Here is a 57,671-nt window from a genome sequence, read left to right as displayed (position 1 = left end):
CCTATTGATTGTAAAAACAACGTTGTTCGCTTTCAATACTTTGTCGATTCCTGCGGCCAAATAAGCAGTTTTTTCTTCTAATCTTTTAAAAATTGCTCGATCAGCATCTAACGCTTGTAACATTGCCAGTCCCGCAGCCATTGCTAATGGATTTCCTGACAATGTTCCCGCTTGATAAACCGGTCCTAATGGAGCCAGATAATTCATAATTTCTGCGCGGGCAGCAAATGCTCCTACCGGCAATCCTCCTCCTATTACTTTCCCGAAGCACACCATATCGGCATTCACATTCAGCAATTCCTGAACTCCTCCTCTTGCGAGTCTGAATCCCGTCATTACTTCATCAAAAATTAATAGAATATCATTGTCTGTACACAATTGGCGTAAGCCTTCTAAAAAACCTCTATTAGGCGGAATACAACCCATATTCCCTGCAACAGGTTCAACGATAATCGCGGCAATCTCGTTTTTATTAGCTTCAATTAATGTGGCAACATTTTCTAAATCATTGTATTTTGCTAATAACGTATCCTTTGCGGTACCAGCAGTAACTCCAGGACTGTTTGGTGACCCGAAAGTAATTGCACCACTTCCCGCCTGAATCAGGAAAGAATCAGAATGGCCGTGATAGCAACCTGCAAATTTAATTATTTTATCTTTTTTGGTAAATCCGCGAGCCAGTCTTACGGCGCTCATACAAGCTTCAGTCCCAGAATTTACGAATCTTATCTTATCAATATTTGGAACCATAGAAACGGCTAAGGCTGCAATTTGCGTTTCTAATTCTGTAGGCATTCCAAAAGATGTTCCTAATTTTGCTTTTTCAATTACGGCTTGTACAACCGGTTCATAAGCATGGCCTAAAATCATTGGCCCCCATGAATTAATGTAATCAATTAAGCGATTTCCATCTTCATCATACAAATAAGCACCTTTGGCACTTTTGACAAAAATTGGGGTTCCACCCACTGCTTTAAAGGCTCTTACGGGCGAATTTACACCTCCAGGAATTACTTTTTCTGCTTCAGCAAAAAGCTGACTACTTCTTGTATATAACATTTTAAATTTTAAATTTATAATTTTAGATTTTCAGTTGTTGCCCGACTGAAACGGAATTGTCCCTAAGATTGTTTTTGTGTTTTAGTTCCTCAAGTACTAAGTTAAATTTTTTGGAAATAGAATAAAGCGTATCGCCTTTTTGAACCTGATATGAAGTTACTTCCCGACTTGTATTCTTTATCGCCTCCATAGGAATTTTGGCTGTTAATTGCTTTTCAATTGCTTTATATTCGATTCCTAACACTTCACTGTCATATTGTTGTAAATTGTAACGCTCGATATAGGAAATCAATTTATTAGGATATTTAGGATCTGTTGCATAGCCTGCTGTTCTTAATCCTCTTGCCCATCCTTTGTAATCTCCTTTTGACAAGGCAAACAAATTAGAATATCTCCCTCTACTGGTTAAAAACAAGGCGTGATCTTTGAAAGATTCCGATACATTATCATACTTTCTGAAGCATTCCTGATCTGAATCATCATCATGTCTTATGGTATCGCCTCTCCAATCTTCATGGCATTTTATTCCAAAATGATTATTAGCATTTACAGCCAAATCACCCCTTCCAGCTCCTGATTCCAAAATTCCCTGCGCCAAAACAATACTAGCCGGAATGCCATAAATTCTCATGTTATCCATCGCTACATTTTTGAATTGAGCGACATAATTAACTACCACATCACTACTAACTACCGTTTGCGAAGTTGAAACTATTACTTCCGTTATTTGATTAGGATATTCTTGTTCTGGCTGATTTTCTACAACAGGCTTTTTTAAAGCTGTCTTTGTAACTATTGCTTTTGCTGCTATTGTTTTTGTCGCAATAGGCGCTTTTGTTACTTTTGTTACTTTAGTAGTATGAACAATCACCTTCTTTTGATTCAAAGGCATTTTTTTAGTAGTGATAACAACTGGTTTAGCTGCGTTACAGCCTACTAAAGTTATTAGGATGAGAATGAGTATAATTTTTTTAAACATTGATGTCGATTGTTGGTAATTGTTTATTTCTTAGTTTCATATTCATCCCTTGAATTCCTTGAATTCCACCAGTATGAATGAGTAAAATTTTTGATTGAGTTGGAAAATAGTTCCGGTGTATTAAATCTATAACGCCAAAAACCATCTTTCCAGTATAAATAGGATCCAAAGGAATGTTATTTTCTTTGAAAAACTGGTTGATAAATGCGATTAACTCACTATTTACTTTCCCATAGCCTCCAAAATGATAATCCGTCAGCAATTCCCAATTATTATTTATTACAATATTACGAATTTCATCTGTTAAAAAATCCCCTTTTAATGCTGGAAATCCTAAAACTTTTTGGTGTGGCAAAACACTATTAATTATTCCCGATATAGTTCCACCTGTTCCAATTGAACAGCAGATATAATCAAATTCGGCATCTTTTTCATTTAATATTTCCTCACAGCCTTTGATGGCCAATGCATTGGTTCCTCCTTCTGGAATAAGGTAAAAATCACCAAATTTTTGTTTTAAATTTTCCAAAAATGGAATTTCGTTTTTTAACCGATAGGATTCTCTGCTAACAAATTCGAATTGCATTCCGCAGCTTTGAGCAAATGTCAAGGTTGGATTTTCCGAAATTTTGTCCTTCAGTTCATCCCCTCGAATAATACCAATAGTTTTGAATCCTTTTTCTTTCCCTGCAAAAGCTACTGCCGCAATATGATTGGAAAACGCACCTCCAAAAGTTAGCAAAATTTCCTGATGCTCCGCTTTTGCTTGAAGCAAATTATACTTTAGCTTTCTAAACTTATTTCCAGAAACGAAAGGATGAATCAAATCTTCCCTTTTGATATGCAGTGAAATAGAGTTTGGAAATTCTAATGCTATTTGTTGATTCAAACCAAGTATGTTTTCTGCAAAGATAAAATTTATATATAAAAAAAGTGCAATCTTAACATATTGCACTTCTATTTTTTTGCTCTTTCCTACAATTTTAATTTTTAATGATAATTTTTTTACCCACTTCTATTTTATCCTTTGTGGATAGTTTAACGATATAAATACCGTCACTTAGTCCTGATGTAGAAAATTTATAAGTGGAATTGACGCCCAAATCCTTCTTACTAAAAATTATTTTCCCAGCCACATCATACAAACTACACGCATCAAGATCCATCAATAACGCATTATTAATTGTTAAACTTTTAGTAGCATTGTTTTGGTACACGACAAAATTTTGAGTGGCTTCCGTATTAAGCCCTAAAGTAGTTTTAGTCTTAAAGGTAATTTCATATTGTTTATTATTGACTCCGGCAGGCAAGGTCATCTCGTGAAAACTATTTTTAATGTCATAATATAAATCAGCCGTTTTATCGTGTAAGTAAACATTATTCGCAGCATTAAAATTTAAAATCTCTTTGACAGTAATTTTGTAATTAGCTTCTTGGGCATTTTTAAAACCAATAGGAATGCTTTTATCAATATCAAATTTTAATGCATTAATGATATATTCTGAATCGTCCAAAACAAAATAGACATCGGCACTCGAATCATCACCCGAAGACAGTGCATCCATGGCATGATCCACCCCGTCTGTCGCTTCCGGAATAAAAGCCAACGCTAATTGACGCACTCCTTGATTATTTAATAAGGTATTAAACCTAATTTGCGGCGTTGGAGTTATTGTTACCGTACTATAATCAAAACCCGAAACAGACTGAACAGCAGCCAATTTTCCATTACTGTCATTAGTTTTAGTGCTATTTGCAATTTTTTCAAACTGCGAATAATTTGCAGCACCTTCTTTAACAAAAACTCTATAACTATTTTTCATATCAACTGTTCCATTAGCGGCGCCGTCTATCATAAAACCTTGACCGACAGGACAAAAGCGTCTTTCATAATTAGCCCCCATTCCAGTTGAAATTATTTCGTTCCCAGATCCATCGTAAGAGTAAAAAGTTGCCGCAACATAAATGCCGCTTCCTAATCTACTTACAGGTGAAAATGTTCCATAACCTCCTTTATAGTCTGCTATATAATGTGAATTTACTGTTTTATCCTGTTCCCAGAAATAAGCAATACCGGTACAATTCGTCGCATCGGTCAAAAATGCTGACAAGTCAATTGCTGATGGATATGGATTTCCAGTTAAAGTGAACTGTGCCGTTGCGACAGGAATAGAAATTGTACCGTCATTTGGCTTTCCTCTAAAATCATATCGTTGTTTGCTTCCTGGGTTATTTTGAACCCCATTTACTGTTATGGCATTAGTTCCTGATGTTCCCTTCATGGTAAAACCTTCGCCAGCATTCAAAGTAGCCGTTGAACCCACTTGAATCCAGTTATAATTCCCATTTAAAGGAGTGAGTTTATTTATCCAATAAGGAGCAATTGCCAAAGGACTTGCTGTGCCGTTATAATTGTTCGATGCCAAAATACTTGGGGCATTACTAGTCGTTAAATCAGCGACATCTTTTAATTGCGTTATACCAAAAGTAGCATTTCCCGCAGTAGCTATATTTCCTCCAACAGGAGAACACCAGTAATTATATTGAAAATTATTAGTTGATCCTTCTTGAAAAACGGATAAATTCCCTAAGCCTTTATTGGCTCCGGCAACTGTAGTTCCTTGAAGCAATTGCGCATCTTTTCTTAAGTAAAAATTACTACTTGCCGCATTTAATTCTAAGTCCTGCTTCACATACACCACTTCATTGTTAACAAAAACGTTAGTGTTTGGACTAACAAACATTTGTGCATTTGCAAAATTTTGAACTAGAAACCCGAAAATAAACAGGAATAATCGATTTAGTATTTTTGTGCTCATAAACAGGTGGATTTAATTAATTTAAAAATACTTTTATGCTCCACTGTAATTTTACCTGCGTAAAAAATGAATCTGAATTTTACAGAACACTTTGCTTTTTTTTGGATTCCAAGGTTGCAAATTATTATACATTTCAGATATCTGATTGTTAATTGATTAACAGAAGCTGAATTAATTAATCAGCAAATTCTTAGGAATAAAAAAAAATTTGGGTAAAATTTACAAATAGGCTCTTTTTTTTGATAAAGTTACAACAAAAGAAAGCTTGACAAGAGTACTAAATACGTTAAAAAGCTATAAAAATCGATGAAATACATGTTTATAACTAAATTACATGAATTTTCTTATATTTAAATTGAACTTAAAAAACCTTAAACCATAAGAGCTAAGGTTTTAGATTAATACTATAAAAACAGTGTAAAAGTAGGTCGGGAATAAAGATTAGAAATAGGTAAGAAAATTTAAACCGCGAATTCTCTAATTAAATTTTTTCTTTTTTAATTAGCGAACTCGCGGTCAATTTTTTGCTAAAAAAAACAATTTGTAAGTGCGATTATAACTACTTCTTTTTGACATTATATTTTAAAAATCGAAAGAAAGGGCGGTGTTTTAAATACTCTAAATTGAGTTCATTGGCATAGGCTTCCCGCTCAAAACTGATGTTCCGATAGGCTATTTCAGTGTTTTTATACTGAATCAATCTTACAAGATATTCGAGAAAATACCAAATAAAAAAAGGAAGTACCAGTAATTCCACTTGCTGGCGGAGGTGAATTTTTTCGTGATTTACAAAAACCTGATCTTCTTTGTCGACCCGATATTTCACAAAGACAAAGGGAAACGCAGTCAATCCACGATACCCTTTGGGAATTAAATATTTAGTGACAATTAGAAGCATCTATTGGGTAGGTTTTGTGTTAAAGATTATAGATTACAAAGTAATAAAAATAAAATGCTTAAAAACAATAATAATAACATAACGGTCAACACAATAAAAATAAATTTTAAATATCACACACTCCACTTAAGCTAAAATTAATAATCTAGTTCGTCATCATCTGTTTGGGGAAATTATTTCTATGAAACTAATTGATTTACTTTTTTTATGACTCAATGTGCGAAAAGTAATGGTTTGCGTTTCGCTCGTATTAAAATCACGTATTCCCTTACAGAAAAAAATATACTTATTTGATTTTTTGCCCAATTGACGCAAAAAAAATTTGAATTATTTGAGCTATTCGAAATGTTCACTTATATCAAATCTATTTCTTACAAAAAATCGCATTTTTTATAATAAAAAAAATTTTTTTTCAACATTTAGAGGCAAAAACAGATACAAATTAATTTATCTTTTTTAACTTATAATTGTCTTAAACTACACTGAATTTCATAAAAACCTCATAATCATCGATGAAAGTAACAAAATACCCGATAAACTACATCAAAAAATATAACATTTAATCGTTAAAATGTTGTTTTACAAAAATCAATAAGGTACTTTTGCGGCAAATAATACCACAAAATCCTATGATCGAAAATTACTATTACAAAAATAAAATATGTAAGTTTTTTATTACTAATTATAGTCAAATTTGTTCTAAGACTACTGCAAAAACAACCAAAAATAAAACCCAAACTATCATAGCCTTTTTAAGTTTGTTCTTTTTATTTTTCTTAGGAAATGAAATGAATGGGCAAACGACTCTGTATACCACTGGATTTGAAAGTGGACAGACGGGAGTAATAGGTACAGCTAACAATTCCGCTTCATTTGGCACAGTAAGCTCTGGTGGTAATATTGCTCCTTATTGCGGACAGATTACGGCTGAAGGCGCTCCTTCAAAAGCATATGATGGGTCTATAATTACTAACACTACACTTTCATTTATTACAGGTAAATATTATGTCGTAACCGTTTTTGCAAAAGTTGCTAGCGCGTCGGGGAAATTAAGAATTATGAAAAGTTTGACGGCCACAAATACGGCAATGAAAAATGCTACAGGATCGGATATTATTCTAAATGCATCTTCAGAAAATGTTACTTCATCTTCTTGGGTGAAGTATACTGCAGGTTTTACAGTTGCCGCAAATGAGACAAAGTATATAGGTTTCCAAATGTTTCAATCGGGTACTCCCGGAGCTCAAATGCTTTTAGACGACATTTCTATTGTTGAATACGACAGTGTTCAACCGGAAAGTTATTGCACTCCAGCAGGGAATTTAAATTGTACTTTAAACGATTTTATTAGCAATGTAACCTTCAACACACTCAACACCACTTCAACTTGCGGTGCTGGTGGCTATACTAACTATGCTGCGGCAGGAACACAAACTACTACCGTACTTAGAGGCTCAAGCTACAACTTTAATCTAAGTGTTGGAAACGGTTCAGGCACACATGGTGCTGGCGTCTGGATTGATTTTAATCAGAACGGAAGTTTTTCAGATTCCGGGGAATTTTTCCTTGTCAGTAATACCATTAATCCAAGCACAACAAAAACAATTTCTATTCCTATTCCTGCGGGTGCAACCACTGGAATAACTCGAATGCGCGTCCGTTATGCATATAATACAACCGTTGCTTCAGGTTCAGGAATGAGTTGTACTATGCCAGGAACATACGGAGAAACTGAGGACTACACTATAAGTATAGCAAACACAACATGCAGCGCCCCTGCCCAAGCAACCGTATTTGTATTAGGAACTAAAACTAGTACTTCACTACCCTTTACATTTACGGCATCGTCACCAGCTGCAAGCAGCTATTTGATAGTTCGTTCATTAACAAGTACCCCACCCTCCCAGCCGGTAAATGGAACTATTTACACAACTGCTAACGTTGCCTCTTTAGGTGCTGCCTTCAGTTTTGTTCAAAGTGCTGCTACTACATCCATACCCGAAACTGGTTTAAGTTCTGGCACAACCTACTATTATTTTATCTTTGCTTATAACGATACCAGTTGTGCCGGCGGACCTGTTTACAAAACGGGTGGAGCATTAACCGGAACCGGCACCACCTTGACTGGATATTGTATTCCTGCTCCAAGTTCAGTAGATGCATCAGGAATTACTAATGTATCTTTTAGCACCGTAAATAATACCACAGCTGCCGAAACTACTAATTATGGCGATTATACCGCTATGATAGGTACTGGGATTAAAGGAACATCTGTACCTATAAATATAACTACTTCAACACTATCCTATGCTTATCAATTGATAATTTGGGTAGACTGGAATGATGATTTAGATTTTAATGATACTGGTGAAAATGTGTATTCGGGCAGCGTTACATCCGCAACTTTAGCAGCTACAATTGCCATTCCGTCAGGAGCCACAATAGGGAATCACAGAATTAGGATTGGTGCGATAGATTTGGGAACACCAACCCCTTGTTACACGGGAACATATGGAACTTACGAAGATTACACTTTAAATGTTACTGCAGCAGTCGCATGTACATTGGCACCTACAGTTACCACACCACCAAATAAATCTATTGCTTCAGGTACTAGCACTACTTTTACATCCACAATAGCAAATAGTCCGGATAGCATTATTTGGGAAGTAAGTACTGATGGCGGCACAAACTATTCAATAATTACAAATGGAGGTGTTTATAGTGGAGCCACTACAGCTACCTTAACCATTTCTGCCGCTCCGTCAAGTATGACAGGTTTTAAATATAAAGTAAAAGCAACTAATGCTTGTGGCAATGCAACATCAACTCCTGGTAATTTAACTGTTACACAAACTTATTGTGCTCCCTCTTCTACAACTTCTACAACTTACATAGATGGCCTAGCAACCACAGGTACATTACAAGATTTAGTAAGTAGTTCATCGGCAGGGTATAATGCAAGTGGGTATGACGATAATTCTTCGATAATTTTAGGTCGGCAAATTCCCGGAGGTGCAATAAATTTAAATATTGATGTTACAGGTCCTCAAGTGTCATTCATTTCCGTTTTTATAGATTGGAATTCCGACGGTGATTTTCTAGATGCAGGAGAAAAAGTTTACACAACCGGAATTACTGCCACAAACGACACTTCTTTCGGATTTATTGTACCAACATCCCAAAGCCCGGGTAATTATAGAATGCGGGTCAGAACCAGAAGTTATGGCGATTCATCCACTATATTAGCTTGTGATACAGGTTATTCTACAGGTGAAGCTGAAGATTTCACCATAAGTATTGTTTCTGATTGTGCTTCAAAAATAAGTCTAGTAACCGGAGGGACAAATTGCGGCACTGGAACTGTCAATTTAGGAGCAGCTAGTGACGGTGGTGCTACAGAATTTAGATGGTATTCTGCTAAAACCGGAGGGTCTTTATTAGGTACTACTGCTACTGGATCTTGGACAACGCCATCAATTTCCGCAACCACAACTTACTATGTATCTTCTTATAATGGTAGTTGCGAATCATTAGTTAGGGTGGCCGTAAAAGCTATTATTTATCCCATTGCCAATATTGCTTTTTCTCCCGCTTTACCAACCATTTGCGGATCTGGTACAATATTGACTATTGGTGCAAGCGGCGATTCTGCAATTGAAGATCTATTTACTGAAAATTTTGAAGGAGGAACTTTGGGAAATTTCACCTTAAATACCATTAGTAATATTAATACTAAAGGCAATACCCCTTTAGCGGAAGTATGGAATGTAAAAACTAGTTCTTATTTGCCAATAAATACCAATGTTTTTAAGCCCGCAATTAATTCAGGGGGAGCAGGTACTAGCGAAAATAAATTTGCATTTACTACTTCAGATACTGCAGACGGAACAACAGTAAACACCGCCATACAATCTTTTGTCATTAACACCAATGGATTTACAAATCTTACTTTAACTTTTGATCATTATTACGCTGACTACGGAACTTCCGATAAAATTGATATTGAAGTTTCAACAGACGGCGGAACAACATGGTCTACCACACCAGTAATAACTTATACAGCCGATGATGGAAGTGCAGGGAATTTTGCAACCAAGACTGTAGATTTTACATCTTTTATCAATCAGGCTAATTTAAAATTCAGATTCAGATATTCTGCTGGCTGGGACGAAGGTTACGCATTAGATAATGTAAAATTATTTGGAACAAAACCTTTGACTTCAACCTTTGTTTGGGGCGGTACTAATGTAGCTGATTTATATTCTGATCTAAATGCAACTATTCCTTATGATGGAAAGACCCCTCTTGCTACGGTATATGCAAAACCAAATGTAACCACAGGAACCCAGTGGGATTTTACAGCACAAACAACTTTACCAAATGGTTGTGTAATAAACAAAACTATTACTGTTCCTAATAATACCAAAACATGGAATGGATCCGTTAATTCCAATTATAATCAACCTAATAACTGGTATCCGCCTGGTAAACCTACAGCCAGCAACTGCGTAGAAGTTTCTAACGTAACTCCAAATCCAATTACTTCCGATTTAGCTTATGCTTATAATCTGACATTAACAAATGCAGCTTCCGTTTTAAATATCACTTCCGGAAATACAATTATTGTTATTGATAAAGTTACAGTAACAGCAGGAGGAAGTTTTAATATAGCCAACAATGCGAGTCTAATTCAAACAAATAATGTCGCTAATACCGGAATCGCAAATATTCAAAGGATAACGCAACCAATGTCTAAACTCGATTACACTTATTGGAGTACGCCAGTAACATTAGCTTCTAATTTTACTTTAGGATTATTATCTCCTAATAGCCCTTTGATGTTTTCTTGGATACCAACAATTTCAAATGGGCCTGGCAACTGGCAAAGTGAAACTTCCATCACAAAAATGGATCCTCGCAAAGGATATATTGTACGAGCCCCCAACACTTTTAGCTCAACTATTAAGACATCTTACACCGCCACATTTGTTGGCACCCCTAACAATGGTGATATAACAACTCCAATACAAAAAGGAACTCTAAGCGGTACGATAGGCCTTAACGACGAGGATGACGAATGGAACCTCATAGGTAATCCCTATCCTTCCGCGATTAATGCAGCAGCATTCTTAAATCTTGCTTCTAATGTACCTGTCATTGATGGGACTTTATATCTTTGGACACACAATGCCCAACCTAGCACTGTCTATGCGGATCCTTTTTATGGCGATTATGTATTAAACTACACAGAAAATGATTATGCTGTCTTCAATACGACTGGGGGAACAGCAACAGCTGCCGCAAGTACAGGAGGCTCCGTGCCAAGCGGCTATATTGCCAGTGGTCAATCCTTCTTTGTAAAAGCGGCTAATAGCATGACAAATGGTACAACTCTAAATGCAACTTTCAATAATAGCATGCGTGTGGGTACAGAGGGGAAAAATGGAGATTTTTTTAAATTAACTAACAACCAAAAAAACGAAGCCATTCCAAAGAGTGTTCCCGAAATAGAGAGACACCGCATTTGGTTAAACTTGACCAATAACTCAGGAGCTTTTAGTCAAACATTGTTGGGTTATGTAGCGGGTGCAACACAAGGTTTGGACAGGAGTTTTGACGGAGAATCATTGGGAGGAAACGATGTTAGCTTCTACTCTATTATACCCGAAGCTCAACTAACCATTCAAGGTCGCGGATTACCATTTGATGAAAATGACCACATCCCATTAGGCTATAATTCTGAAATTTCTGGAGAACTGTCGATACGAATTGATCATATAGATGGTCTTTTTGACACCCAAAACATCTATTTAGAAGATAAAGTTCAAAATGTTATTCATGATTTAAAAGAAGCGCCTTATGTTTTTAAAACAGAAATTGGTGGTTTTGACGAACGTTTTGTTCTTCTTTTCACAAATAAAACTTTAGGAACGGATACATTTAATTTGGCCACAGCCAATGAAGTAAATGTAATAGTAAATCAAAACGTGACCGTTCAATCGTCAAACCAACTGATAAAAAATATCGTTGTCTATGATTTACTGGGCAGAAAAATTGACAGTTATAAAAAAGTAAGCGCTTTAAAATATACGTTGAATCATTTAACCAAAATGACCGCAGGCTTAATTGTGAAAATCACTTTGGAAGATGACACCGTTCTCTCCAAAAAAATAATATATTAATCAAAAAGCATCACTGTAAAAGCCACTCCTAACCGAGTGGTTTTTTTTATAATAAGTTAAACCATTCCTCCTATTTTTTTTCATCATGCGTACTTAAAGTTCAATGTATTTTAATCAATAATTAATCATGATTTTCGAACCTGCATTATATTGTTCGCAATCCAATGAAACCTTCTTCAAAAAATGAAATTATATGGCAAAATAGGTTATTTCCTAGAAACTAATCTCACCAATAAATGTGTCAAAAAATCCAATTATTTTTATAAATAAAATTAGTCTCGAAAAATATTAATTTTTCTAATTTATTGAATGTAAATACCTAAGTACTACCAAGGATACCTATTTTTTAAATTTAATGAAGTGATGTAACGGTCGAATTTTCAACTACTGCTAGTTACTTTCGTACCAAATTGCCACAGGTTCAAAACTGATATTTCTATACGTCTGTTTGCAGGTTTTATATTAAAGTAAAACAAGTAAATAGTCAATAAGAAATTAAAAAGGGCAATGATAAAAATTCGAGTTACTTCTATCTGTCAATTTTTTCATGATTAATCATAAGTGGATTATTTTTATCTGCAGCGTATCACAAAAAAAAGGAAACGTGGTATGGCCATAAAAACCTTATGAAAACAGATATTTTCTAACTGTTGAACGCATTTTCATGTGGTTTGCAATAAAAGAAAGTTCTTGGCAAGGTAAAGTTTCCTATTTGTAAAATTGTTACAAAAATTTATGCAAATAACTTCGATTTGAGTCTTATGAAGCCCTGCCACAAGTTGCCTGTTTAAACTAATAATCAATTGTAAATCCAATTCGCTAAACATCTTACAGCCAGCTTTGTAAGAAGGAAAAAATTCGACAAAAAGCATTTAAAATCCGATGAAATCCAGTGTTACAAATCCAACAAAATAAACATTTTACTAACAAATTTAGCTCTGTTTAACGATTTTGTCGATTAACAGCCACAAAAACCCGTTCAACTACATAAAATTTTAGCTTTAATAACAGTACTTTTCTGATGTAATACGTTATTTTTGGATACCAAATCTTAGTTAAATTATTATGAAACAAATATACTTATTGTCAAATACTGTTTTGCCCAAACAGTACTTGCAAAGTGATACTAAAACTTCAAAATACAACAATTCATTGAATACCAAAATTTTATACAATTTGTGCCGCAGTATTTTAGCGCTGTTTCTTTTCCTTTCAGCCAACTATTCACAAGCGCAAACCAAGATAATTTATAAATATACTGGCACTTCTGGCTCATGGACCTGTCCGGTAGGTGTAACCTCAATTACCGTAGAGGCATGGGGTGCAGGTGCGGGTGGATCTCTAGGAGGAGCTACAAAAGGTTTAACAGGTGGTGGTGGTGGTGGTGGTGCTTATGCTCGATTAAGCACAGTAACCGTTGTCCCAGGCACTCCTTATAATTTTACCGTAGGTGGAGCATCTACAACATTCTACGCTACAGCAGGGACTTCAACATCAGGGAATTTTGGAGGCAGGGATATTTTAGCAGTTGGCGGAAATGTAGGTGAGGGTGGTAAAACGGTATCTACTGGTGGTAAAGGTGGACTAGCTTCTGCATGTTTTGGGGATATAAAATTTTCTGGTGGTGATGGCGGAACAAGTAAAGGAGATTCTAATTCTAGTGGAAGTGGCGCCGGTGGTGGTGGTGGTGGTGGAGCAGGTTCATTAGGAAATGGAGCTACGGGTGGCTCGCCTTCTGGTACAACCTTCGGTGGTGCTGGAGGAGTAGCAACAAGCGTTAATGGTGGTGCAGGTGGTAATGGCGGAAATGACAGGGGTGCCGGACAAAGGGCTTCAACTTCTGGATACGGTGGAGGCGGAGGTGGTAGTGGTGACAATAATGGACAAGGTTGGCAGACTACTGCTGGATTAGGTCAAGATGGCGCCCTAATTATCACCTTAAATTTGCCGTATGGCCCTGGAGGAGTTACTAAAAATTTACAGCTTTGGCTGCGGTCTGATTTATTAGACGGAACAACTTCTGTTGCTGATAATACAGCCGTTTCAACATGGAAGACGCAAGCATTGGGTGACGACGCGATAAAACCTACAGGTGTGGGCTCTCCAGTTTACCGTAACAATTTGACTTCTAATCTTAATTTTAATTCAGTTGTCGATTTTACTAATGCCTACAATTCCCCATCACAAACTTTTTTAGACACCGATAATACAAGGCAGTATCTAAAAGCCGCAACAGGTTTTTATAGCCAAGATATATTTGTGGTAACAATTCCAGATGTAACAGTAACAACTACGACCAGAAGAATGGATCTGTTTTGTGGCTCAAATTCAACAACTAATGATTATGATGACACGGGAATCGGTTTTGGAGATTACACTACCCGATTCAACAATGAAGCTTTAACTTATGCTGTGGGTGTCTCGCCAGATTACGGAATAGCAACAGCCACTTATGGTAATGCTGCCGCTATAATCAATACACGAAACAATGATGCTATTGCACCAACAGCGCAGGAACTTTTTTACAATGGAAATAATACAAACCCTACATCCTACCCGGCAGCTTTCTCTAATGTTACTAATAGCCAATATTGGATTGGCCGTAGCAAGGCATACACTGGAAATTTAGATGCGAGAGTTGCTGAAGTAATTACCTATGATACTAGAGCCACCGATGCGGAACGAAGTAACATACGTAGCTATTTAGCAATTAAATACGGGATAACGTTAGGGACCAATGGTACTTCCATGAACTACACTAACTCTGCGGGAAGCACGATTTGGAATGTAAACACGGGAGTTCCAGCCAATGATATTTTCAACTATGACATCGCTGGTATAGGACGAGACGATATCACCAAGTTAACGCAGAAACAATCGAGAAGCATTAACAATGTGAATGGAATCACCATTGGATTAGGAGATATTGCCGCTACAAATACCGCTAACACTAATGTATTTGATACCGATAAAAAATTCTTGGTTTGGGGTAATAATGGTGGCGCACTGACAGCACAAGCAGTAACGTTTAATTTAAGTTCAGGAATTTCGCCAACATTAAGTACTGATGTTAGTTACCAGCGAATCGCTAAAATTTGGAAAGTGGTTGAAACTGGCGGCGACGTATCTACTTGTAAAGTAGCGATTCCTACTACTCAAATTGCTGCGGCTTACACCGCTGCTGCGACTGCAACTGGGGATTATGTAATGCTTATTTCAAGCACTCCGACATTTGACGCCACCTCCGAAGCGAGAATTATGACTGTCAACGGAACCAATCTGGAAACTACTTATAACTTTGATGGAACTAAGTATATCACTTTTGGATACGCACCTGAAACACCTTATGTTCGTTGCATCAAATTCGATGGGATCAATGATTACCTAGATGCAGGGAATGTATTAAATTTAAACTCATCATTTACAGTTTCGGCTTGGGTAAAATCTACGAAAACAAACATGACAATCTTATCAAAGAGAAACAGTGCTTTCACGCAAGGATATGATTTGAAAATTAATACTAACGGCAAGGCGGAGATGAGCTGGAATGGTAACACTATAACTTCTTATTCTGCTATAAATACAGGAAAATGGCATCATATTGGGGTGGTATATGATGGAACAAACGCTAAAATTTACATTGATGGAGTAAATAAAAACAGTGTAGCTGCAAGTGCACCAACAAGTAGTAATAACTCGTTCTTAATTGCTGCTGCCAATGGAATTGCACCCACAGCATTTTTTGAGGGGTCTATTGATGAAGTTCGAATTTGGAATGTAGCGTTAACTGCAATGCAACTGAAGTATGTGATGAATCAAGAAATCATAAATAATGCAGGAATCACAAATGGTGTCATTATTCCCAATACAATTACACTTAACGAAATAAAGGCAATTCCTTGGTCTAATCTTACTGCCTATTATCCAATGTCTACTTTTTCTATTAACAACGTAAAAGACAAATCTGGATACGGATTAACTGCTGCCTTAAAAAACATTAATACAGTTGATCTTCAAACAGCGCCACTACCCTACGAAACGTCTACTACTGGGGAATGGTCGTCGTCAACCACTTGGGTAAATGGCGACGTTCAAGATATTCCAAATAGTGCATCAGTAGAAAATCCAAGCGGTACTGGTCCTCCTCCACCTAATGGATTAAGTGACGGTACAGTTGAATCTAATTCAGTTGACGGAACTATTATCCGAGTAAAGAGTGGCCATACCTTAACTTCATTGGGCAATAAAAAGGCTCTTGCATTATTACTTGAAACAGGCAGCAGTCTGTTAGCAACTGCAACTACAGCCACGCAAGCTACGGGATCAAAAATTGAAGTTTCCCATTACTTGAAATTAGATGGAAAAATCGATTTGGTTGGCCGTTCGCAATTAGTACAAACGGAAGGCAGCGACCTGGATGCAACAAGTGCAGGATCAATAGAACGAGACCAGCAAGGACAATCTAATAAATACAATTACAATTATTGGAGTTCCCCTGTAGGTACAATTAACAACACCACTAATAACAATCCATTTACAGTTGGAGGTGTTTTACAAGATGGTACAAATCCCGCTGTACCTATTGCTATAAATTGGGTTAATGGATACAATGGATCACCTGGAAATCCCATCAGTTTAGCCCGTTATTGGATTTACAAATTTGACAATGCCAGTAATAATTATGCCAATTGGATACAAATTCTGGAAACTGGTTCATTAACAGCGGGCAAAGGTTTTACCCTAAAAGGAAGTGGTGCGGCAACTGCTACTCAAAATTTGACCTTTGTGGGAAAACCCAATAATGGTACAATAACGAACACTGTTACTGCAAATCAATTGTTGCTTGTTGGAAACCCATATCCATCTGCCTTAGATGCAGACAAATTTATAAACGATAATATATTACGCATTGACGTTACAACAACTATCCCAGCTACTGATGGAGCACTCTATTTTTGGGAACATTACGCCTCAAATACCACGCACAATCTCTCAGGTTATCAAGGAGGGTATGGCATCTATAATATTTCAGGAGGTGTTGCCCCAAGTTCAACTGGTGTTGATTTTATTAGTGGAGCAGGTTCAACAAGCAAAGCTATACCACCCCAACCTTACATCCCTGTTGGACAAGGATTCTTCGTCTTTGGAAATGCCAGCGGAGGAAATGTTGTTTTTAAAAATAGTCAAAGAGCTTTTGTTAAAGAAGATAATGCTTTCTCCCAAACAACATACAGGATACCAGTAGATCCAAAAATTGCTGGACACTGGACTTTTACCGGTGATGACCCAGTTGCTAAAAAAACTCATAAGAAGATTCGTTTAGGTTTCAATTCTTATAATGAAGAGTTTCATAGACAAGTGCTACTCGCTTTTATGGAAGATAAAGCGGATAGCGATATGAATGATGGTTATGATGCCGTGAACATAGATGATGCGCCAAGTGATATGTACTTAATAAATGGTGAAAATGAATTAGCAATAGAAGGAGAAGGGTATTTTGATGCAGCTGCCTCCTACCCTATTGGTGTGCGAACTGAAAGTGCAGGAAAAGTATCTTTTGGCATAGATGCTTTAGAAAACTTTGATGAAAGTCAGCCCATTTTTATTCACGACGCAGAAACAGATACGTACCACACCATAAACAAAGATCCGTATGAAGTCACTTTGGCAGCAGGAACTTTCAACGATCGTTTCACTCTTCGTTTCACAGATAAAACATTAGGAACGGATACATTCAATTTAGCTAAAGCTGATGAAGTAAATGTAATTGGAAATCAAAACGTGACCGTTCAGTCTTCAAACCAACTGATAAAAAATATAGTGGTCTATGATTTACTGGGCAGAAAAATTGACAGTTATAAAAAAGTAAACGCTTTAAAATATTCCTTGAGTCATTTAAATAAAACCACCGCAGGTTTAATCGTCAAAATCACTTTAGAAGACGACACAGTTGTTTCAAAAAAAATAATATACTAATTAAAAAGTATAACTGTTGTAGAAGCCACTCCTAACCGAGTGGCTTTTTTAATATCTAATAACCAACAGCAATCAAACCAATTTAATTTGGTAAAAAAACGATCCTAACCTTCTTCGAATTAAATATTCAGTAACAATAAGCATCATTCATTATAAAATTTATAAATTTGTACCACTAAAATAATTCAATTTTAAGGAAAACTCAATCGTTTGAGTAGAACGTTTAAAATGGATTATGTTCAAAAAAATTTCAATAGAATACCCAACACATGATTGAATCGAATAATGAAAATAAATTAATTGAAGGCGAAGATTTTTATTACACGCCAGAAGGTTATAAATGCTTTACCGAAAAACACCACTTAAAAAGAGGGTATTGTTGTAAAAGCGGTTGCCGTCATTGTCCGTATGGAGGCCCGCTAACCCCCAAAGGAGCCAAGAGGAAAAACTATGAATGATAAATAGTGTTTTACGCTAAAGGGTAAGAATAACAGTTTAAGTTTTTAAATCCAAAAAAACAAAATGGATATTCGTTTTCAGAAATACAGAGTTAAAATTCATAAATCCTACCACACCGGTCGGATATTCGTTATCCATAGTATTTTAGTTACTGCACATAATCCAAGAAATAGAGTTGGTACCCAAATTTTTTTCTAAATGATAGACGAATTACATTTACACCATTATAGATATGAATACCAAAACTAATATAACATCCGATACAACCCCCCAGTTAAAGGCAACGGAGCTCTTCCAAGAACAAATCAAACAAGGAATTCCAACTGTATTGCCTCAGCCTAAACCATATGAGTCAGACATTAATCATGCTCCAAAGCGTAAAGAAATCCTTTCGGCCGAAGAGAAAAAATTAGCGCTTCGCAATGCTTTACGTTATTTTCCATCCGAACATCATGGGGAACTAATACAAGAATTTCGACAAGAATTAGAAACATACGGCCGCATTTATATGTATCGCTTTCGCCCGGATTACGAAATGCGCTCACGACCCATAAATGAATATCCAGGAAAATGCGAACAGGCAAAAGCGATCATGCTGATGATTCAAAATAATTTGGATTATGCCGTAGCGCAACATCCCCATGAATTGATTACTTATGGCGGCAATGGTGCTGTTTTCCAAAACTGGGCACAGTATCTATTGACAATGCAATACTTATCGGAAATGACCGATGAGCAAACATTAACAATGTATTCCGGTCACCCAATGGGATTGTTTCCTTCGCATAAAGAAGCTCCACGCGTTGTCGTTACAAACGGAATGGTAATCCCTAATTATTCTAAACCGGACGATTGGGAAAAAATGAATGCACTGGGCGTCTCGCAATACGGGCAAATGACTGCGGGAAGTTACATGTACATAGGTCCGCAAGGAATCGTTCACGGAACTACAATAACTGTTCTGAATGGTTTCCGTAAAATAAAGCGCAGTCCTTCAGGTGGTTTATTCGTAACTTCAGGATTAGGCGGCATGAGTGGCGCACAACCGAAAGCGGGTAATATCGCAGGCTGTATCACCGTTTGTGCCGAAGTAAACGCAAAAATCACACATATTCGTCATAATCAAGGATGGATCAATGAAGTGATCGAAAATATTGAGGAATTGGTAAAAAGAGTCGCTTTAGCGAAAGCCAATAATGAAATTGTTTCTATCGCCTATCTCGGAAACGTGGTGGATGTTTGGGAAAAATTTGACCAAGAAAATATCCATATCGACTTGGGCTCAGATCAAACTTCCTTACACAATCCTTGGGCTGGAGGATATTATCCCGCTGATATTTCTTTTGAAGAAGCCAATGAAATGATGGCTAATAATCCCGATTTATTCAAAGAAAAAGTACAGGAAACATTGCGCCGTCATACCACGGCAATCAACAAACATACTGCTAAAGGAACCTATTTTTTTGATTACGGAAATGCTTTCCTACTGGAAGCTTCCCGCGCCGGTGCAGATGTCATGGCTGAAAATCATATTGATTTCAGATATCCAAGCTATGTTCAGGACATTATGGGGCCCATGTGTTTTGATTATGGTTTTGGTCCATTCCGTTGGGTTTGTGCTTCTGGGAAACCGGAAGATTTGGCAAAAACCGATGCCATCGCGTGCCAGGTTTTGGAAGAAATGGCTAAAACTGCTCCAGTAGAAATCCAACAACAAATGCAGGATAATATTCATTGGATTAAAGGCGCACAGGAAAATAAATTGGTCGTTGGTTCTCAAGCCAGAATTCTATATGCTGATGCCGAAGGGCGCGTGAAAATTGCGGAAGCTTTTAATCAGGCAATTGCCAAAGGAGAAATTGGAACCATAGTTTTAGGTCGGGATCACCACGATGTTTCCGGTACGGATTCGCCTTACAGAGAAACTTCAAATATTTATGATGGCTCCCGTTTTACCGCCGACATGGCGATACAAAACGTCATTGGAGACAGCTTTCGTGGTGCCACTTGGGTCTCTATCCACAATGGCGGTGGCGTTGGCTGGGGCGAGGTAATTAATGGAGGATTTGGAATGGTTCTTGATGGTACAAAAGAAGCGTCAAAACGCTTACAATCAATGCTTTTTTGGGATGTCAACAATGGAATTTCAAGAAGAAGTTGGGCCCGTAACGACGGAGCCATTTTTGCCATAAAAAGAGCCATGGAAGCACAGCCATTATTAAAGGTAACTCTTCCTAATTTAGTTGCCGACAATTTGTTGGATTTTTAAAAATTTGGACGTATCTTTAGTAAAGAATTAATAATCAAATATTTATAACATGAAAGCAATTAAATTTATTCCGATATTTTTCCTTTTTATATTGGGTTCCTGCAGCTCGGTAAGAGTAAATTCTGATTATGACAAAAATGTAGATTTCAGCCAATACAAAACCTTTGCTTTCCATAAAAAAGGCATTGACAAAGTTGAAATCTCAGAATTTGATAAGAAAAGAATTCTTAACGCCATTGATTCCGAACTTAGTAAAAAAGGAATGACCAAAAGTGAAAATCCTGATTTGCTTGTTAATATATTAACCAAAGAAAGAGAACGCATCGACGTGGATCAATACAATGCCGGATGGGGTTATGGATGGGGCTACGGATGGAATCCTTATTTATGGGGCGGACGAACCTACATTTCGTCAACAACAGAAGGAACGCTTTACATTGATTTAATTGATGCCAAGAAAAAAGAACTCGTATGGGAAGGCGAAGGCGTAGGATACTTGACCGAAGATCGTTCTAAAAAAGAAAGTCGGATAAACGAATTTGTCGCTAAAATTTTAGCCCAATTTCCTCCCAAATCTAAATAACTGAAAATTCATTTTACTATATAAATGGCCTACCTTTGCGTAGGCTTTTTTTATACCAAATTATGACAATCCATACAGACATTACAACCCTACAAGACATCAAATTACTTGTTGACACTTTCTATTCGAAAGTTCAAAAAGACCAATTTATCGGACCTATATTCAACGAAAAAATAGGCAATCGCTGGCCCGAACATTTAGAAAAGATGTACCGCTTTTGGCAAACTATTTTACTCGAAGTACACACCTATTCCGGAAGCCCTTTTCCTCCACACAAACAATTACCGGTGGCTAAAGAACATTTTGAGCGCTGGATGGAAATTTTCACAGAAACCACCGATAGTTTATTTACAGGCCCATTGGCCGAAGAAGCTAAACTACGTGCTAAAAATATGGCGGAAATGTTCAACTATAAAATTGAGTATTTCAGGAATGCTGAAAAAAACTAAAATTAGTATTCAACAATTTCACAATTAGATGCAAACTCATATTCATACCAAATCATCAAAATAGAACTATGCGTAAAATACTTTTCCTTGTCATTATACAAACCATTTTTCTTTCTTGTTCCAATTTAAAACCGACTACTGGAAATACCGTAACTCCTAAATTAAAACTAGTCAGCACTATTGAAATTCCTTTTGATAAAACTTTTCAAGACACTAAGGTGGGCGGCCTATCAGGAATAGATTATGATAAAAAAAAGGATCTTTACTATCTCATGAGTGACGACAGATCCGTATTTAATGACTCCAGGTTTTATACCGTAAAAATTCGTCTAGTCGAAAATAAATTGGAAACCGTAGATTTTACAAATGTCATTACTTTAAAAGATGTAGCGGGAAAAAAGTATGATAATTGGAATACAAGCCCAACAACCTCTGCCGATCCAGAAGACATCCGATTTAATCCTAAAACAAATTCCTTGGTTTGGAGTAGCGAAGGAGCCCGCGTACTAACAATTGACAAAAATGTTCTGCAAAATCCGTGGATTAATTTTATTGATTTAAAAGGAAATTTTCAAGGCGAAGTTAAATTGCCTGCGAATTTAGAAATGCAGAAAGAAAACAAAGGACCTAGAAATAATGGAACATTAGAAGGGATAAGTTTTGATAAAAATTACAAAAACATTTATACCAATATTGAAGAGCCGCTTTTTGAAGATGGCAACCAAGCCAACACCAGCAAAGGAGGCTTGATCAGATTGTATAAATTTGATGCCAAAACAAAAGAGAACACTGCCCAATACGGGTACCAACTAGAACCAATTGCATTTGAGCCCAATCCTAAAGAGGCTTTTGCCGTAAATGGGGTTTCGGCAATTCAGTATTATGCAAAAAATCAATTGCTTGTGGTGGAACGCTCCTACTCTACCGGTACACAAGCCTGCACGGTAAAAGTGTTTTTGTGTGATTTGAAAAAAGCGACTAGTGTTAAAAATTACAACTCCTTACAAAACCAGAAATTGGAATTAGCTTCTAAAAAATTAATTCTAAACATGGATGATTTGGGAATTTTTATCGATAATATCGAAGGCCTTACTTTTGGACCAAAATTGTCCAACGGACATCGTTCGCTAGTATTTATTTCGGATAATAATTTCTCTGAGAAGCAAAAAACTCAAGTATTAGTTTTTGAATTGCAGGAATAGTAACGTCATTGTACTTTTGAAAACACAGTCTTATTTTTTGATTTACATCAAAAATACTATCGGCTAATTGTCATTCCGACAAAGGAGGAATCTCACAGTATTGAGGAATAGTTTTCATAATATACCTCCTTCTTAGGAAAGACAAACTGAGTACTGGAATTAGCAATTAAGTCCACTAAACTTCCGACAACCACATCTCCCGTAGCCCAGATTATAATGAAAAGCTTTTTGCGAAAGCCGTTTTGGTTTTTCTTGTTGTTGCAGAGCGACCAAAGGAAGCTCCTGCGGGAACATTAGAAAAACAAACGGGTTCGCAAAAACTTGCAATGAAAAGCTGGATATAGCTCCTGAAATTCGTACTTTTGCAGTTGAACTACAACGTTTTCGATATGAATACTACTATAGAAAGCAATCCGCTACTAGACCGATTGCCAAAACATTTAAAGCAATTTATTAAACCTCAAGATTATAGCGATTACACGCCTATAAATCAAGCGGTTTGGCGTTATGTGATGCGCAAAAATGTGGATTATCTTTCGAATGTGGCGCATAGTTCTTACCTAGAAGGATTGAAGAAAACGGGAATCGAAATTGATAACATCCCCAGTATGTACGGTATGAACCGCATTTTGACCGAAATAGGTTGGGCAGCAGTTGCTGTTGACGGATTTATTCCGCCAAATGCTTTTATGGAATTTCAGGCGTATAATGTACTTGTCATAGCTTCAGATATTCGTCAGCTTGAACATATTGAATACACACCCGCACCGGATATTATTCACGAAGGCGCTGGTCATGCGCCCATTATTGCGAACCCGGAATACGCGGAATACTTGCGCCGTTTTGGAGAAATAGGCTGTAAAGCAATCTCGTCTCATAAGGATTACGAAATGTATGAAGCCATCAGACTGCTTTCAATCTTGAAAGAAGCCGAAGATACGCCACAAGCGGATATCGATGCTGCCGAAAAAGCAGTGGAAGATTTGCAGAACAACATGGGGGAATTATCGGAAATGGCTCAAATTAGAAACCTGCACTGGTGGACTGTAGAATATGGTTTGATTGGTACCATTGAAAACCCTAAAATTTATGGCGCCGGCTTGCTTTCATCAATTGGCGAAAGCGCCTGGTGTATGACGGACAACGTGAAGAAAATTCCTTACGATATATCGGCAGCGAATCAGAGTTTTGATATCACGAAGCTACAGCCTCAACTTTATGTCACTCCAGATTTTGCTTATTTAAGTTTAGTCTTGGAAGAATTTGCCAATAAAATGGCGTTGCGAACAGGCGGATTGTCTGGAATTAACAAATTAATCCACTCGAACGCTTTGGGAACAATTGAATTGAGTACGGGTATTCAAATATCAGGCGTTTTCACCAATGTTATTGAAGCCGAAGGAAAACCAGTATATATCCAAACAACAGGTAAAACGGCTTTATCTTACCGAGAAAAAGAACTAGTAGGTCATGGAACCATCAAACATCCGGAAGGTTTTGGAAGTCCTATTGGGAAACTGAAAGGCATCAATCTTGCGATTGAAGATATGAGTCCAAGAGATTTAAACGCCTATTCTATCACAGAAAACAAAACCGTTACCCTAGAATTTGAAGGAGATATTACCGTAAAAGGGGAAATTATTACTGGCTCTAGAAACCTCCATGGCGAAATTATTTTAATCAGTTTAAAAAATTGTACAGTCACTCATGGAGAGACAATTTTGTTTCAACCAGAATGGGGAAACTACGATATGGCGATAGGTAAAAAAGTGGTTTCGGCATTTTCAGGACCTGCTGATGTGAAAAGTTTTGATTTAATTACGCATATGCCTTCCAGCAAAACGATTAAAGCAAAGCATACTGCAGAACGCGATGATTTAGAATTATTATATCATACTGTTAGAAGAATTAGAGAAACAAAAGACACAACAGCATCTTTGGATCCTATTTTTCAAAAGCTTAAAACAGATCATCCAAATGACTGGTTATTGGCTATTGAAATCACAGAATTTCTAAAAAATAGAAATGAACCTCAACTGCTGGAAGAAGTTTTAAATTATCTTGAAAGTTTAAAACACCAAAGACCCGAAGTAGCGCATTTGATTGCCGGCGGTTTGGATTTGATTTTTGATAAAGAAAAAGCGTAGTTCATTACAGAAATACTTATATAAAAAAACGTATCTGATCAGATACGTTTTTTTATACACTACAATTTTATTTTCTGTCCAAAGTCTTTCTCGCTTTGAATAACTGTTCCTTCATATTGCAATTTCCATCCCATCGTATTAGTGAGTATCAATATTTTGGATAATTCACTAATCAATCGATTCTGAGCATTTGTTTTCAAGCTTGATTTTTCAATTTTCTTAGCCAAATTCGCTTTTACTGATTTGTTTATTTTATTGTAATCATCCCCCGTAAAAGGATTCAATTTACTTTGTTCCACATTATAAAATTGAATATCTGGGCTAATTTTTATCTCTTCTTTTGGAATACTAATAATTGTGATGGTTTTGTTTTTTTCATCTATATCGTATTTCATTTTGTGCAAATCATAGGCAACTGTCACATCAGCATTTACAATAACTAATGCTTTTTTCTCAAAAGACAGCATGTCCAATAAATATTTTTGCTGATTTTTATAGGTAATGACTTCTGAAAAATGTCCTTCAGTAACCACTAGTTTACCCACGTTTAGAATTTGTTGCTGAATGAGATTTGTGTTATAGGTGATATCTTCGTCATCATTTTTTTTAAAATCACAAAATTTGAATAATAAAAATATTCCGAAAATCACTCCTATTCCGATAAGTATTCTTTTAAGCATAATTAAAATTTCATGAATGAATATTGAGATTCCAATTTAGTGATTTTTTCTCTGACTTTGGCCTCAAACTTTGAATGACTTTCAGAATCTGGGTTAAAAGGTTTGTGTGCAAGACTTTTTTGAAGACTTTCCACTTCATCGATTGTTGAGAAAGCAGTTTCCGAAATCGTCGTTTCCTTAAAACGTTTCCAAATATAGTCTATTGCCACTTGGCTAGGATGCAACATATCTTCGGCATAAAATCGATAATCGCGTAGTTCATCCATCATGATCTCGTAGCTGGGAAAGTAAGCCCCCTCCGCCCCCGAAGGGGGAACTTGCAAAGCACTGAACAAAGCCGAAATTAAATTTGCTTTGCTTACTTGATTTTCGACAAAACCATCCTTGATGTGTCTTACTGGCGAAACCGTGAAAATAATGTTGCAATTAGGATTTACAGCATAAATTAATTTTACTGCATTTTTAATACTTTTTTTTATTTCTTCAACAGAAAGCAATTCTTTATTGAACAACTTTTGTGGCACTTTATGGCAATTGGCTACAATAGAATTGCTTTCTATACTTTTATACACCCAAGAAGTTCCGTAAGTGACAATGATGTGTGAAGCTTGTTCTAATTGCTGTTTTGTTGATTCGATTATTGTGTTTAATGATTTTAATAATTCATCCTTATTTGAATTACTTAAATCTGAATGCGCATCAAAACAATGCCAACGTTCATTGTAAAAAAAAACATCGTTATCTGTGAATTGCTTTCCAGAAACTGCAAAATCAATTAGCTTTTCAATCGCTAACGGATGGAATAAAATTCCAAATGGATTACAACTATTTTGAAATTTAAAATAGTCTAATTTCTCGGACATATTTACCGCAAAGCAAGAACCCAAAGACACAATTTTTGAATTGTAATCAATGGGATAATTACTTTTAGAAATGGGAATTGGAGTTCTGAATTGCATTGCTATTTTATTTACTACAAATTTGAATAATTTTAGCGAATTAAAAGGGATTTAATTCTTTTTTCATTGGTATTAAAAAACCCTTTCATCGTCTTATACGCTGAAAGGGTTGTTGCAAAAACAGCTATTTTATTAGTAAAAATATTCCGATTTTAAGTAACCCGAATTACCATTAGCATTTTCAGTGATTTGCTCCGTAGGATAACCGTCTGAATCATATTTGAAACTACATTTATAAAAAGTAGCCGAAGAAATGATCTGGTCGCCGTTAGTAACACGCGTCATCTCTGTAATTATTAGACTATTATTTGATGAGATTGATTGATTTTGATCTAATAGTTTTTTGTATCCCGTTATACTATACAGCGGATTATTTTTAGCATCATAATCAAAACTTATGCTGTAAGTTGAAGTGACACCAACTGCTGTATTGTCTAAAATTCTTTCGTCTTTGATCAAATTATCATTTTCAAAATACAATGTTCCATGGTATACTTTTACTTCTTGGTTCCCAGAACCAATCGAAAAATTTTCATAAGAAACCGTTTTATCTGAATTATGAATGTATTTAAATCTATAATTTCCCAAAGATACAACTTCAACTAATTTGCCCTCAAGGTAAGTGTAATCAATAGTCTCCAGAAGCTGATTTGTTTTATTTAATTGTACAATTTTCGTAATTAAACCATCCGTATAAGTAAAATCCTTACGCTTCTTGGCACCGTCCATATTAACTATTTCATTTCCATTATAAGTAAACAAAGTTGTTTCTGATGTACCGCCCTCTGAAGTCTCAACGACTTTCTTTAGCAATTTTACACTTTCGTCATTATCGTTTGAACACGAATAAAGTGCCAACACAAAAACTGATAATAACCAAAATATGTTTTTTGTTTTTTTCATTATAATAAATAAATCGATTCACCTTTTCAAACCGTCAGGTGTAACATGAATCAAACCTAGATAAATAAACTAAAAGCGACAATATTCATCGTTGCAATCCCTATAATTCGGTTAAACTACTATTTCCAAACCTCCCTTAACACTATGTGAAGACCTCATGAATAGTGCGTTCCGCAAAAAAACAAAACCCTTTTAGAACTTATGCTCTAAAAGGGTTTCTACGATAAAAAATAAATGTGTTCTACTTTACAAATTCAATTGCTTTTTCTAAGGCTTGCTGAATTCCTGCAACATTTTTCCCTCCTGCTGTAGCAAAAAACGGTTGTCCTCCCCCGCCTCCTTGGATAAATTTACCCAATTCGCGTACTACTGTACCTGCATTCAGGTTTTTCTCAGCAACCAATTCTTTTGAGATGTAACAGGTTAGCATTGGTTTATCTCCCGAAGCTTCGGGATTCACTGTAGCCAAAACCAAGAACAGGTTAGTCCCTAAATTCCCTAATTCATACGCCAAATCTTTTGCTCCGTCCGGGTTCAAATCAACTTGTTTTGCCAAGAATTGAACGCCGTTTATTTCCTGTATTTCAGCAATTAAACTTGCTTTCAAATTTTTAACTTTGTCTTTTACCAAAGCCTCAATTTGTTTAGAAAGTTTGGCATTTTCTTCTTGCATCGACTGAACGGCTTTCAAAATATCCTGAGGATTTTTCAAAGCTACTTTTACTTCATTCAATATATCTTCCTGAGAAGCAAAAAATGCTTTTACCGCATCGCTTGTAATCGCTTCAATACGGCGAATTCCCGCAGCAACAGCTCCTTCAGAAACAATCTTGAAATGCCAGATTTCAGCGGTGTTTTTCACGTGGATTCCTCCGCATAATTCCATGCTTTCGCCGAATTTAATCGCACGAACGTGATCTCCATATTTCTCTCCGAATAATGCCATTGCACCTTCTGCTACTGCTTGGGCAAAAGGAATATCTCTTCTCTCAATTAATGGTAATTGTTCTTGTATTCTTGCATTTACAAAATCTTCGACTTGTTGCAATTCGGTTTCCGTCATTTTAGCAAAATGCGAAAAGTCAAAACGCAAATAATTTGGATTCACCAAGGAACCTTTTTGTTCTACGTGCGTTCCTAAAATACTTCTCAAGGCTTGGTGCATTAAATGCGTAGCCGAGTGATTTCTTGAAGTTGAAGTTCGTAAATTAGTGTTCACTTTTGCCACAAAACTAGCTTCAACATTCTCTGGAAGTTGTTTTGCAAAATGCAGAATTAAGTTATTTTCTTTTTTGGTGTCGATGATTTCAATCGTCTCGTTTGCCGAAACCAAAGTACCTTTATCACCCACTTGCCCTCCTCCTTCCGGATAGAATGGTGTATTATCTAAAACGATTTGGTATAAAATCCCGTCTTTTTTACTATCAATTTTACGAATTCTTGTGATTTTTACTTCATTTTCGGTTTGGTCGTAACCCACGAATGTTTCCACATTTCCGTCCCGAAGTCTCGGGATCAAAACCGACCAATCTTCCGTAGAAACTTCAGATGCGGCGCGAGAACGCGCTTTTTGCGCTTGCATGGAAGCGTCAAATTCGGCTTCGTTGAAAGACATTCCTTTTTCTTTCAAGATTAAGGCTGTCAGATCTTTTGGAAAACCGAAAGTATCGTATAATTCGAATGCTTTAGCTCCTGAAACTTCAGTACCTGTTGTTTTAGAAACCACGTTGTCCAATAATTGCAAGCCTTGATCTAATGTTCTCAAAAAAGAAGCTTCTTCTTCGCGAATTACATTGGTTACAAAAGCTTCCTGCGATTTGATTTCCGGGAAGAATTCTCCCATTTGATTGGCTAAAACAGCTACCAATTTATTGATAAAAGGTTCTTTAGTATCTAAAAAAGTAAACCCGTAACGAATCGCACGACGCAAAATTCTACGAATTACATAACCAGCAGCTGTGTTTGATGGCAATTGACCGTCAGCAATTGCGAATGCTACCGCACGAACGTGATCCACAATTACACGAATAGCAATGTTGGTTTGATTTTGTTCCTCGCTTACATTCAACACTTCATTGGATGTATATTTTGTTCCCGTAATTTGTTCTACTTTTTCAATAAGTGGCGTAAAAACATCGGTGTCATAGTTTGATGTTTTACCTTGCAATGCCATACACAAACGCTCAAATCCCATTCCGGTATCCACGTGTTGAGCAGGTAATTTTTCAAGAGAACCATCGGCTTTACGGTTGAATTCCATAAATACGTTGTTCCAAATTTCAACAACTTGCGGATGATCGTTGTTGACTAAACTTTTCCCTGCAACCAGTGCTTTCTCGTCAGCAGTACGTAAATCAACATGAATTTCAGAACAAGGACCGCAAGGACCTTGATCGCCCATTTCCCAGAAATTGTCTTTTTTATTTCCAAGAATGATTCGGTCTTCATCTAAAAGTTCCTTCCAAATATCCCACGCTTCCTGATCGAAGGGTACATTTTCCTCCGGGTTTCCTTCAAAAACAGAAACGTATAGGTTTTCTTTTGGAATTTTATACACTTCAGTTAATAATTGCCAAGCCCAGTTGATGGCTTCTTTTTTGAAATAATCACCAAATGACCAGTTTCCAAGCATTTCGAACATGGTGTGGTGATAGGTATCAAAACCTACATCTTCTAGGTCGTTATGTTTTCCTGAAACACGAAGACATTTTTGTGTATCGGCAATTCTATTGCTTTTTGGCGTGGCATTCCCAAGGAAATATTCTTTGAACTGCGCCATTCCAGAGTTGTTGAACATCAAGGTTGGATCATCTTTTAGAACTATGGGTGCTGAAGGAACAATTAAGTGTCCTTTTGATGCGAAAAAATCTAGAAATTGTTTACGTACGTCTTGTGATTTCATTTTTATTGTTTGTTCGGTTATTTGTTAATTTGGTCAATCGGCTGCATCGCATAAACGAATAACCAAATCAACGAATCAACGTTTTTTTGCCCCAGATACTAGTGAAAAGCTTCGCGGTTTTGAAATTTATTTTTTCTTGAGATGGCAGAGCGACCGAAGGAAGCTCCTGCTGGCTCATTAGAAAAAAAGATTTCAATACGAGGACTTGCAACGAATAGCTGGAATAGGCACATTATTATATTTATTCCTTAAAAAAGAGCAGAACAAATGAAACATTTATTAAATTTGTTCGACTAACCTTTTACTAGGTGCAAAAATAGGGTATTTTAAATCATGGCGAAAGTAAAATATTATTACGATTCCGAAAATCTAGCATACCGAAAAATAAAAATAAGAAAAAGAAAGAAATTTGGCGTTGCAGCTCTATTTCTTATAGCATCAGCATTGTTTGGATTTTTATGTTTCATTGTATTATTGAACACTCCTTATTTTGAAACACCAAAAGATCGTTTGCAAGCGCGTGAAATTGAAAATTTGAAATTAAATTATTCCATTGTAAATAAAAAAATGGATCAGGTAGATGATGTTATCGAAGCTATTGAAGACCGGGACAATAATATATACCGGGTTTATTTTAATGCTAAACCAATTCCTGCTGAAGAAAGAAAGGCAGGTTTCAGTAAAATCAATCGGTACAAAGCGTTGGAAGGATATGACAATTCTCAGTTGGTAATCAATACCACCAAAAGAGTTGATGTGCTGAGCAAGGAGCTAGCCATCCAGTCTAAATCACTGGATTATATTTTGAAATTGGCTAAAGCAAAAGATAAATTATTAGCTGCTATTCCTGCTATTCAACCCGTAAGGAATGAGAATTTGAAAAGTTTAGCCTCCGGTTTTGGTTATCGAACGGACCCTTTTACTAAGGTAAGAAAGATGCATGAAGGCATGGATTTTTCTGCAAAAATAGGAACTCCAATTTATGCAACTGGTGATGGAGTTGTTGAAAAAGCAGACAATACAGCATCAGGATACGGAAATCACATTGTACTAAGGCACGGTTACGGTTATGAAACATTATATGCCCATTTAAGTAAATACAATTGTAGAGCCGGCCAAAGGATAAAACGTGGTGATATTATAGGATATGTAGGGAGTACCGGAAGGTCTGAAGGTCCTCATTTACATTATGAAGTGCACAAAGATGAGAAAGTGGTGAATCCGCTTAATTTTTATTATGGCAATATTTCTGCGATTGAGTATGTTGCGATATCAAAATTGGCTAATCAAGAAAATCAATCATTAGACTAATACAAAAATAGTATTCAGTGTTCGGTTCGCAGTGTTCAGATAAAAGATCATAAAATAGTATTCAGTGACAATTCAACTTGACAAAAAATAAAAATAATATGCATATTGAACTTTCTAAAGACAAAAGATATTACAGCATTGGCGAAGTAGCTAAAGCATTTGATGTGAATGCATCGCTTATCCGTTTTTGGGATAATGAATTTGACATTTTAAAACCTAAAAAAAACGCCAAAGGCAACAGAATGTTCACGCCCGAAGACGTAACGAATTTACAACTCATCTTTCATTTAGTGAAGGAAAGAGGTTTTACGCTGGAAGGTGCCAAAACACATTTGAAAGAAGGACAGAAAAAAACCTTGGATAAATTTGAAATTATACGCAAACTAGAAACAATAAGAACACAATTAACAAATATTAAAAATCAACTTTAAAATTAAATAAACATGAAAAGATTTTTGCCTTGGATTATCGTAGCAGTTGTTATCATTGGAATTTACAGCTGGGTTAAAGGAATTAACAATACTGCTGTTGCATTAAATCAAACCGTTGAGCAATCTTGGGGAGACGTACAGACTGCTTACCAAAGAAGAAATGACCTTATTGGTAATTTAGTAAATACCGTAAAAGGAGCCGCCGAATTTGAAAAAAGCACTTTAACAGCTGTAATTGAAGCCCGTGCCAAAGCAACTTCAACAACTGTTGACCCAACGAATATTACACCGGAAAAATTAGCCGAATTCAACAAAGCACAAAGTGGCGTAAGCAGTTCTTTGTCTAGATTATTAGTAACCGTAGAGCAATATCCTGATTTGAAAGCCAATCAGAATTTCTTGAAATTACAAGATGAATTAGCCAGTACTGAAAATCAAATCCTTACAGCTAGAACCCGTTTTAACGAGGCGGTAAAACCATATAACTCTCACATTAAAACGTTTCCAAACAGCTTGTTTGCTGGTATTTTTGGTTTCAAAGAAAAAGCATATTTCAATTCTGTTGAAGGAGCTGATAAACCTGTTGAAGTAAAATTCTAAAAACGATTTCAGATTTTCGATTAACGATTTTTGATTGTAGAATATACTGCAATCAAAAATCGTTAATCTTCATTTAAAAATTTTTCCCATGTCAAAAGTAGAAGATTTTTTAACCAAAGAAGAAGAACAAGCCGTTGTGGAAGCTATTCGCATGGCCGAAAAAAATACTTCTGGCGAGATTAGGGTACATATAGAAAAAACAACTTCCAAAGTTCCGTTCGACAGGGCTTTGGAAGTATTTAATGAATTGAAAATGAACGAAACGCAACTTAAAAACGGTGTTTTATTATATTTTGCCGTTGCTGACAAAAAATTTGTGATTTGCGGAGACAAAGGCATCGATGATGTTGTTGCAAATGATTTTTGGGATACTACCAAAGATGTGATGGCTACACAATTCAAAAAAGACAATTTCAAACAAGGGCTTATTGATGGCATTTTGATGGCAGGAGAACAATTGAAAAAACATTTTCCATGGTCAGCAGATGACAACAATGAATTATCAAACGAAATATCTAAAGGATAATGATTTTACTAAAAAAGAATTCCCCAATCGTCCTACAATTACTCGTTTGTTTTTTATTTACACAAATTAGTTTTGCCCAATTTACAATTCCGGAAAAACCAAGTTTGCAAACTTCTGTTTATGATTATGCGAATGTATTAAGCGCGACCGAAAAAACGCAATTAGAAGAAAAACTCATTAAATATTCCGATTCCACCACTACTCAAATTGTGATTGTTACCATAGAAAGTCTCAAAAACGAAGATGTTAGCCAGCTAGCGACTAAATGGGGACAAACCTGGGGTATTGGAGGAACCGCAAAAGACGACAATGGTGTAATTATTTTATTGGCTAAAGCCGAAAGAAAAATAGCTATAAATCCAGGTTATGGATTAGAAGATCGATTGACGGCAGGAATTGGAGGCGAAATAATTAGAAATATCATCATTCCCGAATTTAAAGCAGGAAGTTACTACAGCGGACTTGACAAAGGTACCGATGCCATAATAAATGTTTTCAAAGGCAAATACAAAGGCGAAAGAAAACAAACCAAACAAGATAAAGGATTCCCGATCTTACCTTTCATTGTTATTATCGTTATTATCTTAATTCTAATTTCCAAAAACAGAAGAGGCGGTGGCGGAAATTCCGGCAATTCAGGAGGAGGTCCGAGTTTACTGGATATAATATTACTGAGCAGTCTCGGCAGAAATAGCGGTGGCGGAGGTTTTGGTGGTTCATCTGGAGGCGGATTTGGCGGCGGAGGCGGCGGTTTTGGTGGTGGATTTGGTGGCGGAGGATTCTCTGGTGGTGGTTCCAGTGGCGATTGGTAACAAATATATTTTACAATTACAATCTTAAATAAAAAGCTGCAAGTTGCAGCTTTTTTTGTTCGAGACTTTCTAACTATTGTACAGGGAATTTCTTTTTCATATTGGCGATATCAGTTCAAAAAATAAATACATACCATTTTATATAAATTCATCATTCTTGAAATTTACATAAATATACATTGATTATGAATACTTTAACTCTATTTTAATCAAACTTAATGTAACTTTAATAGAAAAAGCCATGAAAAATTCTGCAATTAAACTCGTGTGGTTTACCACTTTATATGTTTTTATTTTTGCTGGTTTATGTCAAACTAATGTTTCTTTGCCGGTAATAATGACCTTGTATTGCATTGGTATACCATTAATCTTGTTTATGGTATATACCGTTTTACATGATGATTACAGAACAGTAAAAACTTTTAAGGATTGGTATGAGGATCATCCAATGGAAACTTTAGAAGAAGAAGAAGAAAGCTAATCGTTCGAATCCATCTTAACTTAAAAAAATCCCCATTGCTTGGGATTTTTTAATAATATAAATACCAAAGTACACGATTAAAAATTCCAAATCATCTCACTTTGCTTTTCAAAACAAACCGGTGTAACAATTTAGGAAAAAATCGCTTCAAATAAACACCTAAAACTTCTTTTCCACCGATGTAAGCTTCAAACTTTGTAGATTCAACGGCATTGATTAATTTTTTAGCAAAAACAGCCACTGGCATACCATTTAAAGTAGCTTCATCATCGATATTTTGCTTCGATCCATTGGCAGTAAGAGCATTTATAGCTACATTAGTTTGAATAAATCCAGGACAAATTAGGGTGACATTGATACTGTCTTTTTGATGTTCCATCCGCAGTACGTCAAAAAAACCATGCAAGGCATGTTTCGCACCACAATAACCGGAACGATATGGAGAACCAAACTTTCCCATTAAGCTCGTTATGGTTACAAAATGTCCTTCTCTATTTTTGATAAAATGGGGCAACAAAGCCTTTGTTAAAGCAATAGTTCCCAGATAATCTACTTCAATCAGTTTTTTATCCACTTCAAAATCAGTTTCCGCTAAAAGTGAACGTTGACTTACTCCACCGTTATTTACAAGAACGTCAATTTTTCCGAAAGCAGAAATAGCACTTTCAACATGTTTTTTGGCATCATCAAAATCAGTTAAATCAAAAGGCAGGAGAACTACTGATGCATTTACACACCGAGATTTTACCCTTTCCAAATTTTCAATATTTCGTGCAGACAAAATGAGCTTGCAGTCTCTCTTGCTAAGTTCATAAGCCAAAGCTTCCCCTATCCCGCTTGAAGCTCCAGTAATCCAAACTACTTTACCATTTATTGATTTCATTTTTTTATAAAAATAAAAAAAGTTTACCGAGTTTTTGCAAACTCAATAAACTTTATAATAGAACAGCGGAAATAAAAATTACTTCTCTCTGATATAAATATCGATTGGCACTCCTGAAAAGTCCCAGTTTTCTCTAATTTTATTTTCCAGATAACGTTTGTAAGGTTCTTTTACATATTGTGGCATATTGGCAAAAAATACAAACTGAGGCGTTGGTGTGGGCAACTGCATACAATATTTAATTTTCACATACTTTCCTTTGGTTGCGGGTGGTGGATAGGCTTCAATCACTTTCAACATAAATTCATTGAATTTTGAAGTTGCAATGCGTTGTTGTCTATTTTCGAAAACTTTTACTGTTGCTTCTAATGCTTTTAATAAACGTTGTTTTGTTAAAGCAGAAACAAAAAGAATAGGCACATCCGTAAATGGCATTAATTCTTCTCTAATTTTTTCTTCATAATCACGGGTTGACATCGTTTCTTTTTCGACTAAATCCCATTTATTAACTAAAATCACAACCCCTTTTCTGTTTTTTTCAGCCAACCAAAAAATACTTTGATCCTGCCCTTCAAATCCACGTGTTGCATCAATAATCAAGATACAAATATCAGCATGTTCAATCGCACGTACTGAACGCATTACTGAATAAAACTCTAAATCTTCTTTTACCTTTGCTTTACGACGAATTCCAGCAGTATCAACCAAGTTGAATTCGAAACCAAAACGGTCAAATTTTGTATCAATAGAATCACGAGTAGTACCCGCAATGTCAGTAACAATGTAACGCTCTTTACCAATTAAAGCATTGATAAAACTTGATTTTCCAGCATTAGGACGACCTACAACTGCAAAACGAGGCAATACAATTTCTTCTTGAGTTGGCTCTGGTTTTACAGGAAAAGCATCAATTAATGCATCCAATAAATCGCCTGTTCCACTTCCAGAAATACTTGCAAAAGTATAATATTCACCTAAACCTAAATTATAAAACTCAATTGCATCTTTCTCACGCATCGCATTATCCACCTTATTTACAGCAAGTAAAACCGGCTTAGTCACTTTACGCAACAATCTTGCAACAGCATCATCCATTGGAGTAATGCCTTCTTCAACATCAACCACAAATATGATTACATCCGCTTCATCAATAGCAAGTTCTACTTGTTTACGGATTTCTGCTTCAAAAACGTCATCCGATCCACGAACATATCCTCCCGTATCAATTACAGAAAATTCTTTTCCGTTCCACTCACTTTTCCCGTAGTTTCTATCACGGGTAACTCCCGAAACTGAATCTACAATCGCTTCTCTTCTTTGTATCAATCGATTAAAAAGCGTCGATTTTCCTACGTTTGGCCTTCCTACAATGGCAACTATGTTGTTCATAATCCTTAATTCAAATATTTTGCAAAGGTAGGGTTAAATAACTTGAATATCAATATTTTTAATATATTAGCAATACCAAAATTTTTCTAACCAAATAAAATTAATCTTATGGATATTAATAATGAAATTAGCCTTCGTTTACGGTTTCATAAAGATATTCCGGAAAATGCAGATGTATTGCGCCAAAAATTTGCTAATTATACCCAAATAAAATCCAATGATTATTTTGTAAAAATACGAGGGTACCACATTTGGTTGAACCTAAAAGGCCCACAAAAAAAATATTACTCGCCTCACTTACATCTTGAATTAGAACCCACAAGTCCTACATTAACAAACATAAGAGGTTTATTTGGACCAGACCCAAACTTGTGGACGTTTTTTATGTTTCTTCATTTTATTACTGCTGGAATATTTTTAATTTTTGGCGGAATCGCCTACTCCAATTACATCTTAAAATTCGACACTACTTTCGATTTCATCATCATGATTCTAATGGTTATCGTTTGGTTTCTATTGTACTTCATCGCCACACAAATCAGAAGAAATGGCAACAACCAAATGGAATATTTAGAAGATTTATACAAAGAAATATTAAATTCTTAGCAGCTAATCCAGCTCTTCATTGCAACTCCTCACCAGAAGTTGTGTCTTTCTAAGCCGCAAAAAGAGCTTTCGTTGATCGCTTTTTCACGACAAGAAAAACGACAACATCTGGCTGCGGGGTTTTCATTTCTATCTGGGCTAAAAAAAAAATCAATATCGGAAAACAAATTCCAATATTGATTTTATATTTTTTTTTAAATTTCCATTCGAATTTTAAAAAAATCCAAACTCCTTTTCAATCGTTTTAATTAAAAATGAATCGGATTAGAACAATGCAAAGCTTTTTAGAGCTATTGTCTTTACTGATTGTACCCAAAACGTTTCAACATATTGGTATTACTTCTCCAGTTTTTATTCACTTTCACTACAAGTTCTATGAATATTTGTTTACCAAAAAACTTCTCCAAATCAGCACGGGACTCGGTCCCTACTTTTTTCAAAGCAGCTCCTTTATGACCAATGATGATTCCTTTTTGGGTTTCACGTTCGACCATAATTAAAGAACGGATTCTAATGATGTTCTCATCTTCAAAAAATTCTTCGGTAACTATTTCTACTGCATATGGAATTTCTTTGCTGTAATTTAGCAAGATTTTTTCACGAATGGTTTCGTTTACAAAGAAACGTTCCGGTTTATCGGTAAGTTGATCTTTTGGATAATAAGCTGGTGATTCCGGCAACAATTCTATTATTCTCCCAAAAACTTCAGGAACATTAAAATTCTGCAAGGCTGATATTGGGAAAATCTCAGCATTTGGAACCTTCGCTGCCCAAAAAGCAACTTGTTCCTCCAGTTGCACTTGGTTTGATGTATCAATTTTGTTCAATAAAAGAAGAACCGGAATTGTAGCGTGAATAATTTTATTAAAAAAAGCTTCATCTTTTAAATCTTGTTCGCCAATTTCGACCATGTAAATCAAAATATCAGCATCTTCAAAAGCCGACTTTACAAAATTCATCATGGATTCCTGCATTTCGTATGCAGGTTTGATGATTCCTGGTGTATCAGATAAGATTAATTGAAAATCTTCTCCGTTTACAATCCCAAGAATTCTATGACGAGTTGTTTGTGCTTTAGATGTAATGATTGACAATCGTTCCCCTACGAAGGCATTCATTAATGTTGACTTCCCAACGTTTGGATTTCCTATGATATTTACAAAACCTGCTTTATGTGACATTTTTATTATAATTTATTTTGCAAAGGTAGTTATATCAAGTCAATAGATGAAATAAAACATTTTATTAAATTTATGTTTGGGTTTCTTAAATTTAGTTGTACATTTGCACCCGAAACAACGCGGGATAGAGCAGTAGGCAGCTCGTCGGGCTCATAACCCGAAGGTCACAGGTTCGAGTCCTGTTCCCGCTACTAAGTAGCCTTATTGAGATTACAAAACGCACATCGCGGGATAGAGCAGTAGGCAGCTCGTCGGGCTCATAACCCGAAGGTCACAGGTTCGAGTCCTGTTCCCGCTACTAAGACAAAGCTTCAGAGAAATCTGAGGCTTTTTTGATTATATCATATAATTTATATGCTTTCCAAAACTTGTAATTAAGCAAAGTGCTGTAAAAATAGTAGTTGTTTTATTATCCAAAAAAAAGCCTGTAAAGTAAACTTTACAGGCTTCAAACAACTAAATTAATTAAAACTTACTTAAAAAAAACTAAAATTATTAAAACTAATTACAATTAAACAGGGTATTTTCAGCTTATGTTAATCTTCAGAAACGATAGCTTTATTTTCACTATCATTTACATCTAATAAAACAGTAATTCCTTTATCATTTAACATCGTCATATTTAATGTATCTAATAGGACCAAGCTTTTAGAAACTAGTCCATTAAACATATTATAAGAAATATTCATTTCTTTCAGATTATTCAGCTTTTCTAACTCAACTGGAACTTCCCCATTCATTTTATTATCAAACAAACTAAGGTTTTCAAGAGATTTTAAATTTGCCACTTCATGGCCCAATTCTCCAATCAGTTTATTGCTATTTAAAAGTAATACCTTCAATGACTTCACATTATAAAGTGAACTTGGTATTTGCCCCGTTAATCCATTATTAAATAAAGAAAGTATTTCTAAGTTTTTCAAATTCCCGATTTGCTGTGGCAATTCTCCGGAAAGATCATTCATGTAAAGCTCTAATTGCTTTAATTTATATATTTCACAAACGGATTCTGGAATTGTTCCTGACAAATTATTAAACGAGATATTTAATGTGGTAAGATTTTTTAAATTCCCAACTAACGAAGGAACCGTACCAGAGATATGATTTTTATGCAAATCCAATTCTTCTAAATTCACTAAATTCACAATGTCATTTGGGATTTCTCCAACTAAATTATTATTTGCTAAATTTATTGAAACTACTTTTTCATCTTGTAATGTAACTCCATACCAACTAGATACGGGTTTTGTCAAATCCCATTTTGTAATCCACTGATTTCCATTTGTTTTTTCATACAACTTCACTAATGCATCTCTCTCAGTAACAGAAACATTCGCAAACATCGAAAAGGAAAACAAAACAGTTAAAAACAGAGTAGATAAATTTTTCATAAATTGAAATATTACTTTTGGCACTTATAAATTTACACTCAATTTACTTCATCGGCAAATATAATCGACGAAATACATCTAAATTTAAATTCAAAACGTATATTTCCTACAAAAAAATAATTAAATGAGGTTAGTAATTAATTGTTAAATTTGATTTATCAACCTCTAAAAAATTATTTTATGGAAATGAATTTTCTAGCACTATTAGTTGCGGCATTTTCAACACTTGTTGTTGGATTTATTTGGTACAACCCAAAAGTTTTTGGAACTATCTGGATGAAAGAATCAGGAACGACAGAAGAAAAGATGAAAGGAGGAAATATGCTAATAATATTTAGTGCTTCCTTCCTATACGCCTTTCTCATCAGTGTCATTCTTCAATACTTCACAATCCATCAAACAGGTGCTTTAGGCATGGTTGGCGGAGATGCCAGCATAGCTAAACCATCCTACGTCGCTTTTATGGCAGATTACGGAATGGCATTTAGAACCTTCAAACATGGTGCCTTACACGGATTTATGGCTGGATTATTTTTAGCATTGCCGATAATAGGAACCAATGCATTGTTTGAAAGAAAAAGTTTTAAATACACTTTAGTAAACGGTGGCTTCTGGATTGTATGTTTTATGATTATGGGCGGAATTATTTGTGCATGGAAATAACAATAAAATATTTTCAAAAAAAACTCGACTTATTTTTAAAATAAGACGAGTTTTTTTTATTTAATTAGATCGATAGCTTTTGCCAAGTCAAAATCTTTTTCCGTAACTCCGTTAGCATCATGTGTATTCAATCGGATGTTAACCTTATTATATACGTTGAAAAGTTCCGGATGATGATTTCTTTTCTCGGCCATCAATCCTACTTGAACTATAAACCCCAACGCTTGCGTGAAATCCGAAAATTTAAATTTCCTTTCAATCGCATTATCAATAAATTCCCACTCTTTCAAGTCTTTTAGTTGGGATTGAATTTCTTCATCAGTATACTTTTTCATAATTTTCTATTTAGTAGTTAAAGTTAGTTAATTTCAAATCATATAAAAATACTTTAACTTAATTAACTAAATTTGAAAAATATTAAAATTCAATTTGAATCCATCTTTTTCCTATAAAATTTACGCCTCAACAGCTGAACTTCCAACAAACTGGGATGATCTAGCTACATCAACTATTTTTTTATCCAAAAAATATCTCCAAGTATTAGAAAAATCTTCTCCGGAAAATATGATTTGTCATTTTATAGGGATTTTCAAAAATGATCTTTTAGCAGGCATTGCTGTTTCTCAATTTTTAGATTTGAACAAACTAGAATCTTTTGGTGAACGTGATAAGTGCATTAAAACCGCAATAAGAAATTTTGCTTTCAAAAATTTCTCTTCCAATGTTTTATTGATTGGAAATAATATGCTGACTGGACAAAATGCTTTTGCTTTTTCCGATGAAATTGATAAAAAGGAAGCTATTAGAACATTGAAAACAGCTTCTTTAGCGTTAAATGAATTATTTAGATCCAAAGGCAAAAAAATACATATCACTTCGTTTAAAGATTTTGATGAAGAGGAAATTAAAAACTTTGAAATTTCAGAGTTCAAAAATAATTATCAATTTTCTACGCAGCCCAACATGGTATTTACCATAAATGAAAATTGGAAATCAGAACAAGACTATATAGACTCACTTTCAAAAAAATATAGAGATCAATTCAAAAGAGCTCGAAAAAAAGCGGATGTGATTGAAAAAAGAAAGTTGCATTTAGAAGACATCATCAAATACGAAGAAACTATTTACGATTTGTATTTTCATGTGGCAAAAAATGCTCCATTTAATACTTTTTTCCTTCCAAAGAATCACTTTAGAACCTTCAAGGAAATTTTTAAAGACAAGATTCTTTTTTATGGGTATTTTATCGACGGCAAATTGATAGGATTCAATACTTTAATCAAAAATGGTGAAGTAATGGATACTTATTTTTTGGGTTATGACGAAAGCATTCAACGTGAAAAAATGTTGTATTTAAATATGCTGTATGACATGATTGCCTATTCAATCAACAAAGGTTTTAAGGAAATTGTTTTCGCCAGAACTGCTCTTGAAATAAAGAGCTCAGTAGGTGCAAAACCAGTAAAAATGTTTGGATTTATAGAACATAGTAATGCATTGATTAATTCTTATATGCCTAAATTTTTCAAATATTTAGAACCCGAAACCATTTGGCAGGAACGAAATCCGTTTAAATAATTTCAAATAACAAATTACGGTATTGCTACTTTCATCTGTTTGTGTAAAATCTCAACATTGTATTCTGTTTCTGTACCACAATATTCGCCATCCATTTGAAAACTTACCGGGAAATTAGTTTTTATAAATGCTTGATTTGTTGATATTATTTCAACATCATTAGATTCAATTGGCATATTTCCTGTTACGATTTGCCCAAAAACATAAAGATCTAAATTTTTCAAAATTACTAATTCAAATTTTCCATCATTCATTTCTCCGTCAGGATTAATCACGACTCCGGTACCATATTTTTTAGAATTGGCAATTACGATCATTCGTGCAACACAATTTATAGTTTCATCATTGGCAGTTATTGTTGCGGTAAAAGGTCCCTCGAAATCAATTAACGTGTTTACGGCTTGCAAAGCATAACCCCATTTCCCACGAATTGTCGCATTTTCATAGTTTTTAACAAGTTCTGCATTAAGACCTAAATCACTCAAATGCAAACTAATTTTATCATTTATAGTAATTACATCTATTTCCATATAATCATTTTGAAATGCAATTTGAAGATTTTCTTCAGGAGTTAACATCAAATCTAAATCTACAGCTAGACCATTGGCAGAACCCGCAGGCAAAATCCCTAATATCACGTCCTCTTTTTGCATTGCCTCCGAGACCATTTTAATAGTTCCATCACCACCAGCAACAATAATTCTTTCTGGTTTATAACTTAGATAAAGCGCCTGAATGTTGATAATATCGTTTACTCCCGAAGTATTGTAAATCACAAGATTAAGATTTTCTTTCTCCGCAAAAGAAAATGCAGCATCAGTCAGTTCTGATTTATCCAAATCTCCTGAAATAGGATTTACAATCATTATGATATTCTTTCTCAAAATTTAGCTACATTTATTGGTTAAAAACATTTAATTTACAATACTTATCAAAAGTACAATAAATGAAGCCAATTTTAAAATTATATCGCGGGTATGCAAACGAGCAGGAATTAATTGTAATGGGACATGTTTTTAGACCAACGAGTGCAAAAGATTATAATTTTCAGAAAAAAAATTTTAAAAATGCCGCCTCCGTAATCCGGCTATTTAGAGTTAAAACACAAGCAAACGCTGATGTTTATTTAGAGCACAACAATGTGAAGATCCATACTAAAACTTTGAATGACGGCTATTTCAAATTTTGTGTGCCGTTAGACCAATTCACTAAATATGGCTGGATCGATTATTCAGTAAGTATTATTTACAAAAACGAAACAATAGTAACAACAGAAAGTTACATCCGTCCAAATAAAGGAAATTTAGGAATTATATCTGATATTGACGATACCTTTTTAGTGTCGAATACTGAAAATCCATTGATGAAATTATATATTTTATTATTTAAAAATATTGATAAGAGAAAAGTTTTTGAAGATGTTGTCCCTCATTACCAAGCATTGAGTTCAGCCGGAAGAAATAACAAAGAGGAACAAAATGCCTTTTTTTATGTTTCAAGTAGCGAATGGAATCTGTACCGCTTTATTGTGAAATTTACGGAAATTCATCAATTGCCAAGGGCTGTATTATTATTGAAGGATATTAAAACTAGTCTTACTGATTTCTTTATGACTGGAAGAGGCAACCATAATCATAAGTTTGACAAGATCAAACACATTCTGGAATTTTATCCAAATTTGGAATATGTGTTGTTGGGTGATGATTCGCAACATGATCCTTTTTTATACGAAGCTATTTGTAAAATATTTCCAGTCACCGTAAAAGCAGTTTATATTAGACAAACTGGAGAATATAAAAAAGAAAAAGTAGAGACTGTATTGAAAAATCTGGAGAGTTTGCAAGTATCGGTTTGTTATTTCAAAAATAGCAAAGAAGCCATTGCCCACTCAGAAATGATGGGATTGATTTAAAGAAAATCTTGTGTATTCCGATTTTTTTTTAGCCCGGATTGAAGTGGAAATCCTTTTAAGAAAAAAACTATTTTTTGCTGATTTTGCAGAGCGACCGGAGGGAGCTCCTGCAAGGTCTAACAAAAAAAGTTTTTTCTTTGAAAGATTGAAACGTAAAGCTGGATTGGCTACAAATTATCAATTTCTTCCTGAACCAATTCCCATTCCAACAATAATTTATCTAATTCTGCTTTTTTCTTGTTGTAAGCCATGAAAAATTTAGCGTCTTCAATATTTTTATCATAGTTTGAAGCCAGCATTTTATCATCGTTTTGAATGTCTTTTTCCAATTGTTTGATTTGGCTTTCGACTTTACTCAACTTATTTTGCAGTGATTTCCCTTTTTTCTGATCTTCGTAGGAAGCTTTGTTGCTTTCTTTTGGCGCCGAAGCTTTTAGTGCATCCTTTTTCTCGACTTCACGCATATTTTCCATATTGCGTTGTTCCAAGAAATAATTGATATCGCCTAAATATTCTTTTATTTTTTGATCTTTGAATTCATACACCAAATTTGACATGCCTTGCAAGAAATCTCTATCGTGAGAAACCAACAGTAAAGTTCCGCCAAATTTTTGTAAAGCGGCTTTCAAAACATTTTTGGATTTAATGTCCAAGTGATTGGTTGGCTCATCCATCAACAAAACATTTATGGGCTGCAAAAGCAATTTACATAGCGCCAAACGGTTTCTTTCGCCCCCAGAAAGGACTTTTACTTTTTTCTCTACATCATCGCCACGAAATAAGAATGAACCTAGCATATCGCGTACTTTAGAGCGATTGGTATCGGCAGCTGCATCCTCCATCGTTTGTAACAACGTAATTTCACCGTCTAAATATTCGGCTTGATTTTGTGCAAAATACCCCAATTGTACATTATGACCCAGTTTTATGCTTCCTTGGTATTCAAATTCGTCAACAATTGCTTTTATAAACGTTGATTTTCCTTGTCCATTTTGTCCCACGAAAGCAATTTTGCTTCCACGTTCCACTAATAGATTAATGTCTTTCAAGATGGTTTTGTCACCGTAGCTTTTAGTCACATTTTCGGCTTCGACCACTACTCTACCCGGCTCTTTTGAAACAGGAAAAGTGATGTTCATTACTGAATTATCATCTTCATCAACTTCAATGCGCTCTATTTTATCGAGTTTCTTAATCATCGATTGTGCCATGGAAGCTTTGGAAGCTTTGGCGCGGAATTTCTCGATTAATTTCTCGGTTTCTTCAATTTTTTTGGCTTGGTTTTTTTGTGTTGCCAATTGTTTTTCGCGAATTTCATGACGTAATTCTAAATATTCAGAATATGGTTTATTGAAATCGTACGCTTTACCAAGTGAAATTTCGATAGTTCTATTGGTCACATTATCCAAAAACATTTTATCGTGAGAAACGATCACCACAACTCCGGGATAATTGCGCAAGAAACTTTCTAACCAAATGATACTCTCGATATCCAGGTGATTCGTAGGCTCATCCAGCAACAAAACGTCATTGGCCTGCAATAATAATTTGGCTAATTCAATTCGCATTCTCCAACCTCCAGAAAATGTCTCCGTTTGATTGTTGAACACCTCTCTTTTAAACCCCAATCCCAAAAGAATCTTCTCTGTGTCGCCAACATAATTATACCCACCTAATAATTCAAAACGATGTGTGTAGTCGGATAAATCTTCAATTATTTGGCTGTATTCCTCACTTTCATAATCAGTACGGGTCACAAGCAAATGGTTGATTTCTGCCAGTTTTTTTTCTACAATTTTAATATCTGTAAAAGCTTCATACGCTTCTTCAAGAACGGTCCTTCCTTGCTCAAAATCAATATCTTGGCGCAAGAATCCCATTCGAACTTCTTTCTCTTGAGCGATGCTTCCCGAGTCAGGAGCAAAATCCTTTGCTAAAATTTTAAGCATGGTGGATTTTCCAGCACCGTTTTTACCTACGAGACCAACACGGTCTCCAGCACCTAAACGAAAGGTAACTTCTTCAAATAAATAAGAACCGCCAAACGAAACAGATAGATTGTGTATATTGAGCATAATTTGTGATAATGTTACATCGGTAGGGTTTCAAAAACTGTACCTTTGTTAAAAATTTTTGCAAATGTTAAAAAAAGGATCCAAACTAAATAGTATTTTAACAGGAAGTTGTCCTAAATGTCAGAATGAGAGTATGTATTTGGATAAAAATCCGTTACATCTGAGTAAGATTTTAAAAATGCATGAAAATTGCAGCCATTGTGGCTTTAAATATCAAATTGAACCTTCGTTTTTTTATGGTGCAATGTATGTGAGTTACGGATTAAATGTTGCCATTGGAACTGCCGCTTTCATAATCTCCTACGTAATCTTTAAGTCCGACATTAAAGTAGCATTTATCTCAATCATCGTCTCCCTTATCGTTTTATTCCCTTTTGTGTTACGATGGTCTAGGAATATTTACATCAATATGTTTGTTTCTTATGACCCTAAAAGTGGTTTGAAATAATATTATTTTTTGACTTTATTTAAAAACCTTTTTATATCAATCACAATATCTAAAGGTTTTTGAAATTCAATAAATTCAAACAAAGCTTTGGCCATTGAAGGTCCCAGCATAACACCTCTTGTGCCCAAACCATTAAGTAGGTGTACTGTCTTGTAATCTTGATGAGTTCCCACCAATGGTCTTCTGTCTTTGACAGTGGGCCGGACTCCAGCAAAATGGGCTACAATTTCAAATTCACATGCGATAATTTCTTTTATTCTTTCGATTAATTCTGTTTTTCCTTCTTCAGTAGGTAAATCTGTTTTATCTTTCCAATTGTAGGTTGCACCAACTTTGAACAAATCATTTCCAAGAGGAAGAATAAAAACACTAGTATTGACGATTACATCCAATTCTAATTCCGGCGCTTTTATAATAAAAAGCTCTCCTTTTGTTCCGTCCAACGGCAAATTTTTAAAATAAGGATTAGCATGCATCCCAAAACCTTCTGCAAAAACAACATGCCTTGCCTGAATATTTTTATAGCGAATACTATCGTTTCTTATCTGTAAAGCATCATAATCAAATGATTCTTCCTGAAATAACTTTTCCTCAAGAAGATATTCCTTGTACTTTTCCAGCAACAATGCTGTATCCACATAACCTGTTTGCAGTACTTCACCATAACCATACGGGGAATCAATTCCCTTATACTTTTTCGAAATTATTTCAGTAGATAAAAAAGGAGCTAATGCAAATTTATCAGAAGCTGCGAACCAATTATTTTGCTCTTCAATTGAGAAAAATTTCCTCAAAATCGGCTTTTTAAAATCAACTTTACATTTTAGTTTTTCTTCTAAATTAGTATAAAATTCATTCATCAAAAGCAATTGTTCCTGAGCCTGCCATACTTCGCTAAAGCGTTTTAAAATAACAGGGTTGTAAAGTCCCCCGGCAATTTTGGAAGAATTTTGAGAATTATTGTCTAAAACAAAAATGGTTTTGTCATTTTGCAAAGCCGTTTCTGCAAATGATATTCCTGCTAAACCTGATCCAATTATTAAGTAATCTATCATTTGAAGTGGTACCTTTTTTAAAATTATTCAAAGGTAAGGGTATTAAAACAAAAAAACTCTTACCATTACGGTAAGAGTTTTTCGTATTTATCAAATGAAATTTAATAATTCCACATATCCGACTCAAAATTGCGAATTTTTTCTTTCACTCTTTCTGACTCTAACAATTGATTCTGTGCGTTATCTTTCATGTAATCCTTAATCTCTCTATCACCATACATATTTTCTTCTTTATAAATGGTGCTATTAAAACGCCTTGAATTTAGAATTTGATCAAAAGAAATTGGCATCGCTGAATTCTTATCATTGAAAGCTTTTGCCTCATGCAAAACCTCTCTCGCCGATGGAAAAAACACCCAAAATAAATCGATGTAATCTTTCTCATCGCTGTTCATCGTGTAAACATCTGGAGTTACCGGACAAATACCTAGTAAACGATATTTCAATTCACTTTGGCGTTTATCAAAATACCAATATCCTTTAATTTTAAATTGGGTTACATCTTGAGCCGTAAGATCTTGTTTTAAAATATTTTCTGCTGCTACTGCTTGACCAGCATTTATTTGTTCTCTCCCTACATCTGTAGTATCAATACGAGAAAGTGAACCCTGAATGTCTTTTAGAGATTTTTTTGTATTGAAATAACTATCCGTGTAAACTTCAGTGATTTTGCCATTTTTCATCGCTTTAGTAAGCACATCATACAATGAGCGTCTATCCGAACCAATATTTGCAGTATCAATTGGAAAATATAAAGCAAAATTAATTTTTTCGCTTAAGTCAATAATTTCCCAAGTTGTTTTACCCATCAAAACATCTCTATCGTGAACATAACCATATTCTAAAGGTTTGTCATTATCCGAAATAAGTTGTGCAGCGGATTTAAGCCCTATTTGATCCGGGATCTTTGCATTAAGCAAATTAGATTGTGCTACAGATGCAAAACTCCAAGTAACAGAGATAATAGCTATTAAAAAATTTCTTACGTTCATCATGGTTTTCATAATAAGATATTGAAGTAGGTTTTTCTTTAAACGTACTTATTATTGTATTTCAAAAATAACTGGAGCAGTTCTTGGTAATAAATAACTACCTGCACCTACTAGTTTAGTTTTAATTTCAGAAATGGTAACTTGATCACCTCTTCCTACTTTAGAAAGAACTGCTTTACATTGTGCATTCAATTTATTACCTGGAACAACAACTGTAGGCTGGCCAGTAACTTTAAAATTAAATCCAACAACATTTAAACCAACTTCAAAATCAAAATCAACTAATTTTGCTCCAATTGTTGCAATTTCTAAATTTGATTTAGGACCTTTTACCACTCCCATTTCTCCTCTAATTGTTCCAGTAGGACCAGGAATACCTTTAATCCTAAAAGATTTTTTATCAGAAACTTTAGAACCGTCAGGAAGTGTTGCAGTAACATTAATTACTGTTTCTGTTCCTCCACCTGGACTCATGTTATATTTTCCACCACCAGCTGAACTTAATCCAGGAGCAGAAGCTGAAACTTTATCCGCTGAAACTCCTGCAAAAGAGATTGTCATAGGGTTTACAACACCTCTATACACAACATTCATTTTATCTGCAGAGATAGTTGCCGATTTTGGTCTGGCAACAACAACATATTTATCTTTTATAGGCAAACTTACAACCTTACCATTTTCATCAAAATTGAAAGAACCTCCTATTGGGTGTTCCCCAATATTACCTGCTCCAAAAGAGAAATTAGCCTGACCTGCTTGTGCCGCAATACTTGAACCATTTACAATAACCGATTTAGCTTTTAAAGAAGGATCAAATTTACCCAAAATGATTTTTCCCTTTACCGCCTCACCTTGAAAGAAAACAGATTTTTCAAGAACAACTATCGGTTGGTAAGCTGTAAGTGAAGCTGCCGCAACCAAATCCGATTGAAACATCCCAGTCATAACATCACTTTCCGTAGTTTTAATATCCGCTTGCAATTGAGACAATTTTGTAATAGTTGCAATAAGTGGATATCCCTTGTAATTATAATCTATCCAAGGTAATTTTGCACCCGCTTTTTCAGAATAAACTGGATTTGTAGCAAATCTCGCTTCAATTTTTTTCATTTCTGATTCAGCAATTGAACTACCACCAATCTGTTTTATTTGGACTGAAAAGTTATTAACTTTATTCAAAAATTCTTGACCTTCTTTAGAAACTCTATCACCAGTAAAAAACTTTCTATCAATTAAATCCCCTTTATCCATTTGTTCGTAAGGCAAATTCCCTTCAGCGTCTCTAACAAATTTCTTGGTTACATCCGTTTTTAAGTTTTCAATATAATCATTAAACTCTTTGGATACTGCTCTAATCTTCTCTACTTTAATTTTCTTGTCACCAAATTGACCTGGTTGATCTACAGCTTTCTGAGACAATTGCTCAAAGGAAGATTGATTTCTAGTATCTGTAATAGAGTTCGACTCTACAATTTTAATGTTTAAAATCCCAAAAGCCGATAAGACTTCTTTGGACATATTTAATGCTAACATTGCGATAAAAACCAAGTACATTAGGTTAATCATCTTCTGTCTAGGGGTTTGTTTTCCTCCTGCCATATTTTCTACTAATTAGTTTATTGTTTTTATATAGTTCGAAACTAATTATCCTTTATTATTCATTGCAGAAAGCATTCCACCATACACATTGTTAAGTGATGAAAGGTTAGAAGTCAAAGATTGCATTTGGTCTTTTAATTTTAAATTATTTTCAGCAACTTCTTCATTTATTTGTGCATTTCTTGAAGCACTTTGCAATTGGATTTTATATAAGCTATTCAAAGATTCCATTTGTGCCGCAGCCAAAGTTAATTCTTCGCTATATTTTTTTGTAGAATTTATAGAATCTACGGTTGGCGCAATACCTTTAGCAGCTGATTCGAAATTTTTAATACTGCTACCTAAACTAGCCATTAATTCACCATCAATTTTAGCGTCTTTTAACATAGCATCTAATTTTTGAGACAATAAGCCTTGAGCATCTGAAGGAGTTTCAACTTTTTTCTTCGGAGCTGCACCTTTAACACCATTAGCCAATTCAGGATAAACCAAAGTCCAATCTAAATCGTCATCAACAGGTTCAAATGCAGAAAGAGCAAAAATTGCAGCCTCAACAACCAATCCAATGGTTAACATTAAATTTCCAGTAATAACCCCAAATTCAAGGTGTGTAATTTTGAATAATGCTCCAATAATTACAACTGCCGCTCCCATCCCGTAAGCGAAATTCATTGTTTTTTTGCTAAGTAATGCCATAATGTTTTTTTTTAAAGATTTATTTGATAGATTTGAATTGGTCAGTTTATTTATTTTTTCTTTGCACCGTTTCCAGTAGTTTGCAATCCCATGTAATCTTGAACAGTTCTAAAGCCAATAAAACTTCTTGCAGAATCAGCATATTCAAAATCTCTGGTACTTACTTGTAGGAAATAAGCAACATCTTTCCAAGAACCGCCACGAACTACTTTACGTTTGTTTGACGCATCCAAAACATTTGGATTCATTGAAGAAACATATTCGTAAGCATTTGGATCATAAGACGAATCCGTCCACTCAGAAACATTTCCAGCCATGTTATAAAGACCGTAACCATTTGGCTCATACGACTTCGCCTCCACTGTATATAAGGCCTGATCGGCAGCGTAATCTCCTCTATTTGGTTTGAAATTTGCTAAGAAACAGCCTCTATCGTTTTTAGTATAAGGACCTCCCCAAGGATATGTAGCAGATTCTAATCCACCTCTAGCGGAATATTCCCATTCTGCTTCAGTAGGCAATCTAAAAGAATTTATCAATTCACGACCTTTCTTTTTAGATTTTATGTACGTGTTTTTATTTAAAGTTCTCCATGCACAAAATGCTTTAGCTTGTGTCCATTTAACTCCAACAACAGGGTAATCTCCGTATGCTTTATGCCAGAAATAGTCATTATGCATTGGCTCATTGTACGAGTAAGCAAAATCTTTTATCCAAACAGTTGTGTCAGGATAAACATTCACTTCTTCTGTTTTTATGAAATCTTTTCTTTTTCCAACTTTTGCTTTAGCTGCAGCTTGAATATCCATCCAAGAATAACGAAATTTTAATTTATTAACATCAATAGTACGCAATCCATTATAAGAAGCTTCTATAGGCAAATACATAGAATCCATTACTTCACTGTAATACTCATCTGGATACAACTTAGTATCTTTAATAAGTTTTACTTTTTTGTTTAATTTCCTTCCAGCGTAAGGATCATCAGCCGTTCCTACGCTATAGTAGTTATCATACATATATTTGTCGTAAGCAGTCATTTTTTCAGGATCAGAATCATTAAACGCAAAATCGCCAATACTACCGGCGTTTTTACCTTTACCCTTTCCATCTCCTGCTTTTTGTCCACTTTCGTCAGCAAGAATTGCCAAACGAACTCTCATCGTAGAATCTTTTACCCATTCTACGAATTGACGGTATTCACTATTTGTGATTTCAGTTTCATCCATGTAGAAAGAACGAACAGTAACCGTTTTAGTAGGCGCGTCCTGAACATCAGCTAAATCGTCATCCGATTTACCCATTATAAAAGCACCACCAGGCACTAAAGTCATACCATAAGGTTTCTCAGGATGCCATTTTCCTCCAGCCGCACCAACTAATTCCCCTTTATCGCTTGATTTACCACAGCTAATTAACAAGGTCAAAATTGCCGTAAATGCAATGAACTTCTTCATATAAATTTGGATTATCTATTCATTATTTTTAAGTGTGTAAACCTATTTATTATTTATTTAAAAAACAATTTTTTCACACTAAACAAGTTGTTTTTTATTAAATATCTTCTTTAAAGCCCCAAAAAACCTATAATATGTTTTTCCTTTGGGCTTTCCACCATCTTTCTGGCAATTCTTGATTACATGCCAACAAATATTCGTCGTAAGAACATGGTAATAACGTATTTCTTTTTAGTTTATTACTTCCATTCGAAATAAAAGGAATTTCTATCCACCAACGGTCCGTTTTGTCACTTTTATAGAAAACAAGTTCTTCCTCTTCCAGTGGAACTATGTACTTAATATAATTGTCTCTGCTTCCAAAAGGATATTCATAAGAACGATAATGAAAACCCTCAATAAAATACCATATAATTTGCGCTATTATCGCTGATTCTTGTGCTGAATTATTATGATTAAATATCCCAAACAAAGATACTTTATCACTTATTCCTGCATATCTAGCCAAAGAACAAATCTCTTTTCCATTAAATCCATTAGGTGTAAACGAAATGAAATTTCCTGAATCTGAGGATTTAACAGCACTCAAATCAATACTCACCAAATCCGCATCTCTAAAAACAGGCTCGGAAAGAGAAATATTATTAGATATTTCTCCCAATCGGTACCCATCAAAAAATAATTTTTCAATCAGATCAATTTCCTCTTGGGAATTATAATAGGTTTGATAACCAATATTACAGTAATTAAACAGATTATTAGGTTCGTCAATAATTATTTTTGTCAAATAAGAAGAGGCCGAAACTTCTTCACTTTCTTTTCCAAAATCAAACTTATTATCAATAGAAACCATGTTAACCATCTGCTCCAAATCATCATATGCCCTATAAAGTGCATAGGTTAAATCTTGAGAACCACCAATGACGATAGGGATGATTTTTTTCTTGATTAAACTTGCAACTACTTTTTTTACTGCAAAATAAGTGTCTTCAATAGAATTCCCAGCCAGAATATCTCCTAAATCAGCTATCGAAGTATCCCAATTGCCAGGAAACAATCCATACAATTCTTTTCTTACCGGTATTAAATCGATATCTGAAATCGCATTTTTATCGCCCCGGTTTTCAAAAACGCCAATAATGGCAATTTTAATTTTATTTAAATCCGGAAATTGTTCGTTCGTGTGCAAAACAATTTTACTTCCCAATTGCTGGGAAGTCGATCCATTTATATAATGTAGGATTTCATTGTCTATCGGCCTTAGAAAATCAAATTCCATTTAATTATTTTTTTGCAACTGGTTTCTTAACTACTGCTTTTTTCGCAACCGCTTTCTTTGCCGGCGCCTTTTTTGCAGCCACTTTTTTAGCGGGCGTTTTCTTGGCAATCATTTCTTGAACTTCTGCTAATGTCAATTTTGTAGCATCGACATCTTTACTCAATTCAATTTTGATTTTTCCTTTGGTAATAACGGAACGACCCCAACGGGCTTTTTCCACCAAAATTCCTTCATCTTCCCAATTATGCAAAACCTTATCAATATTTTTCTGCAATTTATCTTCAATCAAAGCTTCAACATCTAATTGTGATAAATTATCAAAATCATATTTCTTACTTACATTGATAAACAAACCGTCCCATTTGATAAAAGGACCAAAACGACCAACACCTTTTTGCACTCCTTCGCCTTTATAAATAGCGATAGGCGCATCGGCAATTGCTTTTTCATCGATTAGTTCCTTTGCTCTTTCGAAATCTACATCTAGTGGATTTTCTCCTTTCGGCAAAGAAACAAAAGCTGCTCCATGACGAATGTAAGGGCCAAAACGACCATTACTCACCTCTACTTCTTCATCTTTGTAATTTCCAAGATTTTTTGGCAACAAAAATAAATTCAGCGTTTCCTCCAATGTGATGTTCCCAATATTTTGATCTGCCATTAAACTGGCAAATTTTTTCTCTTCATCATCCGCAGCTCCAATTTGAGCCATCGGTCCAAATTTTCCTAAACGAACCGAAACTGGTTTCCCTGTTTTTGGATCTGTTCCCAGAATTCTTTCTCCACTTTCTCGCTCCGCATTGGCTTCCACATCTTTCACATTTGGATGAAATTGATCGTAGAATTCCTGCATCATTTTTGTCCAAACGATATTTCCTTCTGCAATTTCATCAAAATCCTGTTCCACTTTGGCAGTGAAATTATAATCTAATATATTCCCGAAATTCTTCACTAAGAAATCCGTTACAATAGTTCCAATATCTGTAGGAACTAATTTTCCTTTATCAGAACCTGTATTTTCTTTCAACAACTTTTCTCCTACTTTTCCAGATTGCAAAGTAAGTTGCGTATAATTACGTTCCTGACCGTCAAGATTTCCTTTCTCAACATAATTTCTGTTGATAATGGTAGAAATCGTTGGCGCATAAGTAGAAGGACGACCGATTCCCAATTCTTCTAATTTTTTTACTAAAGAAGCCTCCGTATATCTTGCAGCTGCACGAGAATATCTCTCGGTAGCCGTGATGTAATTGTTTCCTAATTTCTCATTGACTTTCATCGCCGGCAACATTCCTTCTTGCTCCTCTTCATCGTCATCATGACCTTCCAAATACACTTTCAAGAATCCTTCAAAAAGCAAAACTTCTCCAGATGCCGTGAATATTTCACCGTGATTATTTGCTTCAATTTTCACGTTTGTGCGTTCCAATTGCGCATCACTCATTTGCGAAGCTAAGGTTCTTTTCCAAATCAAATCATACAACCGCGCTTGGTCTCTGTCGATATCTACCGTATGACGTGACATATCCGTAGGCCGAATCGCCTCGTGTGCTTCCTGCGCTCCTTTGCTTTTATTCACGAAAGTCCGAGGTTTTGAAAACTCTTTTCCGTAGGATTTGATGATTTCTGCTTGAGCAGCATCCATCGCATCTTTCGACAAGTTCACACTATCCGTTCTCATATAAGTAATAAGTCCAGCTTCGTATAAACGTTGTGCGAGTTGCATCGTAATACCAACCGGCAAATACAATTTTCTAGCCGCTTCTTGTTGTAAAGTCGAAGTGGTAAAAGGTCCTGTTGGTGATTTTTTGGTAGGTTTAGTTTCTAAATCTGCTACCTTATATGTAGAACCGATATTTTTATTTAAAAAATCCTCGGCTTCTTTTTTTGTATTGAAATTCTTCGGCAGTTTTGCTTTGAATGCTTTTCCTGCTTCGTTAGTGAATTCTGCTACAATAGAATAAGTAGCGACAGCTTTGAAATTTTGAATTTCGCGTTCACGCTCCACAATCAATCGAACAGAAACGGATTGCACACGTCCGGCAGACAAACCTCCTTTTATTTTCCTCCATAAAACAGGAGACAATTCATAACCTACTAATCTATCAAGAACTCTTCGCGCCTGTTGTGCGTTGACTAAATTATAATCGATTTCACGTGGATTATCAATCGCTTTTAGAATCGCTGTTTTCGTAATTTCGTGAAAAACAATTCGTTTTGTTTTGGCCGGATTTAATTTTAATTCTTCGGCAAGATGCCAAGAAATAGCTTCCCCCTCGCGATCCTCATCACTTGCTAACCAAACCATTTCGGCATTCTTGGCTAACGTCTTTAATTTGGAAACCAACGCTTTTTTATCAGCAGAAACTTCATATTTAGGTTTAAAACCATTTTCTACATCTACCCCAATTTCTTTGGAAGGCAAGTCGGCAATATGCCCATAACTTGACTCCACTTGGAAATCACTTCCCAGAAATTTTTCAATTGTTTTTGCCTTTGCAGGTGACTCAACTATAACTAAATTCTTTGCCATGTCCCGATTGTTTATGTCGGCAAAAGTATATGATTTTTTTAAATTTTGAGTTTTTTAAATTTTAAAAGTCAAATTTCTCGTTGAAATGCACAAAATGCAAGCTCGATAAATATAATTTTAAACACTTTAAAACAGGAAAATAGACGCTCATTTTATCGTCCGTATTAAACTCACGAAGATCAACAAATAGATTAAATGTGTTTTGGGCGCGCCCGCAAGGGTCGGGCTATTCGCTGCAATCTTATTTTGGCTAAAAAGCCTAAATAAGGATTTCCGCTTCTATCCCTCGCGCAAAATCAACTCAACAATACTATTAATTCAGGAAAACCAACACCTTCAGGATCTTTTAGGTCTATAGCTATAATTTGAAACAATAGTTTATTACTGATTAAAGCCAATTCACTAGTCAGCCTTCCGGAAATGAAATCTTTTTTTTGCCATTCCATTAACGAAATAAAAGATTAAAACATTACGCATGCTTTTAATTACCTTAGCTAGTTCCCATCCAAAATATAAACAGCTATAAATGCACTATTTAAAGTGTCATTTATACCTGTTATTAAATGAAGAACCGTACTCATTGAACAGAGTACCTTCTCACTACTTGCTGCTATTTCCCCTTAAAAGAGCTACTATTATTATGATAAAAACTGCACCACCTACAACCAAAATCCATGGTTGCGCATACCAATCGCTTCCGCCTTTATCCACATTCAAATTTACATCTACTGTTTTATCTTGTGCCCATAGAATACTTTGAGAAAAGAAAAGTGCTGCGATTGCTAAATACTTTTTTGATGTTGCGCTAATGTCTAATAATTGTTTCATATTGAAAAAGTTTTAAATTAATGATTATTATATTGTTAATGGTTTTACTATTACAAATATAATATTATTTTTTTGCGATTATATTACACAATTAAACAAAAAGTTTATACAATTCATGTTTTTTTAACTTAAAACCCTGCATATATGATTAAATAAAAAGCAGATTTTCCAAAGCAGATTTTCCACTTTTTCCACCGCAAAATGTTTTACTCCGATCATTTTAATCATTTCATATAGTAATTAATGTGGTTTTAGTGATTGTTCTGAATTCACGATTTCAGACTTTTAATCTCTAGCTGGTAAATAATTTTACCACTGCCGCGATTGAAGTGAAAATCCCAAAGTAAAAAAAAGTTTTATTTTCTTGTTCTAAAAATGCAACCGCAAGAAGCTCTTTTTGTAACTTTAGAAACTGTACTTTTTTTGCTCTGGTATTGTAATCTCGTCTTATGGACTAGACGGGAAACAACTCTTAA

At 35.2% G+C, this 57,671-nt stretch carries 44 protein-coding genes and 2 tRNA genes (1 of these 46 running past the window's edge); 21 read left to right on the top strand and 25 right to left on the bottom strand.

All coding sequences use genetic code 11. From position 1 onward, the window contains the following. From hemL to H4V97_RS15885, 5 genes are all read right to left on the bottom strand, one after another. On the bottom strand, positions 1–1,059 hold the 5' portion of the coding sequence (gene hemL, locus H4V97_RS13135; RefSeq protein ID WP_209549938.1) for a glutamate-1-semialdehyde 2,1-aminomutase. Its footprint begins 228 nt before the window's first position; only the first 1,059 of its 1,287 coding nucleotides appear in the window; it begins with the start codon at positions 1,057–1,059; the stop codon falls past the left edge of the window. A 22-nt stretch (positions 1,060–1,081) separates the two neighbouring features. Then, positions 1,082–2,038, bottom strand: a complete 957-nt coding sequence (locus H4V97_RS13130; protein WP_209549937.1) for a glucosaminidase domain-containing protein — start codon at positions 2,036–2,038, stop codon at positions 1,082–1,084. Further along, positions 2,031–2,927, bottom strand: a complete 897-nt coding sequence (locus tag H4V97_RS13125) for a 1-aminocyclopropane-1-carboxylate deaminase/D-cysteine desulfhydrase (RefSeq protein ID WP_209549936.1) — start codon at positions 2,925–2,927, stop codon at positions 2,031–2,033. Before H4V97_RS13125 ends, H4V97_RS13130 begins: the two co-directional genes overlap by 8 nt. Before the next feature lie 94 nt (positions 2,928–3,021). Beyond that, positions 3,022–4,857 carry a T9SS type A sorting domain-containing protein gene (locus H4V97_RS13120; RefSeq protein ID WP_196849869.1) on the bottom strand — a complete coding sequence of 612 codons (1,836 nt, stop codon included), beginning with the start codon at positions 4,855–4,857 and terminating at the stop codon, positions 3,022–3,024. Between the two features lie 559 nt (positions 4,858–5,416). Then, complete coding sequence (locus H4V97_RS15885; RefSeq protein ID WP_196849868.1) at positions 5,417–5,755, bottom strand: hypothetical protein; 339 nt, start codon at positions 5,753–5,755, stop codon at positions 5,417–5,419. A gap of 629 nt (positions 5,756–6,384) precedes the next feature. Here H4V97_RS15885 and H4V97_RS13115 point away from each other — a divergent pair. The 8 genes from H4V97_RS13115 (at position 6,385) to H4V97_RS13080 (ending at position 25,025) form a co-directional block, all read left to right on the top strand. Beyond that, positions 6,385–11,940 carry a GEVED domain-containing protein gene (locus H4V97_RS13115; protein WP_209549935.1) on the top strand — a complete coding sequence of 1,852 codons (5,556 nt, stop codon included), beginning with the start codon at positions 6,385–6,387 and terminating at the stop codon, positions 11,938–11,940. A 1,065-nt stretch (positions 11,941–13,005) separates the two neighbouring features. Beyond that, the gene (locus tag H4V97_RS13110) at positions 13,006–17,916 is read left to right on the top strand and encodes a LamG-like jellyroll fold domain-containing protein (protein WP_209549934.1); all 4,911 of its coding nucleotides are present in this window, start codon (positions 13,006–13,008) and stop codon (positions 17,914–17,916) included. 269 nt (positions 17,917–18,185) lie between these two features. Further along, on the top strand, positions 18,186–18,374 hold the full coding sequence (locus tag H4V97_RS13105; protein ID WP_196849865.1) for a DUF5522 domain-containing protein: 189 nt from the start codon (positions 18,186–18,188) through the stop codon (positions 18,372–18,374). A gap of 233 nt (positions 18,375–18,607) precedes the next feature. After that, positions 18,608–20,644 carry a urocanate hydratase gene (locus H4V97_RS13100; RefSeq protein ID WP_196849864.1) on the top strand — a complete coding sequence of 679 codons (2,037 nt, stop codon included), beginning with the start codon at positions 18,608–18,610 and terminating at the stop codon, positions 20,642–20,644. A gap of 49 nt (positions 20,645–20,693) precedes the next feature. Further along, positions 20,694–21,227, top strand: coding sequence for a DUF4136 domain-containing protein (locus H4V97_RS13095; RefSeq protein ID WP_196849863.1), 534 nt, complete (start codon positions 20,694–20,696; stop codon positions 21,225–21,227). Between the two features lie 62 nt (positions 21,228–21,289). After that, the gene (locus H4V97_RS13090) at positions 21,290–21,676 is read left to right on the top strand and encodes a group III truncated hemoglobin (RefSeq protein WP_196849862.1); all 387 of its coding nucleotides are present in this window, start codon (positions 21,290–21,292) and stop codon (positions 21,674–21,676) included. Between the two features lie 68 nt (positions 21,677–21,744). Further along, positions 21,745–22,878: an esterase-like activity of phytase family protein gene (locus H4V97_RS13085; protein ID WP_196849861.1), complete on the top strand. Its 1,134-nt coding sequence runs from the start codon at positions 21,745–21,747 to the stop codon at positions 22,876–22,878. A 389-nt stretch (positions 22,879–23,267) separates the two neighbouring features. Beyond that, positions 23,268–25,025 carry an aromatic amino acid hydroxylase gene (locus tag H4V97_RS13080; RefSeq protein ID WP_209549933.1) on the top strand — a complete coding sequence of 586 codons (1,758 nt, stop codon included), beginning with the start codon at positions 23,268–23,270 and terminating at the stop codon, positions 25,023–25,025. A 59-nt stretch (positions 25,026–25,084) separates the two neighbouring features. Here the strand turns inward: H4V97_RS13080 and H4V97_RS13075 are convergent, their stop codons facing one another. The 4 genes from H4V97_RS13075 to alaS all read right to left on the bottom strand — a co-directional run bounded on the left by H4V97_RS13075 (position 25,085) and on the right by alaS (position 30,469). Further along, positions 25,085–25,705: a DUF4230 domain-containing protein gene (locus H4V97_RS13075; protein WP_196849859.1), complete on the bottom strand. Its 621-nt coding sequence runs from the start codon at positions 25,703–25,705 to the stop codon at positions 25,085–25,087. 2 nt (positions 25,706–25,707) lie between these two features. Continuing rightward, positions 25,708–26,664, bottom strand: coding sequence for a GSCFA domain-containing protein (locus tag H4V97_RS13070; protein WP_196849858.1), 957 nt, complete (start codon positions 26,662–26,664; stop codon positions 25,708–25,710). A gap of 132 nt (positions 26,665–26,796) precedes the next feature. Next, a complete protein-coding gene (locus tag H4V97_RS13065) occupies positions 26,797–27,567 on the bottom strand; it encodes a hypothetical protein (protein ID WP_209549932.1) in 771 nt (256 codons plus the stop codon). Positions 27,568–27,808: 241 nt separating this feature from the next. Continuing rightward, entirely contained in the window at positions 27,809–30,469 is a 2,661-nt protein-coding gene (gene alaS / locus H4V97_RS13060; protein ID WP_209549931.1) for an alanine--tRNA ligase, read from the bottom strand. A gap of 333 nt (positions 30,470–30,802) precedes the next feature. Between alaS and H4V97_RS13055 the strand changes: the two genes are divergently transcribed. The 6 genes from H4V97_RS13055 to H4V97_RS13030 all read left to right on the top strand — a co-directional run bounded on the left by H4V97_RS13055 (position 30,803) and on the right by H4V97_RS13030 (position 34,630). After that, positions 30,803–31,780 (top strand): M23 family metallopeptidase, encoded by a 978-nt coding sequence (locus tag H4V97_RS13055; RefSeq protein ID WP_209549930.1) that lies wholly within the window; start codon positions 30,803–30,805, stop codon positions 31,778–31,780. A 98-nt stretch (positions 31,781–31,878) separates the two neighbouring features. Beyond that, complete coding sequence (locus H4V97_RS13050) at positions 31,879–32,211, top strand: MerR family transcriptional regulator (protein WP_035670311.1); 333 nt, start codon at positions 31,879–31,881, stop codon at positions 32,209–32,211. Between the two features lie 12 nt (positions 32,212–32,223). Further along, on the top strand, positions 32,224–32,811 hold the full coding sequence (locus H4V97_RS13045) for a LemA family protein (RefSeq protein WP_209549929.1): 588 nt from the start codon (positions 32,224–32,226) through the stop codon (positions 32,809–32,811). Positions 32,812–32,899: 88 nt separating this feature from the next. After that, on the top strand, positions 32,900–33,337 hold the full coding sequence (locus H4V97_RS13040; protein ID WP_196849853.1) for a TPM domain-containing protein: 438 nt from the start codon (positions 32,900–32,902) through the stop codon (positions 33,335–33,337). Further along, the gene (locus H4V97_RS13035) at positions 33,337–34,149 is read left to right on the top strand and encodes a TPM domain-containing protein (protein WP_196849852.1); all 813 of its coding nucleotides are present in this window, start codon (positions 33,337–33,339) and stop codon (positions 34,147–34,149) included. Before H4V97_RS13040 ends, H4V97_RS13035 begins: the two co-directional genes overlap by 1 nt. Positions 34,150–34,390: 241 nt before the next feature. Beyond that, positions 34,391–34,630: a hypothetical protein gene (locus H4V97_RS13030; RefSeq protein WP_209549928.1), complete on the top strand. Its 240-nt coding sequence runs from the start codon at positions 34,391–34,393 to the stop codon at positions 34,628–34,630. A gap of 91 nt (positions 34,631–34,721) precedes the next feature. Here H4V97_RS13030 and H4V97_RS13025 read toward each other — a convergent pair whose 3' ends face one another. Next, positions 34,722–35,513, bottom strand: coding sequence for an SDR family oxidoreductase (locus H4V97_RS13025; RefSeq protein ID WP_209549927.1), 792 nt, complete (start codon positions 35,511–35,513; stop codon positions 34,722–34,724). Positions 35,514–35,591: 78 nt separating this feature from the next. Continuing rightward, positions 35,592–36,902 carry a ribosome biogenesis GTPase Der gene (der, locus tag H4V97_RS13020; RefSeq protein WP_196849849.1) on the bottom strand — a complete coding sequence of 437 codons (1,311 nt, stop codon included), beginning with the start codon at positions 36,900–36,902 and terminating at the stop codon, positions 35,592–35,594. Between the two features lie 108 nt (positions 36,903–37,010). Between der and H4V97_RS13015 the strand changes: the two genes are divergently transcribed. Then, a complete protein-coding gene (locus H4V97_RS13015; RefSeq protein ID WP_209549926.1) occupies positions 37,011–37,508 on the top strand; it encodes a hypothetical protein in 498 nt (165 codons plus the stop codon). Between the two features lie 299 nt (positions 37,509–37,807). On the opposite strand, the gene era is transcribed toward H4V97_RS13015, so the two are convergent. Continuing rightward, positions 37,808–38,689 (bottom strand): GTPase Era, encoded by an 882-nt coding sequence (era, locus tag H4V97_RS13010; RefSeq protein ID WP_209549925.1) that lies wholly within the window; start codon positions 38,687–38,689, stop codon positions 37,808–37,810. A 118-nt stretch (positions 38,690–38,807) separates the two neighbouring features. Here era and H4V97_RS13005 point away from each other — a divergent pair. Together H4V97_RS13005 and H4V97_RS13000 are read left to right on the top strand one after the other, a co-directional pair. Beyond that, a tRNA-Met gene (locus H4V97_RS13005) sits at positions 38,808–38,880 on the top strand. Positions 38,881–38,914: 34 nt separating this feature from the next. Beyond that, positions 38,915–38,987: transfer RNA gene (locus tag H4V97_RS13000), tRNA-Met, on the top strand. A 238-nt stretch (positions 38,988–39,225) separates the two neighbouring features. Here the strand turns inward: H4V97_RS13000 and H4V97_RS12995 are convergent. Further along, on the bottom strand, positions 39,226–40,080 hold the full coding sequence (locus tag H4V97_RS12995; protein WP_209549924.1) for a leucine-rich repeat domain-containing protein: 855 nt from the start codon (positions 40,078–40,080) through the stop codon (positions 39,226–39,228). 180 nt (positions 40,081–40,260) lie between these two features. Here H4V97_RS12995 and H4V97_RS12990 point away from each other — a divergent pair, with 180 nt between their 5' ends. Then, positions 40,261–40,743: a DUF1761 domain-containing protein gene (locus H4V97_RS12990; protein WP_209549923.1), complete on the top strand. Its 483-nt coding sequence runs from the start codon at positions 40,261–40,263 to the stop codon at positions 40,741–40,743. A 56-nt stretch (positions 40,744–40,799) separates the two neighbouring features. Here H4V97_RS12990 and H4V97_RS12985 read toward each other — a convergent pair whose 3' ends face one another. Continuing rightward, positions 40,800–41,078 carry a 4a-hydroxytetrahydrobiopterin dehydratase gene (locus H4V97_RS12985; protein WP_209549922.1) on the bottom strand — a complete coding sequence of 93 codons (279 nt, stop codon included), beginning with the start codon at positions 41,076–41,078 and terminating at the stop codon, positions 40,800–40,802. Positions 41,079–41,172: 94 nt separating this feature from the next. On the opposite strand from H4V97_RS12985, the gene H4V97_RS12980 reads away from it, so the two are divergent. Further along, positions 41,173–42,321: a GNAT family N-acetyltransferase gene (locus tag H4V97_RS12980; RefSeq protein ID WP_209549921.1), complete on the top strand. Its 1,149-nt coding sequence runs from the start codon at positions 41,173–41,175 to the stop codon at positions 42,319–42,321. Positions 42,322–42,335: 14 nt separating this feature from the next. On the opposite strand, the gene H4V97_RS12975 is transcribed toward H4V97_RS12980, so the two are convergent. Beyond that, positions 42,336–43,205, bottom strand: coding sequence for a diacylglycerol/lipid kinase family protein (locus H4V97_RS12975; RefSeq protein ID WP_209549920.1), 870 nt, complete (start codon positions 43,203–43,205; stop codon positions 42,336–42,338). Positions 43,206–43,267: 62 nt separating this feature from the next. Here H4V97_RS12975 and H4V97_RS12970 point away from each other — a divergent pair, with 62 nt between their 5' ends. Continuing rightward, positions 43,268–44,233 (top strand): App1 family protein, encoded by a 966-nt coding sequence (locus tag H4V97_RS12970; RefSeq protein WP_196849841.1) that lies wholly within the window; start codon positions 43,268–43,270, stop codon positions 44,231–44,233. Positions 44,234–44,400: 167 nt separating this feature from the next. Here the strand turns inward: H4V97_RS12970 and H4V97_RS12965 are convergent, their stop codons facing one another. Continuing rightward, entirely contained in the window at positions 44,401–46,308 is a 1,908-nt protein-coding gene (locus H4V97_RS12965; protein WP_196849840.1) for an ABC-F family ATP-binding cassette domain-containing protein, read from the bottom strand. A 64-nt stretch (positions 46,309–46,372) separates the two neighbouring features. Here H4V97_RS12965 and H4V97_RS12960 point away from each other — a divergent pair, with 64 nt between their 5' ends. Continuing rightward, positions 46,373–46,756 (top strand): DUF983 domain-containing protein, encoded by a 384-nt coding sequence (locus H4V97_RS12960; protein ID WP_209549919.1) that lies wholly within the window; start codon positions 46,373–46,375, stop codon positions 46,754–46,756. 2 nt (positions 46,757–46,758) lie between these two features. On the opposite strand, the gene H4V97_RS12955 is transcribed toward H4V97_RS12960, so the two are convergent. The 9 genes from H4V97_RS12955 to H4V97_RS12915 all read right to left on the bottom strand — a co-directional run bounded on the left by H4V97_RS12955 (position 46,759) and on the right by H4V97_RS12915 (position 57,195). After that, positions 46,759–47,811: an NAD(P)/FAD-dependent oxidoreductase gene (locus tag H4V97_RS12955; protein WP_209549918.1), complete on the bottom strand. Its 1,053-nt coding sequence runs from the start codon at positions 47,809–47,811 to the stop codon at positions 46,759–46,761. Between the two features lie 101 nt (positions 47,812–47,912). Beyond that, positions 47,913–48,803: a gliding motility protein GldN gene (gene gldN / locus H4V97_RS12950; protein WP_209550307.1), complete on the bottom strand. Its 891-nt coding sequence runs from the start codon at positions 48,801–48,803 to the stop codon at positions 47,913–47,915. Between the two features lie 51 nt (positions 48,804–48,854). After that, on the bottom strand, positions 48,855–50,402 hold the full coding sequence (gldM, locus tag H4V97_RS12945; protein WP_209549917.1) for a gliding motility protein GldM: 1,548 nt from the start codon (positions 50,400–50,402) through the stop codon (positions 48,855–48,857). A 45-nt stretch (positions 50,403–50,447) separates the two neighbouring features. Continuing rightward, positions 50,448–51,098 (bottom strand): gliding motility protein GldL, encoded by a 651-nt coding sequence (gene gldL, locus H4V97_RS12940; protein ID WP_196849836.1) that lies wholly within the window; start codon positions 51,096–51,098, stop codon positions 50,448–50,450. 50 nt (positions 51,099–51,148) lie between these two features. Continuing rightward, on the bottom strand, positions 51,149–52,555 hold the full coding sequence (gene gldK, locus H4V97_RS12935) for a gliding motility lipoprotein GldK (protein ID WP_209549916.1): 1,407 nt from the start codon (positions 52,553–52,555) through the stop codon (positions 51,149–51,151). A 127-nt stretch (positions 52,556–52,682) separates the two neighbouring features. Next, on the bottom strand, positions 52,683–53,834 hold the full coding sequence (locus H4V97_RS12930) for a formimidoylglutamase (RefSeq protein ID WP_209549915.1): 1,152 nt from the start codon (positions 53,832–53,834) through the stop codon (positions 52,683–52,685). Positions 53,835–53,838: 4 nt separating this feature from the next. After that, entirely contained in the window at positions 53,839–56,367 is a 2,529-nt protein-coding gene (gene topA / locus H4V97_RS12925; RefSeq protein ID WP_209549914.1) for a type I DNA topoisomerase, read from the bottom strand. A 296-nt stretch (positions 56,368–56,663) separates the two neighbouring features. Beyond that, positions 56,664–56,813, bottom strand: a complete 150-nt coding sequence (locus tag H4V97_RS12920; RefSeq protein ID WP_196849832.1) for a hypothetical protein — start codon at positions 56,811–56,813, stop codon at positions 56,664–56,666. Between the two features lie 154 nt (positions 56,814–56,967). Beyond that, positions 56,968–57,195 (bottom strand): hypothetical protein, encoded by a 228-nt coding sequence (locus H4V97_RS12915; protein ID WP_196849831.1) that lies wholly within the window; start codon positions 57,193–57,195, stop codon positions 56,968–56,970. Between the last annotated feature and the right edge of the window lie 476 nt (positions 57,196–57,671).

The organism is Flavobacterium sp. CG_23.5 (assembly GCF_017875765.1).
Classification (GTDB): Bacteria; Bacteroidota; Bacteroidia; order Flavobacteriales; family Flavobacteriaceae; genus Flavobacterium.
Note: the sequence above shows the minus strand (reverse complement) of the source record. Positions and strands in the feature narration are given on the sequence as shown.

Bases quoted from the DNA above. Each gene is read 5' to 3' on its own strand.
- H4V97_RS12985 (WP_209549922.1), bottom strand. From the start codon at position 41,078: ATGAAAAAGTATACTGATGAAGAAATTCAATCCCAACTAAAAGACTTG.
- topA (WP_209549914.1), bottom strand. From the start codon at position 56,367: ATGGCAAAGAATTTAGTTATAGTTGAGTCACCTGCAAAGGCAAAAACA.
- H4V97_RS12920 (WP_196849832.1), bottom strand. From the start codon at position 56,813: ATGGAATGGCAAAAAAAAGATTTCATTTCCGGAAGGCTGACTAGTGAA.
- H4V97_RS12970 (WP_196849841.1), top strand. From the start codon at position 43,268: ATGAAGCCAATTTTAAAATTATATCGCGGGTATGCAAACGAGCAGGAA.
- H4V97_RS12995 (WP_209549924.1), bottom strand. From the start codon at position 40,080: ATGAAAAATTTATCTACTCTGTTTTTAACTGTTTTGTTTTCCTTTTCG.
- H4V97_RS13100 (WP_196849864.1), top strand. From the start codon at position 18,608: ATGAATACCAAAACTAATATAACATCCGATACAACCCCCCAGTTAAAG.
- gldN (WP_209550307.1), bottom strand. From the start codon at position 48,803: ATGAACGTAAGAAATTTTTTAATAGCTATTATCTCTGTTACTTGGAGT.
- H4V97_RS13040 (WP_196849853.1), top strand. From the start codon at position 32,900: ATGTCAAAAGTAGAAGATTTTTTAACCAAAGAAGAAGAACAAGCCGTT.
- H4V97_RS13105 (WP_196849865.1), top strand. From the start codon at position 18,186: ATGATTGAATCGAATAATGAAAATAAATTAATTGAAGGCGAAGATTTT.
- H4V97_RS12960 (WP_209549919.1), top strand. From the start codon at position 46,373: ATGTTAAAAAAAGGATCCAAACTAAATAGTATTTTAACAGGAAGTTGT.
- era (WP_209549925.1), bottom strand. From the start codon at position 38,689: ATGTCACATAAAGCAGGTTTTGTAAATATCATAGGAAATCCAAACGTT.
- H4V97_RS13110 (WP_209549934.1), top strand. From the start codon at position 13,006: ATGAAACAAATATACTTATTGTCAAATACTGTTTTGCCCAAACAGTAC.
- H4V97_RS13075 (WP_196849859.1), bottom strand. From the start codon at position 25,705: ATGCTTAAAAGAATACTTATCGGAATAGGAGTGATTTTCGGAATATTT.
- H4V97_RS13065 (WP_209549932.1), bottom strand. From the start codon at position 27,567: ATGAAAAAAACAAAAAACATATTTTGGTTATTATCAGTTTTTGTGTTG.
- H4V97_RS13120 (WP_196849869.1), bottom strand. From the start codon at position 4,857: ATGAGCACAAAAATACTAAATCGATTATTCCTGTTTATTTTCGGGTTT.
- H4V97_RS13090 (WP_196849862.1), top strand. From the start codon at position 21,290: ATGACAATCCATACAGACATTACAACCCTACAAGACATCAAATTACTT.
- H4V97_RS12955 (WP_209549918.1), bottom strand. From the start codon at position 47,811: ATGATAGATTACTTAATAATTGGATCAGGTTTAGCAGGAATATCATTT.
- H4V97_RS13045 (WP_209549929.1), top strand. From the start codon at position 32,224: ATGAAAAGATTTTTGCCTTGGATTATCGTAGCAGTTGTTATCATTGGA.
- H4V97_RS15885 (WP_196849868.1), bottom strand. From the start codon at position 5,755: ATGCTTCTAATTGTCACTAAATATTTAATTCCCAAAGGGTATCGTGGA.
- H4V97_RS13015 (WP_209549926.1), top strand. From the start codon at position 37,011: ATGGATATTAATAATGAAATTAGCCTTCGTTTACGGTTTCATAAAGAT.
- H4V97_RS13130 (WP_209549937.1), bottom strand. From the start codon at position 2,038: ATGTTTAAAAAAATTATACTCATTCTCATCCTAATAACTTTAGTAGGC.
- H4V97_RS13035 (WP_196849852.1), top strand. From the start codon at position 33,337: ATGATTTTACTAAAAAAGAATTCCCCAATCGTCCTACAATTACTCGTT.
- H4V97_RS13095 (WP_196849863.1), top strand. From the start codon at position 20,694: ATGAAAGCAATTAAATTTATTCCGATATTTTTCCTTTTTATATTGGGT.
- gldM (WP_209549917.1), bottom strand. From the start codon at position 50,402: ATGGCAGGAGGAAAACAAACCCCTAGACAGAAGATGATTAACCTAATG.
- H4V97_RS13080 (WP_209549933.1), top strand. From the start codon at position 23,268: ATGAATACTACTATAGAAAGCAATCCGCTACTAGACCGATTGCCAAAA.
- gldL (WP_196849836.1), bottom strand. From the start codon at position 51,098: ATGGCATTACTTAGCAAAAAAACAATGAATTTCGCTTACGGGATGGGA.
- H4V97_RS12915 (WP_196849831.1), bottom strand. From the start codon at position 57,195: ATGAAACAATTATTAGACATTAGCGCAACATCAAAAAAGTATTTAGCA.
- H4V97_RS13055 (WP_209549930.1), top strand. From the start codon at position 30,803: ATGGCGAAAGTAAAATATTATTACGATTCCGAAAATCTAGCATACCGA.
- H4V97_RS13070 (WP_196849858.1), bottom strand. From the start codon at position 26,664: ATGCAATTCAGAACTCCAATTCCCATTTCTAAAAGTAATTATCCCATT.
- H4V97_RS13085 (WP_196849861.1), top strand. From the start codon at position 21,745: ATGCGTAAAATACTTTTCCTTGTCATTATACAAACCATTTTTCTTTCT.
- H4V97_RS12930 (WP_209549915.1), bottom strand. From the start codon at position 53,834: ATGGAATTTGATTTTCTAAGGCCGATAGACAATGAAATCCTACATTAT.
- H4V97_RS13050 (WP_035670311.1), top strand. From the start codon at position 31,879: ATGCATATTGAACTTTCTAAAGACAAAAGATATTACAGCATTGGCGAA.
- H4V97_RS12965 (WP_196849840.1), bottom strand. From the start codon at position 46,308: ATGCTCAATATACACAATCTATCTGTTTCGTTTGGCGGTTCTTATTTA.
- H4V97_RS13030 (WP_209549928.1), top strand. From the start codon at position 34,391: ATGAAAAATTCTGCAATTAAACTCGTGTGGTTTACCACTTTATATGTT.
- alaS (WP_209549931.1), bottom strand. From the start codon at position 30,469: ATGAAATCACAAGACGTACGTAAACAATTTCTAGATTTTTTCGCATCA.
- H4V97_RS12990 (WP_209549923.1), top strand. From the start codon at position 40,261: ATGGAAATGAATTTTCTAGCACTATTAGTTGCGGCATTTTCAACACTT.
- H4V97_RS13025 (WP_209549927.1), bottom strand. From the start codon at position 35,513: ATGAAATCAATAAATGGTAAAGTAGTTTGGATTACTGGAGCTTCAAGC.
- der (WP_196849849.1), bottom strand. From the start codon at position 36,902: ATGAACAACATAGTTGCCATTGTAGGAAGGCCAAACGTAGGAAAATCG.
- gldK (WP_209549916.1), bottom strand. From the start codon at position 52,555: ATGAAGAAGTTCATTGCATTTACGGCAATTTTGACCTTGTTAATTAGC.
- H4V97_RS13115 (WP_209549935.1), top strand. From the start codon at position 6,385: ATGATCGAAAATTACTATTACAAAAATAAAATATGTAAGTTTTTTATT.